The organism is Gilvimarinus agarilyticus, from assembly GCF_000832015.1.
GTDB lineage: Bacteria > Pseudomonadota > Gammaproteobacteria > Pseudomonadales > Cellvibrionaceae > Gilvimarinus > Gilvimarinus agarilyticus.
Map to the genome: position 1 here is coordinate 1,691,926 of NZ_JXCJ01000001.1, position 57,671 is coordinate 1,749,596.

General features: G+C 51.9%; 38 protein-coding genes (2 of these 38 only partly in view). 18 read left to right on the top strand and 20 right to left on the bottom strand.

The genetic code is table 11. From position 1 onward, the window contains the following. The 7 genes from SD69_RS07305 to SD69_RS07335 form a co-directional block, all read right to left on the bottom strand. Positions 1-113 carry the beginning of a TonB-dependent receptor gene (locus SD69_RS07305; RefSeq protein ID WP_041522689.1) on the bottom strand. It extends 2,689 nt beyond the left edge of the window, so the window shows 113 of its 2,802 coding nt (coding positions 1-113); it begins with the start codon at positions 111-113; its stop codon lies beyond the left edge, outside the window. Positions 114-266: 153 nt separating this feature from the next. Then, positions 267-2,555, bottom strand: a complete 2,289-nt coding sequence (locus tag SD69_RS07310; RefSeq protein WP_041522690.1) for a beta-galactosidase — start codon at positions 2,553-2,555, stop codon at positions 267-269. Then, complete coding sequence (locus tag SD69_RS07315) at positions 2,552-3,208, bottom strand: bifunctional 4-hydroxy-2-oxoglutarate aldolase/2-dehydro-3-deoxy-phosphogluconate aldolase (protein WP_041522691.1); 657 nt, start codon at positions 3,206-3,208, stop codon at positions 2,552-2,554. Before SD69_RS07315 ends, SD69_RS07310 begins: the two co-directional genes overlap by 4 nt. 4 nt (positions 3,209-3,212) lie before the next feature. After that, complete coding sequence (locus SD69_RS07320) at positions 3,213-4,217, bottom strand: sugar kinase (protein ID WP_041522692.1); 1,005 nt, start codon at positions 4,215-4,217, stop codon at positions 3,213-3,215. After that, entirely contained in the window at positions 4,214-5,485 is a 1,272-nt protein-coding gene (locus SD69_RS07325; RefSeq protein WP_041522693.1) for an MFS transporter, read from the bottom strand. Before SD69_RS07325 ends, SD69_RS07320 begins: the two co-directional genes overlap by 4 nt. Positions 5,486-5,498: 13 nt before the next feature. Then, entirely contained in the window at positions 5,499-6,653 is a 1,155-nt protein-coding gene (locus SD69_RS07330) for a mandelate racemase/muconate lactonizing enzyme family protein (protein WP_041522694.1), read from the bottom strand. 1 nt (position 6,654) lies between these two features. Then, a complete protein-coding gene (locus SD69_RS07335; protein WP_041522695.1) occupies positions 6,655-7,317 on the bottom strand; it encodes a GntR family transcriptional regulator in 663 nt (220 codons plus the stop codon). A gap of 302 nt (positions 7,318-7,619) precedes the next feature. Here SD69_RS07335 and SD69_RS07340 point away from each other — a divergent pair, with 302 nt between their 5' ends. Further along, entirely contained in the window at positions 7,620-9,497 is a 1,878-nt protein-coding gene (locus tag SD69_RS07340; protein WP_041522696.1) for a sulfatase-like hydrolase/transferase, read from the top strand. 222 nt (positions 9,498-9,719) lie between these two features. Here the strand turns inward: SD69_RS07340 and SD69_RS07345 are convergent, their stop codons facing one another. The 4 genes from SD69_RS07345 to SD69_RS07360 all read right to left on the bottom strand — a co-directional run bounded on the left by SD69_RS07345 (position 9,720) and on the right by SD69_RS07360 (position 14,605). Continuing rightward, positions 9,720-11,768 carry a methyl-accepting chemotaxis protein gene (locus SD69_RS07345; RefSeq protein WP_041522697.1) on the bottom strand — a complete coding sequence of 683 codons (2,049 nt, stop codon included), beginning with the start codon at positions 11,766-11,768 and terminating at the stop codon, positions 9,720-9,722. Positions 11,769-11,949: 181 nt separating this feature from the next. Continuing rightward, the gene (locus tag SD69_RS07350) at positions 11,950-12,636 is read right to left on the bottom strand and encodes an SDR family NAD(P)-dependent oxidoreductase (protein WP_041522698.1); all 687 of its coding nucleotides are present in this window, start codon (positions 12,634-12,636) and stop codon (positions 11,950-11,952) included. Next, a complete protein-coding gene (locus tag SD69_RS07355) occupies positions 12,633-13,823 on the bottom strand; it encodes a DUF6786 family protein (protein WP_041522699.1) in 1,191 nt (396 codons plus the stop codon). The genes SD69_RS07350 and SD69_RS07355 overlap by 4 nt, the downstream gene beginning before the upstream one ends. Further along, complete coding sequence (locus SD69_RS07360) at positions 13,823-14,605, bottom strand: IclR family transcriptional regulator (RefSeq protein ID WP_041522700.1); 783 nt, start codon at positions 14,603-14,605, stop codon at positions 13,823-13,825. The genes SD69_RS07355 and SD69_RS07360 overlap by 1 nt, the downstream gene beginning before the upstream one ends. A gap of 192 nt (positions 14,606-14,797) precedes the next feature. Here SD69_RS07360 and SD69_RS07365 point away from each other — a divergent pair, with 192 nt between their 5' ends. Genes SD69_RS07365 through SD69_RS07395 form a run of 7 tightly spaced genes read left to right on the top strand, consistent with a single transcriptional unit; the run spans position 14,798 to position 23,311 of the window. Then, the gene (locus tag SD69_RS07365) at positions 14,798-15,958 is read left to right on the top strand and encodes an ABC transporter substrate-binding protein (protein WP_041522701.1); all 1,161 of its coding nucleotides are present in this window, start codon (positions 14,798-14,800) and stop codon (positions 15,956-15,958) included. Next, positions 15,955-17,097, top strand: a complete 1,143-nt coding sequence (locus SD69_RS07370; RefSeq protein ID WP_041522702.1) for a CaiB/BaiF CoA transferase family protein — start codon at positions 15,955-15,957, stop codon at positions 17,095-17,097. The genes SD69_RS07365 and SD69_RS07370 overlap by 4 nt, the downstream gene beginning before the upstream one ends. Further along, positions 17,094-18,248 carry a CaiB/BaiF CoA transferase family protein gene (locus SD69_RS07375; RefSeq protein ID WP_084591509.1) on the top strand — a complete coding sequence of 385 codons (1,155 nt, stop codon included), beginning with the start codon at positions 17,094-17,096 and terminating at the stop codon, positions 18,246-18,248. The genes SD69_RS07370 and SD69_RS07375 overlap by 4 nt, the downstream gene beginning before the upstream one ends. Then, the gene (locus SD69_RS07380; RefSeq protein ID WP_041522703.1) at positions 18,241-19,011 is read left to right on the top strand and encodes an enoyl-CoA hydratase/isomerase family protein; all 771 of its coding nucleotides are present in this window, start codon (positions 18,241-18,243) and stop codon (positions 19,009-19,011) included. The genes SD69_RS07375 and SD69_RS07380 overlap by 8 nt, the downstream gene beginning before the upstream one ends. Positions 19,012-19,041: 30 nt before the next feature. After that, entirely contained in the window at positions 19,042-20,493 is a 1,452-nt protein-coding gene (locus SD69_RS07385; RefSeq protein ID WP_041522704.1) for an aldehyde dehydrogenase family protein, read from the top strand. 11 nt (positions 20,494-20,504) lie between these two features. Beyond that, positions 20,505-22,871: a glycoside hydrolase family 2 protein gene (locus tag SD69_RS07390; protein ID WP_041522705.1), complete on the top strand. Its 2,367-nt coding sequence runs from the start codon at positions 20,505-20,507 to the stop codon at positions 22,869-22,871. 59 nt (positions 22,872-22,930) lie between these two features. Next, on the top strand, positions 22,931-23,311 hold the full coding sequence (locus SD69_RS07395; RefSeq protein WP_041522706.1) for a hypothetical protein: 381 nt from the start codon (positions 22,931-22,933) through the stop codon (positions 23,309-23,311). A 39-nt stretch (positions 23,312-23,350) separates the two neighbouring features. Here SD69_RS07395 and SD69_RS07400 read toward each other — a convergent pair whose 3' ends face one another. Further along, positions 23,351-24,268, bottom strand: a complete 918-nt coding sequence (locus SD69_RS07400) for an L-dopachrome tautomerase-related protein (RefSeq protein ID WP_052480966.1) — start codon at positions 24,266-24,268, stop codon at positions 23,351-23,353. A 644-nt stretch (positions 24,269-24,912) separates the two neighbouring features. On the opposite strand from SD69_RS07400, the gene SD69_RS07405 reads away from it, so the two are divergent. The 8 genes from SD69_RS07405 (at position 24,913) to SD69_RS07440 (ending at position 38,692) form a co-directional block, all read left to right on the top strand. After that, positions 24,913-27,663 (top strand): TonB-dependent receptor, encoded by a 2,751-nt coding sequence (locus tag SD69_RS07405; RefSeq protein WP_041522707.1) that lies wholly within the window; start codon positions 24,913-24,915, stop codon positions 27,661-27,663. 88 nt (positions 27,664-27,751) lie between these two features. Next, the gene (locus tag SD69_RS07410) at positions 27,752-28,969 is read left to right on the top strand and encodes a family 16 glycosylhydrolase (RefSeq protein ID WP_157471629.1); all 1,218 of its coding nucleotides are present in this window, start codon (positions 27,752-27,754) and stop codon (positions 28,967-28,969) included. 61 nt (positions 28,970-29,030) lie between these two features. Further along, on the top strand, positions 29,031-30,710 hold the full coding sequence (locus SD69_RS07415) for a sodium:solute symporter family protein (RefSeq protein WP_041522708.1): 1,680 nt from the start codon (positions 29,031-29,033) through the stop codon (positions 30,708-30,710). Next, the gene (locus tag SD69_RS07420) at positions 30,710-31,930 is read left to right on the top strand and encodes a glycoside hydrolase family 117 protein (protein WP_041522709.1); all 1,221 of its coding nucleotides are present in this window, start codon (positions 30,710-30,712) and stop codon (positions 31,928-31,930) included. The genes SD69_RS07415 and SD69_RS07420 overlap by 1 nt, the downstream gene beginning before the upstream one ends. A gap of 10 nt (positions 31,931-31,940) precedes the next feature. Continuing rightward, a complete protein-coding gene (locus SD69_RS07425; protein ID WP_041524552.1) occupies positions 31,941-34,250 on the top strand; it encodes an FAD-dependent oxidoreductase in 2,310 nt (769 codons plus the stop codon). After that, the gene (locus SD69_RS07430) at positions 34,250-34,819 is read left to right on the top strand and encodes an RNA polymerase sigma factor (protein WP_041522710.1); all 570 of its coding nucleotides are present in this window, start codon (positions 34,250-34,252) and stop codon (positions 34,817-34,819) included. Before SD69_RS07425 ends, SD69_RS07430 begins: the two co-directional genes overlap by 1 nt. A gap of 4 nt (positions 34,820-34,823) precedes the next feature. Next, positions 34,824-36,362: a LamG-like jellyroll fold domain-containing protein gene (locus SD69_RS07435; protein ID WP_041522711.1), complete on the top strand. Its 1,539-nt coding sequence runs from the start codon at positions 34,824-34,826 to the stop codon at positions 36,360-36,362. Positions 36,363-36,403: 41 nt separating this feature from the next. Further along, positions 36,404-38,692 carry a beta-galactosidase gene (locus SD69_RS07440; RefSeq protein WP_052480967.1) on the top strand — a complete coding sequence of 763 codons (2,289 nt, stop codon included), beginning with the start codon at positions 36,404-36,406 and terminating at the stop codon, positions 38,690-38,692. Between the two features lie 8 nt (positions 38,693-38,700). Here SD69_RS07440 and SD69_RS07445 read toward each other — a convergent pair whose 3' ends face one another. Continuing rightward, complete coding sequence (locus SD69_RS07445; protein WP_041522712.1) at positions 38,701-39,591, bottom strand: LysR family transcriptional regulator; 891 nt, start codon at positions 39,589-39,591, stop codon at positions 38,701-38,703. A gap of 86 nt (positions 39,592-39,677) precedes the next feature. On the opposite strand from SD69_RS07445, the gene SD69_RS07450 reads away from it, so the two are divergent. Then, complete coding sequence (locus tag SD69_RS07450; protein ID WP_041522713.1) at positions 39,678-40,661, top strand: YeiH family protein; 984 nt, start codon at positions 39,678-39,680, stop codon at positions 40,659-40,661. Between the two features lie 740 nt (positions 40,662-41,401). Here the strand turns inward: SD69_RS07450 and SD69_RS18035 are convergent. From SD69_RS18035 to SD69_RS07490, 7 genes are all read right to left on the bottom strand, one after another. Next, positions 41,402-42,802 carry a family 43 glycosylhydrolase gene (locus tag SD69_RS18035; RefSeq protein ID WP_198144067.1) on the bottom strand — a complete coding sequence of 467 codons (1,401 nt, stop codon included), beginning with the start codon at positions 42,800-42,802 and terminating at the stop codon, positions 41,402-41,404. Between the two features lie 121 nt (positions 42,803-42,923). Further along, positions 42,924-44,249: an RICIN domain-containing protein gene (locus tag SD69_RS07465; protein ID WP_041522715.1), complete on the bottom strand. Its 1,326-nt coding sequence runs from the start codon at positions 44,247-44,249 to the stop codon at positions 42,924-42,926. Positions 44,250-44,436: 187 nt separating this feature from the next. Continuing rightward, entirely contained in the window at positions 44,437-45,876 is a 1,440-nt protein-coding gene (locus SD69_RS07470; protein WP_041522716.1) for a carbohydrate-binding protein, read from the bottom strand. Positions 45,877-46,200: 324 nt separating this feature from the next. Then, positions 46,201-47,586 carry a sulfatase gene (locus SD69_RS07475; protein ID WP_041522717.1) on the bottom strand — a complete coding sequence of 462 codons (1,386 nt, stop codon included), beginning with the start codon at positions 47,584-47,586 and terminating at the stop codon, positions 46,201-46,203. Between the two features lie 32 nt (positions 47,587-47,618). Next, a complete protein-coding gene (locus tag SD69_RS07480; protein WP_041522718.1) occupies positions 47,619-49,151 on the bottom strand; it encodes a tryptophan halogenase family protein in 1,533 nt (510 codons plus the stop codon). 135 nt (positions 49,152-49,286) lie between these two features. After that, complete coding sequence (locus tag SD69_RS07485) at positions 49,287-51,275, bottom strand: Ig-like domain-containing protein (RefSeq protein ID WP_041522719.1); 1,989 nt, start codon at positions 51,273-51,275, stop codon at positions 49,287-49,289. 73 nt (positions 51,276-51,348) lie between these two features. After that, positions 51,349-55,032 (bottom strand): TonB-dependent receptor, encoded by a 3,684-nt coding sequence (locus SD69_RS07490; protein WP_041522720.1) that lies wholly within the window; start codon positions 55,030-55,032, stop codon positions 51,349-51,351. Positions 55,033-55,386: 354 nt separating this feature from the next. Between SD69_RS07490 and SD69_RS07495 the strand changes: the two genes are divergently transcribed. Continuing rightward, on the top strand, positions 55,387-57,671 hold the 5' portion of the coding sequence (locus tag SD69_RS07495; RefSeq protein WP_084591512.1) for a HEAT repeat domain-containing protein. Its footprint extends 1,144 nt past the window's final position; the window shows 2,285 of its 3,429 coding nt (coding positions 1-2,285); it begins with the start codon at positions 55,387-55,389; the stop codon falls past the right edge of the window.

Genomic DNA, 57,671 nt, shown 5'->3' on the forward strand with positions numbered 1-57,671 from the left:
ACGACTACTTCGTCTAACAGGGCCATATCGTCTTGTGCCCAACTGGTGGTTGCTGTCAGTGACATAAGTGCGGCTGACAGTGCCGTTAATTTAAAGCGTACAGGTGTAGCCATCTACAGCTCTCCTCTTAAGTGCTGATAAGGGGTTCTTAGTAAGAAGTAAGGTTTACTAGAAATGTATTTTTGTTATGGGGGAGGATTTAGCCGCCCGGCGGTATTGTATACAATTAACTGAAAATTGTAATCAATCGGGCGGCTGAGAGATGGCTATTTAAAACGACGAGTGTAGAGAGTTTTATTAACGCGCTGGGCTGCTTTTACCAGCGGGCTGTAAGGTACATCCGCAACCGATACAAAGCCGACGTTATAGTTTTCACCGTCGTAGGCGCGGCCGGTAATGGGAGAGTCGAGATACTGGAACCAGTGCGTACCCACAAGGTAGGGGTTTTCCACCGCGCTGATGACATAGTCGACGTACATTTCCCCTCGGTCGGCTTGGGATTGCGAATGAATCAAACCCGGGTTAAACACGCCGGAGTCGGTGGCGCCATTGTGAAACTCGCCAATAATCGAGGGTTTATCCAGCTCGGCTAAAAAACCAAAAAAGGGCTCGTTAATGCCTTCTTTGTAATAGTTGTAGCTCACCACATCGGCGTGCTTGGCGGCGGCGCGGCGTATCTCGGGCGTCATGCCCCAGTCGGCAAAGCGCGCACCCATATAAAGGTAATCGGGCATGTGCTGCTCAAGAGTATCGTGTACCACTTTAAAGTACTTTTCGGCGTACAGTTGTAGCAACTCGGAAAAATCGGTCAGCTGTGCGTCTGTATACTCGGTGGTGGTGATGCCGTCACTGACGCTTTGCCAGTTGGCCAAGTCTGTGGCCCACGCTTGGTTCAGGGCCGCTACCGTGCCGTAACGCTGCTTTAGCCAGCGGCTAAAGGCGGCTTTGGTGGGGCTATCGGTATCGCGTCGGGTTAGTGTGTTGAGCACAATGCCGTATTGGGATTCGACCGAACCCATGGCCCCCCAGCTTTTTTCATTGTCGATAAACACACCCACACACCAGGGGTTGTTGTTCACCTCTTGCGCGACGTGCTTAACGGTCGCCTCGGCCCGCTCGGCAAAGAAGGGGTCAAATGGGTCGGGTAGGGGGCTCCAGTAATCATTCCCGCTAGAGACGGTTTTAAAGTCACCGATAATCCAGCCGTTGGCAAAGTAGGGAATGCGGTCCATCTGGTAAAACGCCGGATCAATCCAGTTGCCAAACGACGTAAAGCCCCATTGCAGCATGCGGTCGACGGTTACGTTGCGCCAGGTTTCCATGTAGTCGGGGGCGGCGTCGGTTTTGTATTTTCGCTCTAGGTTGGCGCGGTAAAAACTGTAGGTTTCGCCGCGCTCTACCGGGCCCGAATGTACCGAGCGACGATAGCCATAGTGTTGCCCCAGCGGCTCTTCGTAGCCGGGCAGCCAGGTAAACATATCGGCGCGTACTGGCGACACAACGTGCCTGGTAGGCAGCGCGTTGTCGCTGACGCGGTTTAAGCCTTTGGAATCCTCCGGGGTTAAATCATTGCTGCTGCGCTCATCCACCAGGGTGTGATCAAAATCGTAGCCGGTTAGCGTGCTGGTGTTAGACATGCGCACATTGGCAATGCCGTTGGAGAAAAACAAGTAGCCGTCCGGGTCGACCAGGCTCCATTTGCCTTTGTGTTTGGTGGTGCGAAAGTGCCCGGTGGCTTCAAGCTTTGGCCCCTCTAACCAGCCGCCAAAGCGCGAGCGATCGGTCGGCGCGCCCTGAGACAATTGCGCCGCCTCGGCTTTTGCCTGGCGGCGCATCTGCTCGGTGGATTCTACTTTGTAGGGTGTGTCGATTTTGTCGTTTTGGCCGAACTCATCCAACAGGCCGGTTAAGTAGTCGGCGTCGAGAGATTTAGGGGCCACGAGTCTGACGTTGTCGATGTTAACGGATTTATCTTGCAGCAAACCGCGCACGGTAAACGAAATGCTGGTGACGTTATCCACATCAATGATTTTGTCGCTATGGCGCCAAATCATTGGCTCGGCGTCGGTGACCCACTCCTTCGGGTTGGCGCGCAGGCCTGTATCGGTGGTTAAGTCGGCGCCGCGTAGCTCCATATAGTAGGTGTTGCGCGAGTTTGCTGGTACCGCAAAGCTGCGGTTGTGTTGTTTGCCGTCACCGTCCTTGGTTTTGGCGTAAAAGTGTATCGACTCATCGGATGGGTTCTCGATATCCATGGCAAACCCAAACGCCGGATACTGACCCCACTGCCACGGAGTAGTCGGTGAAAATTCGATGCTGGCCTCGTGGTGCTGCTGAGATAAAAAAGTCACCTTAAGCTGCCGGCCATCGGGGCCGGCAATTAGGTTTGTCTGGGCGTTTTCGCTAAGCAAAGACGCCGGAGCGCTGCTTTGTTCAAAGTCGTACAGTGAGTAGAGTGTGGTGAGAGAGTCGTCGCCTGGGGGTTGCGTCGCCTGTTGCGAGCAAGCACTCAGCAGCATAAAGCTGATAATGGCGGGAAGCGTTTTTATTGTCATGGTGTCACCTCAAAAGTCGGGTAATTTTTTAAATCCGCCACAATACGAGCGGCTTTTTGCGTGAGTGCCTCGGCGTCGGCTGGGCTGCTAACCGGAGCGGCCAATCGCCCGCCTACGCCCACACCGCAGGCGCCGGCCTCCATCCATTGACGCGCGTTGTGTTCATCGACACCACCAACGGGAAAAAACGGCGTGCCTATAAACGGCCCGCGTGCCAACGATGTTAGGTACCCAGGGCCCAGCTCGCCTGACGGAAACAGCTTGACGATGTCAGCACCGGCGGCGGTGGCCTGTACTACATCCGTGGGGGTCATGGCGCCCATCACGGCAGGGACATCGAGTTGATGAGCACGCTTGACCAATTGGCGACAAGTGTTGGGGGTGACTAAAAACTGTGCGCCCGCGGCTACGGCCTCATCGGCTAATGCCACGGAGGTAATGGTGCCGGCGCCAATGAGTAGCTCTGGGTGCTTTTTTCGCAGCTGTGAAATTTTTTGGGCGTAACCTGGGGTGTTGCTGGTGATCTCTACAGCTTTAACGCCCCCACCAAGCAGGGCGGCGACGATGGCGTCGGCGTCTTCTGGCTTAGTAAGGCGGATGATCACCACTAATTTTTCGCGTAATAAAATCGATAACGCTTGCTCTCGGTTCATGGGCTTACCTGTCAATATAGCCGGAGGTGTGGCCTGCGGCTATCGCTTCAATTTGTTCGGGCGACGATAAGTGTGGGTCGCCGTAAATCGTGTGCGATAGCGCGAACGCCGCTGTGGCGAAATTTACAGCCTTTTGTCTCGGCCATGCGTGAATAATGCCGTGTAGGCAAGCTGCGGCGAATGCATCGCCGGTGCCTAAGCGATCGAGAATGTTGACCTTAATGGCCTGGCTCTGGTAGGTGTGTTGCCGGTCAGCAATCACGGCACTTAATGTATTTTCACTGGCGTTGTGATGGGTGCGGCACGTTGTGGCCGCCAGCACCCCATAGGTATCCGATAAATCCCGCGCCGCTTGCATGGCGGCCTGCTCTGGGCTTAGCCCGTCATAGTGTTGGTCAAATACGTCGCCCATAACGCCTGCGTTACCAAAAACGATGTCGGCGCCGTTTAATAGCTCGACAAACACTTCTTTCGCGAGGTCTGTGCTATCCCAAAGACTGCGCCGAAAGTTCATGTCAAAGCTGACTTTAACCCCCATTTTTTGAGCGGCTTTGGCGGCGTTGAGGGTTATATCAATACAGGCATTAGACAGTGCTGGCGTGATGCCACTTAGGTGCAAATACTCAATATCTTGCAGTAAGGCATGCCAATTAAACTCATCGACACGGGCCTGACTTATGGCCGAATAGCGACGATCGTAAATAACCCGAGAGGGACGAACCGAGTGACCCAACTCAATAAAGTAGGCGCCGATTCGCTCACCGCCTTTAAGTACCCGGCTACAATCGACGCCGTGACGATAGAGGCTTGATGCAGCGCTTTCACCGAGGGTATTGTCGGGAAACTTGGATAAAAACCTGACGTCATTGCCAAGCCTGCTCAAACCAATAGCGACGTTGCCTTCGGCTCCGGCAAACTCCATTTTTAAGTTGTCGGTGTTGTGCAGGGTTTGCCCGGGCAGCATGGGCGTTAGCCGCAGCATTAATTCACCAAAACAGGCGATCGTCATTGTTTTTTCTCCGGTTCGGGTAGCTGGATGGTCTCTACTTTTCCCACCAAAAACAGGTAAGAGCACAGGCCGATCACTGCCAGGGCTCCAATAAGAACTAACGCTGGGCGAAAATCGCCGCCCTCGGTTAAGTAGCCAATGGCAATGGGTACGCTTACTGCGGATAAGCCGCCAATAAAGTTAAAGCAGCCGCCCACCAGGCCCACCATGTGTTTTGGTGCGAGCAACGAGACGAACACCCAATTAATGGAGGCCAGGCCGTTGCCAAAAAAAGTCACCGACAAGCAGACCGTGACCCAAAAGGTGCTGCTGACATAGTTGGCCGCAATAACTGTGCTGGATAACAAAAGGCCGAGAATAATGGGGGTTTTACGGGCCACCTCGTTAGAGACGCCACGGCGCACTAAAAAGTCTGAGAAAAAGCCCGATAGCAATACACCGCAGAATGCCGCTAAAAAAGGTACCGAGGCTAAAAAGCCGCTGTTTAAACTGGTGAGGCCGCGCTCTTGCTCAAGGTAAGTGGGAAACCAGGTGAGAAAGAAAATCAAGGTGCCGCCCAGACAAAATTGACCGATGTAAACGCCCCAAAGCTTGCGGCTGGAAAACGCAATGCCGAGGTTGCGCCAGCTCACTTGCGCCTGCTGTACCTCAGGTGTTTCTATCTCGTTCGCATCGGTTTTGTTGTCGTTCGGGTCGCGATACAGCCAGTACCAAATGCCTGCCCAGGCGATACCTATTAGCCCCGAGATGATAAACAGGCCGCGCCAGGTAAAGTACTCCTGAATAATCGCCAGCACCGGCATTAAAAAAGCCAGACCAATAAATTGCCCCGAGGTATAAATAGCAATGGCGCTGGCGCGCTCTTCGGCGGGAAACCACTGCGTGACAATTTTATTGTTGGCCGGGTACGAGGGTGCCTCGAACACGCCAATCGCCATGCGACAGCCCACCATGGCCGCAAGCGAGCTGACTAAGCCCTGAATTAAGGTGGCGAGCGACCATGCCACTAAAATAAAAGGGTAGAGTATGCGCACCTTTACAACATCCACCACCATGCCACCGGGGATTTGCATGATGGAGTAGGTCCAGGCAAAGGCTGAAAATAAAATACCAATTTGCACTCGGGATAATTCCAGATCATCGCCGATGGCGCTGGCAGCTACCGAAATATTGGTGCGATCCATATAGTTGATCACCACGCTGATAAAAATCAGCGACAAAACGGATGCCTTGGCTCGCAGGCGTGTCGGGGTAACAGATTTGCTCATTATTGTTCTCGCTTTACCAGTTGGTGTAGCTGTTGTCGGGTTTAACCAAACGCGGCGGCTCCCAGTATTTAAAGGTTTTGCCTTGTAGGGCGTCTTCATTGACATCGATGCCAAGGCCGGGGGCGTCTGGAATACTAAAGTGGTTGTCGACCACTTCGGGGCGGTTGATAAAGTAGCGATCGTAATCGCTTAAATCGCCGTCGTAAGGGGCCAGTTCAAGCCAGGCTAGGTTGCTGATGGCGGCGCAGTAGTGAATGGAGGCCGCCGTGCACAGTGGGCTCAAGGGGTTGTGCGGCATCATATCGATGTAGGCGGTTTCGCATTGGGCGGCAATTTTTAACGCCTCGGTAAAGCCGCCGGCGTTGCAGATATCCACCCGGCCAAAGTTGGTCAGAGCACTGTTAACGTAGGGGGCAAAATCCCACTTGCTGGTAAACTCCTCGCCAATGGCGAAGGGGATGTCGGTCATCTGGCGCAGGTTGTGGTAAGCGGCGGGGCTCTCATCGCGAATGGGCTCTTCCAAAAAATCCAGGGTGCCCGCGGGCATCCTTGCACAAAAAGCGGCGGTTTCGGCCACGTTAAGTCGATGGTGGTAGTCGACCCCGAGCACTGTCGCACTGCCCAGCGCCTCGCGGGCGCGGGTAAGCCAGTGAGCGCCTTTGGCAATCGAAGTACGCGGATCAAAGACGGTGTGTCGATCGGGGTGGCCGTGCTCTCCCGTGGTGGCGCGAATAACGCTCCAGCCTTCGTCTTTAAGGCGCAACACGTCTTCGACAAAGCCTTCGTCGTAAGCGACGGTGCTGGTGGCAAACAACGGAATACGGCTGCGCTGTTTGCCGCCCAGCAATTGGTACACAGGCACATTTAGCGCCTTGCCTTTGATATCGTGCAAGGCAATGTCGATGGCGGCAATAGCGGCGGCCAGAACCCGGCCGCCTTCAAAGTAGGCGCCGCGATACATCTGTTGCCACAAAGAGTTAATGTCGAGCGGGTCCTGCCCCTTTAAGAATTGTTCAAAGTGAGCCACGGCGCCCATCACCGCTTGCTCACGCCCGGAAAGTCCGGCTTCGCCCCAGCCGTATAAGCCCTCGTCGGTTTCTACTTTGACTAAACAGACATTGCGAAATCCGACCCAAAAACTGTAACTCTTGATTTGGCTAATGTTCATATCAGTGCCTGAATAAGCGCGACCAGTACTCGCCGCTGGTTTGAATGTGCTGTGCTAATTGCCGCTGCAGCTTTGCACCGTCGCCTTTTTGCAGCGACTCCAGCATTTGTTGGTGCTCGGTGATAGTGCTTTGCAGCTTGGCTTTGCTGATGGGCAGTTTGGCGTGCAGTGCTTGCAACATTATTTTTTTACGGCGCCACAAATCCACCGCTGTGGTGTTGTAGTGGTGGCGGTACATCTCCCAGTGAAACATTGTGTCCAGCTCGCGAAACTGTCCATGTTGCTCCGGCGACAGTGCACACATCTTGTCGATGGTTTGTTGTAATAACGCTAGATTCGCCGCGCCATGATGCTCGATGAACCACTCCAGTAGGTAGGGCTCGAGTACTTGCAAAATCTCAAAAACATTGCGCATGGTTTCAAACTCAAAGCGTGCCACCCGTGCGCCACTATTGCGTTGGAAAGTCACAAAGCCTTCGCCCTCTAGCTGTTTCAGTGCCTCGCGCACTGGGTTCACACTGGTGCCATAGCGCTCGGCCAGAGCCGTGGTGATCAAGCGGTCACCGCTAACGAACTCACCGTAGGCTATATCGCTAAGCAAGCGTGCATAGACGCTGTCGTTCGGGTCGATCAGAGAGGTTAGCGCTGTTGTTGCATTTATCATTCTAGGTGCCTGTTTTCTATATTGTATGCAATATACAATAGGATTGTGTGTAATCTCAATAGGTAAGGCTGTCTTGGTGGCCCACATGCCTTTTACCCGGCGAGGAGGCTTGCTTTTATGGGTTTGGGTTTGATTTGATATTGTATATAGTCAACAATACATTAAGTTGTGGTGGAAGCCTGGCGGGCGTGATCATTCGCAAGGGTGCTTTTGGTTTGCCCCTGCCGAGCTTACGCGCGGCTATGCGTGGACGCTTGATTGTCCGACTTTTATAAATAACAAATAAATAGCGAGGGGGGCGTATGGGGCAGGGGTTTAAAATGGTGTTGTTTAGTAGCTTGTTGGCGTTTGGAGCCACGGCCTACGCCAGCGACGAGCAGCCCAATATTTTGTGGATAATTACCGATGACCACCGGCCTGACTCGATACAGGCCTATAATCGGGCCACAACGGGTAACGATCATAGCGAGTTGGGGTATGTACAGTCACCCAATATTGATCAGCTGGCCAGCGAAGGGGTCATGTTTACCCGAGCCTACAACCAGTCTCCGGCGTGTGGGCCATCTCGGACTTCTATGCATACCGGGCGCTACCCTTTTCGTAACGGTAAATACGCCTGGGAGCAAACCCACCAGCAAGCCGATTTTACCCGGCCGGCTGTATCGCAGCAGCTAGCTGGCGCGGGTTACGCCACGGCGATTATCGGCAAGCAACACTTGGGTATTTCTGAACGCCGCGGCGGCCAGGGTGGCATATTCGAGTTTGATATCGATTTTCATCGCGATTTAAATGGTAATGGTTTAGGTGGCTTGTATTATTCGGGCAGTGCTTATGGCCTGCGCGACGCGTTGTTATTACGCCAGGACGCTACCGAGACAGTGCACTACCCAAACGGTAAGCGCTTAACCTACACACTTTCCAAGGCCGATCGCCCCCTGAATGACGAAGAGCGATCCGTTAAGAAAAACATTGAAGATGAGTTTGATATTCTGCGAGCCTATACCCGAATCAATAAAGGGTTGATTTTGGGCGGCGTGAACCCGCAACCGGCGGATAAAACCGTCGATGCTTATATCGTAAAAGAGTTTGAGAGTTATCTGGAGAACAGCGGCAAGGATTACACCTCAAGCTTTGGCAAACAGCTAAAAGGGGCCGACAGCAACAAGCCGCTATTTGTTAATTTAGGATTTCACCTACCACACACGCCTGTGTTACCCCCGAAATCGTTTCGTGATCAATTTTCGAATAAACACTACAAGCTGCCTGTATTTGACACCGAAGAGATGGCCACCTTTGTGCCTCAGCAAATGCAAATCTATAACGAGTCGAAAACCCACGGGATGACTGACGCCGAAAAGCAACAAGCCATAAGAGACTACTATGCCTTTACCGCCTTTGGTGATCACTTAATTGGTCAGGCGGTGGATGCTTTTAAAAGCTACTCGAAAGCGCAAGGGCGTGATTACCTGATTGTTTTCACAGTCGGTGACCACGGCTGGCATTTGGGAGAGCAGGGCATTATGGCCAAGTTTACCTCCTGGAAGCAGTCATTGAACGGCGCTGTCATCGTGGTTTCATCAGATAAAGAAGCTTACCCGCCAGGCAAGGTGGTCGATAAAATGGTGGAGTACGTCGATTTTGCGCCCACTTTTTTGTCGGCAGCCGGTGAAGATTTGACGGATAGCCGCTTTGATTACCTTGACGGTTATGATCTGGCGCGTGTTAGCGGCGATCCAGCGCTCTCGCGTGATTACATTATTGGTGAGATGAATCTGGTGAATGGGCACCGAGCCTATTTGCGCAGTGAGGACTTTGCCTTTTCTATGCGTACCCGCGACCGTCGCACTCCGGCAAAATCCCCACTTTTGAACGATGATATACGCTGGGCACTCGAGGTGCATCCGGTGAAAGCAGAAATGGCGCTGTACGATTTAAGACGTGATCCTCTTGAGCGAAACAATCTTGCGTACACGCAAGAGTACTTGCCATTGGCGCAGTGGTTTAGAGAAAAGCTGGGTAATATCGTCCTGGGTGATGGGCGCATCGAAATGGATTGGAATACCGACAATCAATACAGTTTAAGTAATTTTGCCGCCGGTGCCGACGACAAAGTGCTGGATATTCCGCCTGAGCTGATCCCAGATCCAGAGTTACAGGATATTCAACGCCCCAATTATTAGTAACCTCTGCGGCGAATGCAGTACAACTGACAGAAGGCCGATATACAAGGCAAGATAAGAACGCGCTATAGGCTCGCTACTCTCTCAATCGTTCTCTTGAGCGTTCGGCGCCGGTAAACCTTTAGCCGCCAGCGCTAAAAGGGGCCGATGCCGCCATGGTAAGTTAGTATGAATACCTGGCGGCTGAGATTGTATGGGGAGGAGCTATCGAAACCACGGTGCTTACAGTTTGAACTCTGAGATATGAAAAACCAAAGAGTTCGAAGATGCCTTCATATTCTCTGACGACTGCGAGGTTTGTTGGTTTTTTCGGTCAATCTTTTCGCTGTCATCAGAGATCGCGATAATCCGTTGATTGATATCTTCAGCCACGGAGGCTTGTTCTTCAGTGGCTGTGGCGATTTGTATAGACAGGTGGCGAATATTGTCTATATCCTCTTGCATGGCAAAGAAAGACTCAGAATTTTGTTTGACAAAATTGGCGGCCTTATCGGCTTGACCCCGCAGTTCGTCCATGTTGCGGGTAACCGCCTGAGATTCATTTTGTAGTTTAGAGATCTGCGCGCTGATTTGCTCGGTAGAGTCCTGAGCTCGCCGCGCCAGGTTGCGAACCTCGTCGGCAACTACCGCAAACCCCCGGCCTTGCTCGCCTGCGCGAGCCGCTTCAATCGCGGCATTTAAGGCTAAAAGATTGGTTTGTTCCGCAACGCCCTGAATGATAGACAATACATCACCGATGGCGTCGCTCTCTTTGTTTAAATTATTCATTATCTGCTGCGTTTTCGTAAACTCGTGATCAAGTTGGGACATAATGTCGATACATTGCTGAGCATTGCGTGACCCCTCGGTAGACGCGCTATAAGATGATTGAAGGGACTCTGATGCCGTTACCGCCATGTTGGCCACTTCACTGATTGAGGCGGACATTTCGTTGATGGCGACAGAAATGCTCTCCACCGCTGCGGTTTGGTTGCTTGAGAATTCAGATGATTCCTGAATCGAGAGCTTAACCGACTCGCAATCCTGGCGTACGGACTTCGCTTCATCTTTGACCTTTCCAATAGCGTCTTTAAAGGTGCTCAGTAGGCTGACAAAGGCTTTAGATAGCTCAGAAAGCTCGTCCTTTCCTGATACATCTACCTTTTTAGATAAGTCTTTTTGGGCCGAAATCTCTTTATAGCGGGATACCAAATTGTTAAGTGGTACGGAGATGCTGCGGATCAAAAGATAGCTAATAAGACACAAAGCGATAAAGGTGGCGGCTACCAAAAACAGGGTGCTAATAACCGCTGAGCGCTCGCGATCGATTAAGCCATTTTTCTGTTCGACGAGTTGTTGCGACACCTCCGAGATGGATTGGTTGAATAAATCGAACAGTGATTGGTTCGTGTCGCTCCACATTGCCATACCTTGGAACGTTAAAGGTGCGTCTTTGGTGGCGTAAATGTTGGAGCGGGCGGAAAGCGCAATATTGCTCCACCTGTGGTAGACGTCGTTCTGCATCAAATTCAAATAGACGTCGCGAGCTTTTTGATCAGAAAACGCGTACCCAGAGACGAGGGCATTATCAAACTTTTGATACGCACTATTGATTTCACCGTATACGTAGATATCCAGGGCATTGCGCATGGCCAGATCGATCATGCTGTTGTGAAATGACGCCTCCATATTCATAACCACCAGGTAGTAGTAAGCACTGGCTGTTTTGGCCAGCTGAGCATCCTGCGCCGCGAGTACGACCATCTCATTCAAAGAATTAACAACCCCTTTGATTAAATAATTGAATTCGTAAAGGGTATGAATTTCTCTGCCGACAGTATCTGCATATTGCGTCGACGAGTGCTGCTTTAGGTCGGCGACTTTCCGTACGTAGGATAAATCCGTGAGTAGCGGTATATAGGCGTTAATCTTCTCGGCAAGGCTAGGGAAGCTTTCCAGTTGTATCTGGTTATTGTCCAAAAACCCAGTCAGTATTCGTTGCTGAGTTAGCGTACTCTCTCTTTTTCTAAGCATCTCGCGCTTCGCGTTATCTCTGTTTCCTTCAGGGCTATCGATGTACTGGCGGGTATAAAACGCTTCTTGTAAAGCCGATACCACAAAAGGGTAGACGACATCGGCGTATTCAATAGCGATATCGATTTCCTTGGCCTCCGCTAAAGCGTCGAGTGATCGGCTGACTTTATCGAAGGTGAGTATTGCAATTAATATTACGGGTAGTACAACGAGTAATACGATGCGAGTATGGATTTTTAGATGTCGGAATATGCTCATTGAATTAACCTAAAATTGCCTTTTTATATCGTTAGGTTTGCATTGCGTTTTGTCGGCGGTTGCGCCGGTTACTTTAGGGTATATCGAGGATATTGTAATTTGTACACAATTTACACAATTTACACAAGTAAACGCTTGGGCCACGCAGTGTTGTCGGCGAGGCTGGTTGCGGGGCGATAATTCACCAAGCTAGTGGGGTAAGGTCGCTGTGAAACAGGCCTCCGCTGTGCTCGACCGATAATTGCTTGATACTTTGATTGATAAGGCAAGAGGCCTCTTTGATGCTGGTGGGTGCCTGCATTCCACCCATGTCTGTTTGCACCCAACCGGGGCTGATGGCAGCCACGATAATCCTGCGCTCAGCAAGCTTTGCCGCTAAACGCCGGGTCAGCATATTGAGCGCTGCTTTGCTCATGGCGTACTCTTCAAACGGGCCAGCTGGGTTAATGTTTTCTGTCAACGAGGCCAGCCCCGAGCTTAGTTGTACGATCTTAGCCCCGCTGACAAACAGCTCGTTAAGTGCCTGAATCAGTAGCGCCGGGCCCGCGGCATTGATGGTGTAGCTGTCGAGAAAGTCCCGCCGGCTCCAGTGGCCGTAATCCACATGGTTGGTGGTGCCAGCATTGTTGATCAGAAGATTAATGGTTTTGCCATTAAGCGTATCTGCAAACTCGCTAATAGATTGATCGCAGGCAAGATCGAGCGGCGTCAGCGTTAGCGTTGAGTACTCGTTATTTAAACGGACAAGCTCATCACTTATCGCGCCCGGTCGGTGGCTGGCAATGACGTTGTGGCCCGTGTGCAAGTATTGACGCGTTAAGCCGAGACCAATGCCGCGGCTGGCGCCCGTAATAATGACATGGCTCATGGCGTTGCTCCTGTGTTGTTAAACACTTGCTCGATGTTATTCAGGCTTACACCAAGTACTTGCCGGGCAATGGTATCCAGTGATTCCCGGGGGCCTTGTAGGTGCACTGTGGTTTGCGTGTGTTGTAACGATTCACCGGGGGCGAGCTCACGAGTGTGGGATGAAGATTCCAGCTCATAAAAAGGGCCAAAGGGGCCAAAGCCGTCCACTACGCCATCGTTGAATACATTGATGACATCCCCATCATACGGGTCGGGCTTGGGTGTCCATACCGAGTTAACGTACACGCCTTGCTCGGGGGTAAAGCTAAAGTGCACCAAGGTGAGTAGCTCGCGCTCGGCATCCCAGGCGCCCATAACTGGCTGGGTGTTTTGCGGCGGGATGCCAATTTTGTTCATATATTTCCCATCAGCGTTGTAAAACCCATGCTGACCGATAATTTTACTGTGGCTGGGCAGGTTGGGTGAGAAGTACTCCACCATTTCATCGAGTTGGCCTTTTAAGGGCATGACCACGGTGTTGCTGTCCCCCGGCTCCAGCGCCGTTAAATGCCATAAGCTAAGCAGCCCCGTGGTTTTTTGCCAAGGGGTGTCGGCACTGTTGGTAAACTCCGAGCGAACGCTAAAGCCCACCGATTGCAGCTTGCCGGGCAGCTCTATCTGAAATAAACCATTGATGCCGCTGTTATCAAGCAACTCGATGGTGCGGGTCACTTCGATATCAAACGTGGTGTTGCTGTAGTTGGTTAAGCTGAACGAGCGTTTAAAGACCGCTTGAGTATCACTGAGTGATACCAGTGGGTAGGCTTGTGTGGTCATTGCCGGCGGGTAACTGATGTTATCGCTGATTTGCTCGACGCCTGGTGTAAACAGTAGCGAGAACTTGCCGGTTTCGGGGCCAAAGCTCAAGCGGTCGGCGCCGCCCATAGGGCGGTTTGGGGTAAGCTCGCCCTCGGCTAAATACTCGCGGTTTACCCAGCCTCGGCTTTGCCCTTGGGCGCCATTTAACGTGCTTACCATTACCCGGCCCTGTAGCTCGCCCAAAATGGCAACCCGGCTCTCGCCTTGTGCTAGCACCAGCGGATTAAAGTGCCGCTGCATTAATGCGACATCGTCGGCAAAGGTGGCGGCGTGGCTGGTGATCGCACTCATTAAACATACTCCGGTCAGTAGGGCGAGGTAGTTCATTATTCTATTCCTATGCGCTGATTAATCTTGGCGGCGGTGTGAGTCAGTGCTTGCAAGATGGTAGCTTGATCGTGGCTTTGCCCCAGGCTGGTTGTGAGCGACGACACTGCCACCGCCGCCATTAAACCCGAGGCGGCGGTGCCCACAAAAGCGGCGCAGTCGGTTACGCCAATGGTTATTTCACTAGCGGCGCTGTGGTGGCCCTGTTGTTGTATTTCGTTCAGTTGTTGTTTGGCGATATCTTTCTCTTTCACGGTTAGCTGATTAAAACGCGCGTCCATCAACAGTAGCCGCTCTTGCTCCTCGGCTTCGTAGTTGGCCAGCAGAACCCGGCCAGAGGTGGTCGTAAATAACGGGAATAAGGTGCCCTCAGAGATAGACAGCGATACCGGGTCGGGGCTCTTGACCTGACTGACCACCATGAGCTGGCCGTTGTGGGGCACGCTTAAGTGGCACGCCTGGCCGATACTTTCGGCAAGTTCCTGCAGAGGGATGCGAGCGGCATTGGTGAGCTGTTCGATGGGAGAGTGCGTGTGTGCCAGCGCGTAAAGCTTAAGCGAGAGCCGGTATTTGCCCGACACTTCGTCGCGGTTTAAGTAGCCGCGAGCTTCCAGGTTCACCAGTATACGGTAGATTTCACTGGGACTGCGTGCAAGGGCTGCCGCGATCTCAGTTTGCGAGCGCGCCGCCGATTCAGCCGAAAGATACTCGATGATGTCCAGGCCTTTGTCCAGTGCGGGGGCCGAGTACTTTTTGGTTTTATCCATAAGTGGTTGATTCATAATTGTTTATTCGATGTGTGCGGTTTAAGCCGCCGGCGCCCCGTAGAAAGCAGAGTTTTAATGTGTAAAAAAACACCCCTATGAGGTGCTACGTCAAACTCAATGTATTGTATAAAGGCTATTGTTTACAATATACACTTAATTTATAGTGGAACAATAAATTTATATATAAATGTTCCCCTAGGTGTTTTTATGAGTTCATCGATCATTGAATTAAAAGGTATTACCTGGAACCACACGCGTGGCTTTGTGCCTATGGCGGCCACTGCTCAGCGCTTTGAGGAGCTGAATCCGGGTGTGCGCATCAGCTGGGATAAGCGCTCGTTGCAGGCCTTTGCCGACGAGCCTATCGATCAGTTGGCCAAACACTACGACTTGCTGGTGATCGATCACCCCTGGTCGGGCTTTGCCGCGCGCACCGGGGTAACCGTCGCGCTGGATGATTGGCTGCCGGCCGATTTTATGGCTGATCAAAAAGCCAACAGCGTAGGGCACTCTCACGAGAGCTATAGCTTTGATGGTAAGCAGTGGGCACTGGCTATCGATGCTGCTACACCCGTAGCGTCGGCCCGTATGGATCTGCTCGCCGAGTTAGGGGAAAAAGTACCCGATACCTGGGATGAATTATTGGCGTTGGCCAAGCGCGGCAAAGTGTTGGTGCCGTCGATTCCGCAAGACACCCTAATGAACTTTTACATGCTCTGCTCGACCATGGGTGAAGATCCCTGCGTGCGCGAAGATGAGGTTGTTAGTGAAGCGATGGGGATTAAAGCGTTACAGATGTTGCGCGAGCTGTCGGTGCTCTTGCCGCGTGAGTGTTTTGATTGGAACCCCATCCAAATCTATGAGGCGATGAGCAGCATCGATGACTACGCTTACTGCCCCTTTGCCTATGGTTACTCTAATTATGCCAAGCCCGGCTATGCCAAGGGTTTGCTTAAGTTTGGCGATATGGTGAGTTTGCCTGGTACCGACCGCTGCCGCACCACCCTAGGTGGTACTGGTCTGGCTATTTCGGGTAGCTCGCCCAATAAAGAAATCGCTGCGCGTTATGCCCAGTTTGTTGCCAATGAAGCCATGCAGTCGGGCCAGTTTGTGGCGTTCGGCGGTCAGCCCGGTCACCGCAAAGCCTGGCTCGCGGATTACCCCAATAGCACCACCGACAACTATTTTAAAGACACACTGCCGGCGTTGGACCGCGCCTTTTTACGGCCGCGCTATCACGGTCATATGTTTTTTCAGGATAACTCGGGTGCACCGATTCGCGAGTACCTGATGAATGGCGGCGACGAAAAACAATTACTGACTAAGCTCAACCAACTTTACATGCAATCTAAGAGCCAGAACCCATGAGTTTACCGTTAGCCGGTGTAACCGTGCTCGAATTTAGCCAGTATTTAGCCGGCCCTTATGCGGGCTTGCGTTTGGCTGATTTGGGGGCGCGCGTTATTAAAATCGAGCGCCCCGGTAAGGGTGATGCTTGCCGTCAGCTGGCCACTAAAAATTTGTGGGCCGATGGCGACAGTGTGTTGTTTCATACCATCAACCGCAATAAAGAAAGCTTTGCGGCCAATCTTAAAGATCCGGCTGATGTTGCCACGGTAAAAAAGCTGATCGCTCAGGCGGACGTGATTACCCATAACTTTCGCCCCGGCATTATGCAGCGTTTAGGGCTGGACTATAAATCGGTAAAAGCCGTAAACCCCGAGCTTATTTACGGTGAGGTGAGTGGCTATGGAGATACCGGCCCCTGGAAAGACAAACCTGGTCAGGATTTGCTGGCGCAATCCGTGTCGGGCCTGGCCTGGGTGACCGGTAACGGTGATCAGCCGCCCACGCCGTTTGGTATCGCCGTGGCCGATATGCTCTGTGGTACTCATTTGGCTCAGGGTTTACTTGCGGCACTGGTGCGTAAAAAGCGCTTTGGGGTAGGGGCTAAAGTCAATGTCAGCTTGCTGGAATCTATTTTGGATTTTCAGTTTGAAGGCTTAACCGCCTATTTAAACTCCGATAACGAATTACCCGAGCGCAGCCAAATTGCCAACGGCCACCCGTACGTGGGCGCGCCCTACGGTATTTACGCCACCGCCAATGGCCACATTGCTATATCCATGGGAGAGTTAAAAACCCTTTGCGATGCGATTGGGCTTTCAGGGTTAGAGGGTTTTTACGGTGTCGATGCGCAGTTTTTTGAGCGCGATAAGATTAAGGCCACCTTGCAAAAACACTTAAAAAACCGCACCAGTGGCGAGTGGTTGCAAATGCTGGAGCAGGGCAGGTATTGGTGCTCTGAGGTGCTCGATTACGAGGCTCTAACGCACCATGAGGCGTACCAACTGCTGGGTATGGAGCAAACCTTACAACGCAATGGTGCCAGTCTAACAACCACGCGTTGCCCCATTCGCTACAACGGCGAGCGCATTTACAGCGATAAAGCGGCGCCGAACGTGGGCGCCGATAATGAGCGGATTCAACAGGAGTTTGCGCTGTGATTAAACCCCTGCAGGATATTACCGTACTGGATTTTACCCAGTTTTTGTCGGGCCCCTCGGCCAGCTTGCGCTTGAGCGATTTGGGTGCACGGGTGATAAAGGTTGAGCACAAATACAAGGGCGATTTATGCCGGAGCATCTACGCCTCGCATTTAAACATTGCCGGGCAGTCGGGTTTTTACCAAGGCATTAACCGCGCTAAAGAAAGCCTGGCGCTCGACTTAAAAGAGCCGGACGACTTTGCCCAGGTGAAAGCCATACTGCCCCACGCTGATATTGTGTTGCACAATTTTCGCCCCGGCGTTATGGAGCGTTTAGGCTTGGGTGTGGCCGATGTTAAAGCCATCAACCCGAATGCCATTTACGGCGAGATTACCGGCTATGGTCACGAGGGGCCCTGGCGCGATCGACCAGGGCAGGACTTACTGCTGCAAGCGCTGTCGGGGCTGGCCGGATTAAGTGGCGATGAAAGCTCGGGGCCGGTGCCCATGGGGCTCGCTATTGTCGATAACCTGGCCGGTGCGCAATTGGTGCAAGGCGTGTTAGCAGCGCTCTACGCAGGCGAAGGCGCTTTGGTACAAGTGAGTATGTTAGAGGCAGCGCTGGATTTTCAGTTTGAACCGCTCACGCTTTATTACCACGATGGTGAGCCGGTCGATCGCGGCCGTAAGAATGCCGCCCACGCCTTAGTCGGTGCGCCCTACGGTTTATATAAAACCCAAGACGGATACCTGGCGCTGGCGATGGGTTCGATACCGTTTTTAGGTGAGTTATTAAATTGCCAACCGCTGCTGGCGTTTACCGATGCCGGGCGCTGGTACGCCGAGCGCGACGCCATTAAGGCGATTTTGGCCGAGCACTTACAAAACCAATGTACCGCTCATTGGTTAAGTATTTTAGAGCCGGCCGATATTTGGTGCGCCGAGGTGTTTAACTGGCAGCAGCTTATAGCCCATGAGGGGTTTGCCGTACTGGATATGGTGCAAGAGGTCACCTCTTTTGGCGGGCGCTACTTAACTACTCGCTGTCCTATTCGCCTTGACGATCAGTTACTGACCCAGCCGGAAGGCGGCCCGACGTTAGGGCAACACAATAGTGCGCTACGGGCTGAATTTACCGGCATTAAACCAGAACGGATACATCATGATTAATCTGACAAAAAATGGCCGTGTGTTAGAGCTAACGTTTAACCGCCCCCCGGCCAATGCCTACAACCTGGAGTTTATGCAAACCCTGACGCAAAAGCTGGACGAGATAGACGCCGAGCAAGAGGCGAGTGTGGTGCTGTTAACAAGCACCAGCGATAAGTTTTTTTGCGCCGGCGCCGACATTAAAGCGTTTGCGCAAAACACCACCGAGCAAAACCATCAGCTGGTGGGCCAGGCGCGCGCCAACACCGCGCAAATGGAGGCCAGCGATAAACTGTTTATCGCCTGTATTAGCGGTCACATATTGGGCGGCGGGCTGGAGCTGGCAATGGCCTGCGACTTACGCTTCGCGGCTCACGGTGGTTATCTGTGGGGGCTGCCCGAAATCAAGCTGGGGCTTATTCCCGGCAATGGTGGTAGCCAGCGTTTGGCGCGCTTAGTAGGCATGAGCAAAGCTTTAGAGCTGTTAGCCACCGGCGATACCTTTTCAACTCAGGAGGCGTTTGAGTTTGGGTTGGTGAATCGCTTAATGAATGTCGATGAGCTATTGCCGCAAGCACGCGAGTACGCGCAGCGCGTGGCAAAAGGCCCGGCGTTAGCGTTGGCAGCAACCAAGCACGCGGTGCGCGGCGGTGTACAAATGAGTTTAGAGAACGGCCTGGCCCTTGAGAAAAGGCTGTGCGATACCTTGTACGACACCGAGGATGCCGCCGAAGGGTTTAATGCCTTTATTGAAAAGCGCGATGCAATATTCACCGGCCGCTAACCAGCGCCTAACCGATGTGAGGACATAATAATGGCAACATCACTGACACATTACCCCTGCTACATTCACGGCCAATGGGTAAATGCCAGCAATGGTGCAACCTTTGAGGTGGTCAACCCCGCTAACGAGCAGCCGTGGGCCACTGTGCCCGATTGCACCGATGCCGATGCCGAAAAAGCCCTGCAAAGCGCGCGCGAGGCGCAGCCTGCCTGGCAAGCGTTGCCGCCAATTCAGCGGGCGCACTACTTATTTAAGTTGGTGGATGCACTAAAAGAAAAGCGCGATCATTTTGCCAAGCTGTTGGTGATTGAGCAGGGTAAAACCTTGCCCGAGGCCTATGGCGAGTTTGACGATACACTTAACTATATTACCTACGCTGCCGAGGCGGCGCGCCGTATCGAAGGCAATATTTTTCCCTCAGACAACCCCAACGAACAGCTGTGGATTCAAAAGGTGCCCTACGGCGTTACCCTCGGTCTGTGCGCCTATAACTTTCCTCTGGCACTGATTGGGCGCAAAGTTGGCCCAGCGTTGGTAACCGGCAATACCATGGTCCTTAAAGCCCACGAGGCAACTCCGGTAACCGCCTCGGAGTTTTGCAAAGTGGTGGATGAAGTAGGTTTTCCGCCGGGGGTAATTAATCTGGTGAGCGGTGCCGGTATCGCTGTTAGCTCGTATTTGGTGTCCAACCCGTTAACCCGATTGGTATCGCTTACCGGTAGCACGCGGGCAGGGCAAGCCATTTATAAATCGTCGGCCGACAACGTTTCAGGTTTGGTATTGGAGCTGGGCGGCAAAGCCACCTTTATTGTGCTGGAAGATGCCGATTTAGATCGCGCCGTCGAGGCAGCTGTGATCTCGCGCTACGCTAACTGTGGGCAGGTGTGCATCTGTGCTGAGCTGGTGCTGGTGCAGGAGAGTATTGCCCAAGAGTTTACTCGTCGCGTGGTCGAGCGGGTTAAAAAACTCACCTACGGCGATCCGGCGACCGACGTCAACATGGGCCCCAGTGTGACAGGCGAGAGTATTAGTCGGGTAGAGGCGATGGTGAACGACAGTGTCGCCATGGGTGCCAAAATTGAAGTAGGTGGCAAACGCCCTGCGGGTAAAGCTTTTGAAAAAGGTTTTTGGTATGAGCCCACGGTGCTGAGCAACGTCAGCGCCGATATGCCGCTGGCAGAAGATGAAATTTTTGGTCCCGTATTGCCGATCATCTCGGTCAAGGGCTACCAGGAGGCGCTGCAGATCAGCAATAGTCGAGAAGAAGGGCTCTCGGCGTATATTTTCAGCAAAGACATCCCCACCGTCATGCACGCGATTAATCACATGGAGGTGGGCACCGTGTTTGTGAACCGTCAAATTGTCGGTTACATCCAGGGTTACCACTCGGGCCATAAGCGCAGCGGCACCGGCGGTGAAGACGGCGTTTACGGTATCGAAAACTACCTGCAAAAACGCGCCGTTTATTTTAACTACGATTAACTGAGGTCACTATGTCACGCATTAACCTGGATTTAAGCGGCTTTCGCTGGCAGATGGAGCGCATGCGCCCGGGCCAGGGCGAAAAAGAAGGGCTGCACTTATTGCCCGCCGAGTATCAGGGTACTCACTTTAGCTGGAACTTTGCCAATGTGCCGGGCGATGTCTATACCGATTTGCACCGCGCCAACGAAATTGCCGATCCTTACTTTGGCCGCAATATGCACCGTGCCAAGTGGGTGGCCGAATATGAATGGTGGTACAGCCGCCGCTTTGCGCTACCTGACGACATGCAAGGCAAAAAAATTCGCCTGATTTTTGAAGGTGTGGATTACAGCTGCAGCGTGTGGTTAAACGGCCACTTTTTAGGTCGTCACGAAGGCATGTTCTCGGAGTTCGAGTTTGATATTACCGATGCTGTCAGCTTTGCCGATTGGCGCGACGGCTCCAACATGTTGATGATCAAGCTGGATCCTCCGCCCAAGAACTATCGCAATTGCGGGGGTAAAAAAGTCAACTTCTCAGGTGATTACTTTTCAGGGTTGGTGCCGTTTGGCATTTGGCGCCCGGTACGGGTCGAGGCCACCGAGCAAGTGCGCATCGATAACTTGCGTACCGATGTTACCGTGCAGGGTGACAACCAAGCGCAAGTAGAGCTGAGCGCGCAGATTATTAACCACACTGATACCGATCAAACCGTGGAACTTGTGGGTACTTTAGCGGGTAAAAACTGCGACGGCGCGGCGCAGAGCTTTAGCCAAAGCGTTACCGTCGCGCCCGGCGAAAACAGCGTTAGCACAACCCTTAAGGTCGACGACGCTAAGCTCTGGTGGCCCTGGGATATGGGCGAGCAGAATTTGTATCAGCTGGATGTCGCTCTGCAGCAAGGCGGCAAAGAGCTGGACGCCACCTCCGAGGTGATCGGTCTGCGTCAAGTCACCATGGACTTTAACCCAGGCTATACCCGTGATGACAATGAGTACCCCTGGACATTTTTTATCAACGGCAAGCGGCACTTTTTGCGCTCGGCCTGTTGGGGCGGGCAACCGTCGTTTTTGTACGGTCGCAACACCCTTAAAAAGTACGAAGATCGCGTAGCAATGGTGCGCGAGGCCAACATTAATAACTTACGTATTTTTGGCTGGCACCCGCCGGAAATTCCCGATTTTTATCGTCTGTGCGATGAGATGGGTATTACCGTGTGGACTAACTTTACTCTGGCTACGCAGGCCTACCCAAGTGATAAAGCGTTTGTCGATGGCGTGTTGCACGAGTGTATCGAGACGGTTAAACAGCGTCGCAACCACGCCTCCAATATCTTTTGGATGGGCGGCGAAGAGGTGTTCTTTTCTGGTGCTCACGAGGAAAGTGGCAATAAGCAACTGATGGAGGTGATTGGCGATGCGGTGGCTGAGCACACGAACATCCCCTATGGCTTGGCATCGCCGCTAAGTTCTGCATCTGCGCAGAACATGGGCTTTAAACCTCATGAGAGTATTCACGCCAACGAGCACTACTACCAGGGCGGCGCCGAGTTTATGGAGGAGTACTACCCCTCGCTCGACTGCGCCATTATCCCGGAGCTAACGGCGGCCTCTGCGCCTAATATTGAAAGCCTGAAAAAGTTTATCCCCAGCGATGAGCTATGGCCCATGGGCCCCAGCTGGGCGTACCACTGGGCCGATATCGACATTCTTAAAAATCTTAATTTTGAAGTCTTTGGCGACTACAAAATGGATTCGCTGGAAGAGTTTGTCGAGGCGACACAAATTGCTCAGGGCACGGTCATTCAGTTTGCGCTAGAAACCTACCGCCGTCGCAAGCCCAAAATGAGTGGTGTTGCTTTGTGCCACTTTATGACTCATGTGCCCGATATTAAATGGGGCATTATTGACTACTACGGTGAGAAAAAACGCTCCTTTGAGTGGTTGAAACGCACCTACCAACCGTTGTTACCAAGTTTGCAGTTTGACAAGCGCCGCTGGAATGCGGGTAGCGAGTTTAATGCGGGCTTGTGGGTGGTGAACGATTACCAGCATAGTTTTGAAGGCGTAACGCTCAGCTGGCGAGTGCTCTATCAGGGTAATGAAACCGGTGTTGCTGGTAGCCAGGCCGTGAATGTGGCGACTGACAGTTCCGCTCACTATGTGGATATCGCCTGGCTGCTGCCGGATAACGCCGAGGGCACTTTTGAGGTAGAAATATCGCTTAGTGATGCCTCGGGTAAAACCCTTGCCGATAACCACTACACCTTGCTGGTGGGTGATCAGGCGGCAGCCAAGGCTCAAAGCCTTAAATACTTGGCCGAAGCGACCGCGCGGTTAGAAAAGTGTGGCCACAGTGTGTATCGCTACTGGCCTGACATGTGGGAAATGGAATAAATCCACTGCCCCGTCGCGGTGCGACGGGGCTCTCACTACTAACTCGATTAAGGTGTCCGATGTCTTTTCATGTACTTATGTCTCTAGCGGCTACAGGCAGTATCCTCACTCGAGCGGGTGAGCCCGAGACTGTAGAGATTGGTGTTGCAGGCTGGACAGTGCAAACGCTGGACGATAGTGGGGTCAGCCTACTGGTGCTGCGCGCCGAGCCCGACGCTGAGTTTTTTTCCATGCATACCTCAGAAGATGCTTGGCTAGCCTATGTCGTGCATGGGAGTGCGACCTTAATAGCCGGCAGCGAGCCCGACGATATTACCGATGGGATGGACTGCACCGCTGGTAGTTTTATTACCTTTGATGCCAGTACGCCTCACGCCTGGCTCGTGGATAGTGACGGCTTCGAAGTGGTGCTTGCTAAGTTGGTTAGTAGTCCAACTTAGCGATAAGCTAAACTATTTTATTGTAAGACTGTGTGAAAGCTATCGCCCAGTCGTTGCCGGAGCCACCGAGTCAAATTTTAAAATGTAAAAATTGTTTGGTGTTGGCTTTATATKGTTAAAAGCGGGTGATAAATGAAGCTTATTAGATGTTGCAAGGATGCTGTTTCCACCTGCATTAGCGAAACCTTCCACCCADCTGAGTTTCTGATCATCTTGGTGCAGTATTTTATATTGACGGTCATTGGTAATGACACCAATGGCTTTGTTTTCTAAGTCTGATACATACACATTGTTTTCAGCGTCGATGGTGATGCCGTCGCTTTTGGGTTTGCTGGCGTATCGCTCTACCCGAGATTCTAGCTCTGAGTTTGTTAAATTGGGRTTGTTTAAATCCTTAGTCTTCACCCTATAAAGTGTTTTGCTACTCATGGGTGCAAAATATACCCATTGATTATCCACATCAATGGTAATTGGGTTGACACCAACTCTAGCGGGATTTCCTTGCATAGTAATAACGGTTTCGTCTATCACGAGGTCGATATCCTCGGGAACGGTGGCGAAGGAGCCCTCGAGAACACGTCTGATTGACCCGGTGGTAAGATCCAGAACCAGTAAGGCTGAGGTGGAACTTCCTGCGGTATCGGTTATATACATGGCGTTGTTTTTACGATCAACCGCCATGTCATTTAATATGTAGGCGTCATGAACCACGGGGCGGGATACATAATAAATCCGGTGTAGTTCATTTTTATTGATATCCCACCCAATCACTCGGCCCCGGGCCTCCTCTCCCCAGATGGTATCGAGAAACCATAAAATATCATGACTGTCGACGATCGTTCCCAATACGCCGTTGAGGGCAGGGGTGAAGGTTGTGTTTGGGTAGCGCTCGTAGGATCCATCCGGTAATAGCTCTACCATTTTCGGTTTTGGGTTGTATGCCAGGTGAGTGCTCATAAAAACTCGGCSATCATTACTAACTGCGATGTTAGCCGGAGGTAATTGGCTATCTAATTCTCGGTAAACCTCAAAGGCCTGGACGGTGGATACCGTTAATTGAGTCGCAAGTATGATTGTTATAAATAGCAGTTTTCTTAGCATGATATTGCCCACAATTAGTTTAATTGTTCTCTCTCGGTTATGAAAAACTCTCAAACCAACACAAACGAGAGTTTCGTCTACCTCAGTCGGTATTGTTGAGCGTCTGCTGCTAGGTAACCAACGTGCTCTACTGATAGTATATAGTAAACAATACACAATAAGAGGGCTAGTCAATAAGAGGGCTAGGCAATGAATAAATCAATAATTTATAAGGGCGCCCCTACATTCGTTTAGGCAAGGCTTCCCGCCACCTGCTTATGGCGCTCATCTACGCCCTGGCGCCAGAGGCGTGTACACAGATTGTACAAGAGCAAAAAACTTCCCGGAAAGCCGCCCTGGTAGCAGTGAACCATGAATACCATGGGTAGCTCAACTTATACTAATTTCAACAGCTTGCGAAACCAAATGTGTCAAAAAAGCACAGTCTAAACACTTATATGAGAGTGGGTGGAAGCCTGCTACAAGTAAGATAAAAAATAAAAACGTTTAGGAGGTCACAGATGCGACTAAAAAGAAATCCGGCTACCGCCAAAATGATGGCTGCGCTAGGAACTCAGGTAACATTATTGGCTGGTTTGATTGCTATGCCTGCTATAGGTCAAACCAGTTCGCCCAGTAGTAGTTCTGCGATAGAAGAAGTTGTAATAACAGGGGTTCGGCAGAGTCTCGAAAAGGCTAAGGATATCAAACGAGAATCGGCGCAGGTGGTTGATGCGATTGTCGCGGAAGATATTGGTAAATTACCAGACTCTAATATTGCCGAATCACTTCAGCGGGTCTCCGGTGTTCAGGTTGATCGCGGTATCGGTGAGGGCTCGTCTATTTCTATTAGAGGGTTGCGAAATAATGTTGTATTGGTAAATGGCAGAGAAGTCTATGATGCCGGTGGTCGCGGTGGCCAGGGCCCCGATACTCTTGAAACGTCCTCCTACGGTTTGTTGTCCCTTGTTCCTTCAGAATTAGTATCTCGCTTGACGGTCACAAAGCTTACCGCAGCTGATGATATTGAAGGGGCCGTTGGTGGCATCGTTAATATTGTGACTGCCAAACCTTTGGACAGTGATGGTTTGGTTGCCTCGGGTACCATTTCTGCACAGCATCGGGAGTTGGCAGGAGAGACAAAAGGTAAAGGCTCACTTTTGGTCTCCAACACGTTTTTGGATAACACTCTTGGCCTTCAGTTTAGTGGCTCCTATGGCGAGAACGCCATCCGTGAAGACGGCTTCAATACGTTTTCTGGTTATACTCGTTTATCTAATGGTCTGAGCTTTGAAGATGAGTCGGCGTACAATGCCGTTACGGATACTAATGGAGAGTTGATCGATCCAGATCCGAACGGGGACGGCGTGCTGGGTATATACCACCAAGACCCAAGGTTCTGGCAGATTGAGGATCACCGTGATCGGACGGGCTACAACTTTATTGCTCAGTGGCAGCCAAGTGACAGCATGGAGCTGACATATGATGTACTCGGCTCGCGCATAGATTCCGAGCGTGATCGGCATTGGTTGGGTGTATTCTCTGGGTTTGGGGCACATACTGATGTGGCCTTGTCAGAGCAAGAGGTCGTGTATAAAGGTGTGGTGCACCGGCCCATTCAAACTAACGTGGAATATGGCAATTTTTCAAACGATGTTGTCACTCAGGCCTTGAACTTCGATTGGGTGATGAGCGAAGCTATTGAAATGAGCTCCGAGCTGTCGTTTAATAACTCCGAAAGCAAGTCGCATCAGAGCTTTATCCGGTTTCAGGCTAATAACGCCACCCCAACGCCTTATGATTTTCGGCCTAAGATCCCCTCCTACAGTTTTGACAGTGCAACGCTCAACAGTCCACAAGATCTGCATTTAGCTATTCTCTATGATAGTGCCTCTAAGGAGGAGACGGATCAAACAGCATTTCGCTTAGATTTCGATCACGAGCTGTCAAGCGCTTTGAGCTTAGAGTATGGAGCTCGCTGGTCGTCGCTCGAAACACAGTTCAGCAGTGATCAAGTCGATTTACGACCCGTGACTCCAGCGGATCAATTAGGGGAGTTTACTACCGTTTGGTCCAGTCCTGACTTTCTTTCAGGGCAAGCACCTGATCTGCCCCGGTCCTACTTGTCTGCCTCGGAAGTACTGAAAGCAGGCGGGTGCACAGTCATGGAGTCGTTCTACCGAAATCATCCCGATCCAGCTCAGACTGAGGCGTATTCAAAGGGTAATAACCCAGGTTTAGGGTGTGATACCCACTCTGCGCAAATCAACACTGTGGAAGAAGACTTTCTTGCGTTTTACGGTAAGTTAAATTTTTACTCAGAGTTAGGTGGCGTCCCTGTATCGGGGAATATCGGGGTTCGAAACCTTTCTAGGGACCTGACTTCGACCGGAACTCTACGGTTGGAGGGTGAACCGCCCGCTCCGATAGTGACAGAGATCAGTGATGATGATCTTCTTCCCTCTGCTGTGATAAGAGCCGATCTTTCAGATAGTGTCGTGCTGCGAGCTGGTGCGGCGCGCGTGCTCGCTTACCCAAACACCAATGACTTAAAAAATGACCTGACTATTTATGGCAGTGGCAACGGTACTGGAGGATCCCCAGAATTAAAACCCTTTGAGGCAGATCAGCTGGACGTTTCTATTGAGTATTATTTTGGAGACGAAGGCATGCTTTCTCTGGGCTACTTCGCAAAGGATATTAAATCGTTTGTGGTTCAACAAACGACTAGAGAAACAATTCCTAACTTTGTAAACCCCGATGATGGGACTAATCAGGGTCTCATCTCAAGAGCTATTAATGGTGATGGCGGGTCGATTGGCGGAATAGAGCTTTTATACCAGCAGTCCTACTCAATGCTTCCCTCTCCCTTTGATGGTCTCGGTGTTATGGCCACCTATTCGTATATCGACAGTACGACACCTTTTGAAGACCCATCGGGTAAAAAGCTGACCCAGCCAGGGTTGTCTGAAAATAATATTAATTTCGTGGCATTTTGGGAAAAAGGCCCGGCAGGTGTACGCCTTGCCTACAATTGGCGCGATGAGTTTTTAGACAGGTTAGGTTTTAGTGGTTCGGGCATTTATCAAGATACCTATGAGGACTTGTCGCTAACCGCTAGCTGGGATTTTAATGACCGAATGAGCGTAAACTTTGAAGTCACTAATCTTCTTGACACTTATCAGAGACTGTATAACACCATTCCTGAAGCGACGAGAAGTATCGTGCACTATGGCCCGTCTTACGGGGTATCGTTCCGTTACTCTCTATAATTGTTGATGGAGTGAAATCTTTGGCCTTTTCGCTTTTGCTTGTATTCGAGAAGGCCTTTTTAAGTTTAAATATTGAATGGCTTAATGCATGAATAATATTTTTCGAGCTATTAGAAGTTGTAGTTTTATCATCGCCGCTTTAGGGGTATGTAATTACTCAAATGCGAATGGTGATGTCGATTTTAGCCAGTGGACACTGAGCTGGAGTGACGAATTTGATTATGAAAACGAAGCGTTAGAAGATAACTGGATTAGCCAGAACGGCCCCACCGAAAATGAGTGGGTGCTAAGCAGCCGCTGGCGCGATAACGCGGTGGTTGATGATGGCGTGCTGCTGCTTAAAGCAGAAAAAGAGTCCCGTGGAGGGCAGGATTGGACCACCGGCAATGTCTGGAGCAAGCGCACCTTTGGTTACGGTTACTACGAGGCCCGCATGAAGTACGCCGGTGCTTATGGCACCAACAATTCGTTCTGGCTGTGGCCCAAGCAAGGCACGTCGGAGGGTGAAAAGGCCTGTGAAATCGATATTAACGAAGGCCATTACCCCAATATTATCAACACCAATGTTCACAACTGGACCGACAAGTACACTTTGCCCAACGGACGTGTGGCTCATTCAGATAATCAACTGCACCACACCTTACACGGCGATCCCGAGAACGGGCTAACGCTGGATAAACCAGTATTCACGCGAAAAGTTCGTTTGCGCTCCAATAACCCAGCCTCTATTCATATCGCCGAGTTTCGGGTGCTCGACGGCAGTAGTGAAAATATCGCAACAGCTGCCAGCATCTCCACCAATGGTGTTTTTTCTAAGCTTCCCTCGAAAGAAAGCTTTGCCATTGACGGCAGGGCGGATACCCGTTGGGTGTCTGGAAAACACGGTGAAAAATGGCTTGAGCTGGAATGGGATAAACCCCAGCAGGTGGCGGGCATTGAGTTTAGCAACGGATGGCTGCAAGAGTTTGGGGCTGCTAAAGGCAAATACCGCAACCTGATAAGTGACTATGTTATCGAGTATCACGATGGTGATAATTGGGTGAAGGTGGCGCAATACGATGCGGCCCAAGTCGCCGACTATTCCACACAGTGGCATACCTACGGCCTTGAATGGGATGAAGACTACTTCCGTTTTTACTTAGACGGCGAGCTCTATCACCAGATGCGCAACGATGTTTGCTTCAGCGATACCACCATCTTATTCAGTCTGGCAATTCTAAAGGCGGATATCGCAGGCCCGGTAACCGATGCCATTGATGGCACCAGCATGAAGGTGGATTGGGTGCGCTACTACACCAAGCCGTAAACGATAGGTGCGGTAGAAAGTGCCGCACCCTATTTGACCATAACAATAGAAAACCGCGTGTATGAATATAATCGATAGTGTCGTTATTTTAGTCTTCACTTTACTGGTGCTGACTTGTGGGCTGAGCTTTTCGCGCTCGGGTAAAAGCATGAACAGCTTTTACGCCGCCGGTGGCGCTTTGCCTTGGTGGATGAGCGGGTTATCGCTGTTTATGAGCTTTTTTTCGTCGGGCACGTTTGTTACCTGGGGTTCTATTGCCTATAGCCAGGGTTTTGTCGCCATTACCATTCAGTGGACCATGGCGATTGCGGGCATCCTAGTGGGTTTGTATGTCGCACCGCGCTGGAACCGTACCAAAGCCCTAACGGCATCAGAGTATATCCGCGATCGTTTGGGCGCGCGGGTACAAAAAACCTACACCTATATTTTGTTGCTGATAGGCAGTTTTTCCACCGGTGCATTTTTATACCCCGTTGCCAAAATTGTCGAGGTGAGTACCGGTATCCCCCTGGTAGTGAGCATTGCCATTTTGGGGCTGATGATTCTGGCCTATACAGCAGTTGGTGGGCTGTGGGCGGTGATTGTCACCGATATTTTGCAGTTTGTGGTGTTAACCGCGGCGGTGATTATCGTGGTGCCGCTGGCGCTCGATCGGGTCGGGGGTATTAGTGGCTTTTTTGCCCAAGCTCCGCCCGAACTATTTGCGCCGGTCAGCGGTGATTATAGCTGGACGTTTATTGTAGTGTTTGGTTTGTACAATCTGTTTTTTATTGCCGGCAACTGGCCTTACGTTCAACGCTATACCTCGGTGGCTACACCGGCCGATGCTAAAAAAGTAGGGCTGTTGTTTGGCGGTTTGTATTTTATTAGCCCCCTTATCTGGATGTTACCGCCTATGGTGTATCGGATACTTAACCCGGATTTAGCCGGTTTGGCCGACGAGGGCGCTTATCTTCTGATCAGTAAAGAAATACTTCCGGTAGGCATGCTGGGCTTAATGCTCGGTGCCATGATCTTTGCCACATCCAGCTCGGTTAACACGGCTATCAACTTGTTCTCAGGAGTTATTGCCAATGATATTTATAAAAATATCAGACCCGCCGCCAGTGATCGGTCGCTGGTGAGGGTAGGGCGCTTAGCCACGATAGCCTTGGGTTTAGTGACTATTGCGGTGGCACTGTTTATTCCCAAGATGGGAGGTATCGTGTCATTTGTATTCACCATCGCCGCTATGACCGGTGGTGCACTGTTTTTGCCGCCTGTATGGGCACTGTTTTCAAAGTATCAAACCGGGGCGATGTTATTAAGCGTGTCACTTTTCACCTTGGCGGTAAACGCCGTGTTTAAATTTTTGGTGCCGGCACTTTGGGGTATCAGCCTTAATCGCGAACAAGAAACCCTGCTGGGTATTGGCTTGCCGGTAGTGTTGCTTAGCATCAGCGAGTTGATTGCAAGGTGCCGTCGCCGTGAGGCGCCCCGGTACCAAGAGTACAAAGCGCTGGAGCAGGCGAAACATAACGCCGCCGCCAGTGTTTCGCAGGCTCAGCATCAGGCCGACAATAGTCACGGCCTGCGGGTGATCGCCGCCGGTATCTTTGCCATTGGGGTGATTATGTTGGCGCTGTCCGTTATCGCCGAGGCGAGTGCCATGTTAGTGGCACTGATTGCGGGTTTAATTATGGTGCTGGGTGCGGCGATGTATTTTCGTCCGCGACAGCCAAAAAACGTTTGGAGTAAGTGATGAGTAATACCGAGCAAAAAGCGGAACAGGGGGCATTCCCCTGGGATATTCCGGCCACCCGGCCCGATCGGCCCTTAAGCAAGGCGATGGAGCGGTTGTACAGCAACTATATAACTCCGCGCCCGGAAGATAATCCATTGTTCACAAGCTTTAAGTACACACGTATCACCGGCTTTGATTACGGGGCAGAGGATGGCCGGATCTCGCGGCGTGACCCCTCTAAAATAGTCTGCGAGAACGGCAAATATTATATCTGGTATACCAAAAGAGATACTGTTTCACCACCGCGCGGTGCACAAGCTTGCACTGATGAAATTCCCTCCATGGATTGGGATTTAAGCGACATATGGTACGCCACTTCCGAGGATGGTTTTCACTGGCAAGAGCAAGACTTAGCCGTAGGGCGACCCGATAAACCCAAGCTGGGTTGGCGCTCGGTGGCTACGCCCGATATTCTGGTTTGGAAGGGCAGGTATTATTTGTATTATCAGGCGTTTGAAGAACCCAGTGGTTTAAAAGGCGATCATTGCCCGGTGAGTGTATCGGTCGCCGATTCGCCCGATGGCCCATGGACGCCTTGTGGCGATGCGGTTATTCCCAACGGTGCGCCTGGCGAGTGGGATCAATATTCTATTCACGGTCCCTATCCGATTGTCATCGATGATAAAATTTATATTTACTACAAGGCCGCTTTTGGCGATCGGCCGGACTATTTGGTGGGCAATGGTGTGGCCATTGCCGACGACCCACTGGGCCCCTTTGTGAAACACCCGCTCAACCCGGTGTTAAATTCCTGCCACGAGACGACGGTATTCCGTTTTGGTAAAGGGGTTGCCGCTTTTGCTATTCGCAATGGTATCGAAAGCAACACCATTCAGTACTCCACCGACGGTATTAACTTTGATATTGCTGCGGTCACCGCGCTGATGCCGGTGGGCGCAGGGCCCTATATTCCCGATATTTTTCACAGCGAAGGTGAAGGGCAGGGCTTTACCTGGGGGCTATCGCATTTTTGCGATCACGATAAGTGCGATACTAAATTCAGCTTTTTAGGGCGGTTTGACTGTGATTTACGCAACCAGATGCCGCGCTCCACCATTGCCAACAATACTGAAATTAAATGGCACCCCGATGTATGTTTTTCACAGGGCTTGCCTGCCGAGGTAAAACAGGCGCGAGCTAAACAAGCAAGGCAGCATGCACTTGCTAATGACAAATGAGTTTAGAGCTATGATTCGTGAACAATTCAGCTCGCAACCGCGAGCTAATAAACGCACCGACTTGAGCACCGATGTAGTGGTTGCCGGCGGTGGCCTGGCCGGTGTGTGCGCTGCCATCAGCGCGGCGCGCGCGGGTTCCCGTGTGATTTTGGTACAAGATCGCCCAGTGCTGGGGGGTAATGCCTCCAGTGAGGTGCGTTTGTGGGCCCTGGGGGCAACCTCGCATATGGGCAACAACAATCGCTATTCCCGCGAGGGCGGGTTAATTGATGAAGTCATGTTAGAAAATACCTATCGCAATCCGATGGGCAACCCGCTGATTTTTGACGCTGTATTGTTGGACAAAGTGGTCGCCGAACCGAACATCACTTTGCTGCTCAATACCGCGGTGTATCAAGTCAACAAAAGTGGGTCGCGCCGTATTGAATCTTGCGATGGTTTTTGCAGTCAGAACAGTATTCATTACCGGCTAGCGGCACCGGTGTTTATCGACGCCACCGGCGATGGCCTGCTGGCGTTTAACGCCGGGGCGAGCTTTCGCATCGGCGCCGAAGCGCGCGATGAGTTCGGTGAGGGTATGGCCCCATCCGAGGCCAACCGCGAGTTACTGGGCCATTCGCTGTTTTTTTACAGCAAACGAATGAACCACCCGGTGCAGTACCAAGCGCCCGATTTTGCCTATACTCAAGAGGAAATTGGTGCCTTGCCGCGCAGTAAAAATATTCAAAGCGGCGACTCTGGCTGCAAATTCTGGTGGCTCGAGTACGGCGGCATCAAAGACACCATTTACGAGACAGAAGACATTAAGTGGGAGCTTTGGAAAATTGTCTATGGCATTTGGGACTATATTAAAAACAGTGGCCGTTATGAGGATGTAGAAAACTTAACCCTCGAGTGGGTGGGTACCATTCCCGGAAAACGCGAAAGCCGCCGCTTTGAAGGCGAGTATATGTTGACGCAACAGGATATTGTCGAGCAGCGCGAGTTTGACGACATTATATCATTCGGTGGCTGGGCTATTGATTTGCACCCGGCCGAGGGTGTTTACAGCGATAAGCCGCCCTGCTCGCAGTACCACGCCAAAGGCGTTTATCAAATTCCGTATCGCAGCTTTTTAAGCCGTGATATCGACAACCTGTTGCTAGCCGGGCGTATCATCAGCGCCAGCCATATCGCTTTTGGCTCAACCCGGGTGATGATTACCTGTGCCCACGGTGGACAGGCGATGGGGCAGGCGGCCGCCATAAGTGTGGCGAACCAATGTGATCCTAAAGCGTTACTTGCGCCGGATGCCATGGCGCATTTGCAACAACGCCTAAACCTTACCGGCCACGGCCTGCCCGGTATGGCGCTTAATAAAGAGCATTGCCTTAGCCGTCGTGCCGAGGTCAATACCAGTAGCACTTTCGAGGGGCTAACATTGGGCACGGCGACGGGCTGGGCCTCACTTAGTCAATCGCTGGCACAAATGCTGCCGCTGACTGAATGCGAGTTCCCGGAAGTTCGGTTACGGGTTAAAGCCGAAGCTGCCACCGAGCTTACCGTGCAGTTGCGCGTTAGTGAAAAAGCGCAGAATTATACACCAGAAATTACACTCGCCAGCCAAACCTTGTCGTTAGCGGCGGGCGAGCAAGAGATCACTCTTGCGTTTGATGTCACCGCGCCGACTCGGCAGTATGGTTTTATTTGCTTTATCGCCAATGACAAGGTGCAACTGGCCACCACCGACCAGCGCTTAACGGGCTTGGCCACGGTCATGCATAAAGAGCATAAAGCGGTTTCTAACACCGGCAAACAAGAGGCACCCGCTGGTAGCGGTATCGACGAATTTGAAATCTGGACACCCGAGCGCCGCCCAGGCGGTAAAAATCTGGCGTTACATTTTTCTCAGCCGCTGGAGTTATACCATCCTAAGAATCTCAGCAACGGCTTTACCCGGCCTTGGCTCGGTAGCAATGCCTGGGTGGCATCACCTGATGATGTTAAGCCTCAGGTGCATTGGCGCTGGCATGACCCGGTAAGTATTCAAACCGTGCGACTGTTTTTTGATTGCGATTACGACCACGCGCTCGAAACGGTATTAATGGAGCACCCAGAAAACCACATGCCTTTCTGCGTGCGTCAGTATCGGTTGCTGGACGATCAAGGCCGGGTGCTTTACCAGTGCCTGGACAATCACCAAAGCGTTAACCTTGTGCGTTTTGAGCAACCGGTGACTACCCGAACCTTGACATTGGAGCTTGAACACCCCTCACGCGAGGTGCCGGCGGGGCTGTTTGAAGTTTATATTCACAGTGACCAGTCAACACAGGCTAAATAATGAAGCTTGCCACGGACCACATTGCCACCGATGCCCTACGGATTTCCCGCTGGGTGGCGCGTGCCCGTGGTGGCGATATCAAGGCATTTGAATACTTGGTTAGCCAGCAGCAAAGCCTGGTGCGCAGTTATTTAGCTAAACGCACAGATTACAGCGCCGATGTAGATGACTTAGCCCAGGAAAGCTTTGTACTGGCCTGGCAAAAACTGACAACTTTGCAGGATGACGCCGCGTTTAGTGGCTGGTTGTTGTCTATTGCGCAAAATCTGTTGCGTAATCACCACCGCAAACAGGCCAGGCTGGCACCCACCGAGCCCGATTTACTGGCGCAGCTGCTGGATGAACAAGAGCAACAGCACCCAGACGAACAAGAAACCGAGCTAAGCCTGCTGCGGCAATGCTTGCTTAAACTGGATCACTCAGCGCAAAAAACACTCAGGCTTTATTACCGCGAGGGGTATAGCTTGCAAGAATTGCGTGAGGTTATGGGCGTGGCGCACTCGACGCTCACAATGCGACTAAACCGCTACCGAAAAAAGCTGCGCGACTGTATTAACCGAGGTCACTGACACCATGATAAGCCCGACCGATTCACAGCTGATAGAACGCTACCTGGCCGGCGATAAAAATGCCCGGCAAGCGCTTATTGAGCGGGTGCAAAACGATGCAGAGTTTAAAGCGCAACTCGCGCAGCAGCGGGATATGCACCGCTTACTGGCTTATTCCCATCAAGCGAGTTCGGGCGATGCTTTTACCGCGGCCGTATTACAGACAGTGCAGGCCGGGCCTACCGATGCCTCTCGACGCCGTTACGGTTGGTGGGCAACCGCTTGCGCTTGCTTGTTGGCCTGTGTGGTAGCAGTTTTTTATACCTTAACCACACCCGCCAGCGTGGGCAGTATCAGCAAATTGGCGGGCACCGGGGTGGGTTACACGCCGGGCCAGAGTATTCTTGCGGGCGAGTTTTATCTAGACACCGGCTACGCCGAAATCACACTGACTAACGGCGTGGTACTGCTGCTGGAGTCGCCGGCGCGGCTTATGTTTGAAAACGCTGATCGCCTCGTGCTGAATGAAGGCGCTTTGGTTGCCAGGGTGCCGCCCGAGGCGACCGGCTTTGCGGTGGACACCCCGAGCGCCAATATTATCGATTTAGGTACCGAGTTTGGTGTGGCGGTGGACGACACCGGTGCCTCTCAGGTGCATGTGCTTGAGGGCGAAGTCAAAGTGAAGACGCCGGGCTCGAAAGAGTATGAAAACCTTTTTCAGGACGATGCCCGAAGCTTTGATTTAAATCAGCAAATGGCGGTTATCCAAAGTCAACCCAATCGCTTTATGCGCACCTTGCCGGGGCGGCGCTATCAACAGCCGCAGTATTTGCACTGGTCTTTTGACGATGCAGGCCTTGATCATAGCGCGACGTTCGATTGCGCAGGCCCAGGTATCGAACAGCAATGCTTTACCGCTCAAGCTCGCACACTGCAAGGCGACAACACACCACCTGCGTTAATTGAGGGTGCTTTTGGTGAGGCTGTATGGTTTAACGGGGTCGATCAATGGCTGGCTACCGGGTTTCCGGGCATTGGGGGCAATAAACCGCGCACAGTAGCCTTTTGGGTTAAAGTGCCTCAAGACTTTGCCCCTCACCAGGGGTTTGGCATCCTCAGTTGGGGCTTGGCCGATAAGCTCTCTGCATGGCAAATTTCTGTAAACCCGCTGGATGTCAGTGGGCCGCTGGGGCGTATCCGGGTGGGTACCAATGAAGCGGAAATAGTTGGCACCACCGACTTGCGCGACAATCAGTGGCACCACGTGGCGATTGTGTTGTTTGGCGGCGATAAAGCCGACTTGTCGACCCATGTATTGGTTTATATCGATGGTGAATTAGAGCGCAGCTATGGGAAGTCCATAGCGCGGGTTTCTACCGAGCTCAACCACCCGCAATCCAAACCCTTGATGATGGGGCGTAACATCGCTTTTAACGACCCAAACAACAGCCAAAGAACCAATCGTTTTTTTCGCGGCGGAGTCGATGAGGTTTACCTTTTTGACACGGCGTTAACCCAGCAGGATATTAAGAAACTGATGCGCACCAATGCCCTGACGCATTAAATGACCACTATACGTTCAAAAAGGTATTCGACAATAACGTTATGAAACTGAATAAAAGAGCTAGTTTAATCGCAAAGGCGAGCTTTTGTTTAACGGCGATGCTAATCAGCGCATGTAGCCATGTCAGCGAGGATTCGCCCAAACAGAAACGGTTGATAGACTTTTCAGAAAAAGTCGATCTCAAGCAAATAGTCCCTTTGTCCGCCTCGGTAAGCTACACCGATCTTGACGGGGGTGCCGCCCAGATCGATCTTCACGCTGCATCAAATCATATCGCCGGCTTTACCATTCAGCCCGATAAACCTTGGAATTTTAGTGATTTTAAAGCACTTGCATTAACACTGGATATTGCAAACCCAACCGACGAGTCGGTCAGTATGTACGTGAGTACCAGTGACCAAAGTGGTGATTTTCAGATGCGCAGTGTTGTGGTTCCTGCTAATTCTAAGCAACGCTATTCGATTGATATTGACGTGCCCGAGCTCGCCGTCGAAACGGGGGTTCGCTCCAATCCAGAGAGCTGGGTTAACTCCTACCAGGCACTTATCTGGCGTGGCGGGGAGAAGCAACTGGATACCTCGGCAATTACCGCTATTCGATTTGATGTTCGCGGCGCACTGCACGATAAAACGCTTATTGTCGATAACGTAACAGCAATAGAGCCCCTTGAGTTTAAAGATGATTACCTAAAAAGCCTGGTAGACTCCTTTGGCCAAAATGCCAAAATGGACTTTGCGCAGAAAATTGATTCAGTGGAGCAGCTGCGTAGCGTCTCGGACGCCGAACAGCAACAGCTACAAAGCGGCCCGCTGACCGATCGCTCGCGTTATCACGGCTGGCGCGACGGACCTAAGTTAGAGGCCACCGGTTTTTATCGCACTGAAAAGTATCAAGGGCAGTGGAGCTTGGTAGACCCGGAGGGCTATTTGTTTTTCTCCAACGGTATCGCCAATGTACGCATGGCCAATACGTCTACCATGACGGGTTACGATTTTGACCACAAGCTTATCCACGAACGCAGCAGCAATGACTTTACCCCGGAAGACTCTTTAGGGTTAAACCGGGTTCCCGATCAGGCATTATCGAGCCGCCACGTTAGCTCCAAGCTGCGTGCCGATATGTTTACCTGGTTGCCCGATTATCAAGATCCGCTCGGGAAACACTTTGGTTATCGCAGAGAGGTGCACTCAGGGGCAATGGAGCGCGGTGAAACCTACAGTTTTTACCGCGCCAATCTGGCTCGAAAATACCGCACCCACGATACCGCAACGCTAATGCAGCAATGGCGCGACACCACCGTTAAACGCATGGAAAACTGGGGCTTTACCTCATTTGGCAATTGGGTAGACCCCGCTTTTTACGAGATGAAAAACTACCCCTACTTTGCTAACGGTTGGATCATTGGCGATTTTAAAACCGTTTCCAGTGGCAACGATTACTGGGGCGCCCTGCCGGATCCGTTCGACCCCGCTTTCACAGAACGAGCCTATGCCACAGTGAAAAAAATTAGCGAGGAGGTGGCCAACAGCCCCTGGTGCGTGGGTGTGTTTATCGATAACGAGAAAAGCTGGGGCATTATGGGCTCGGTAGAGTCTCAATATGGCGTTGTGTTAAATACACTGACGCGCAAGGCAAGCGACAGCCCCACTAAAGCGGCGTTTGCGGCTTACCTTAAACAACAGTATGGCAGTATTGATGAACTCAACAACGCCTGGGGTACTCAAGTGGCGAGTTGGAAAATCCTGGAAGAGGGCATTGTGCTTAACCGCTATACTGATGCGGCGCTTGCAGACATGGCGGCAATGCTTGAGCTCTATACCGCAGAATACTTCCGTATTGTCGATGCGGCCATGGACGAGTTGATGCCCAACCATTTGTATCTGGGGGCGCGCTTTGCCGATTGGGCAATGACCCCCGAGGTGCGTCAAGCGGCTGCGCCCTATGTAGATGTGATGAGCTACAACTATTACCGCGAGGCCGTAAGCGATGTGTTTTGGGACTTTTTAGCCGAGCTGGATATGCCAAGTATTATTGGCGAATTTCACAATGGCGCGCTCGATTCGGGCCTACTTAACCCAGGTTTAATCCACGCCGAATCTCAATACGATCGTGGTGTTAAATACCAAGAGTATGTTAATAGCGTAATCGACAACCCTTACTTTGTGGGTGTGCATTGGTTCCAATACATCGATTCACCTTTAACTGGACGTGCCTACGATGGTGAAAATTATAACGTAGGCTTTGTTAGTGTCACGGATATACCTTACAAGCCTCTGGTTGACGCCGCTCGTGCGGTTAACAGATCCCTCTATAAACGTCGTTACGACTAGCAGGGTGTCTAGGATCTAGCCAGCGCATCGGTTTGCTGGCACAAGGCAATAAACGCTTGATGTAGAGGGTGGTTGGTACGCTCCGGTGCCGCCACCCAACTAAAACGGCGGCTTAGATTAAGCGGCGTATTAAGCGCAACCAGCTCCCCGCTGGCTAGTTCTCGCGCAATGGATAAATGTGACAAGCACCCGATCCCTAAACCCGCAAGTACGCACTGTTTAATCGCCTCTTGTCGGTTAAGAGCCTGAGCAATATCGATGTTTACCCCCAATCTCTGTAACTCGGCGTCCAAAATTGAGCGAGTGCCCGAGCCTGTCTCGCGCACAATCCAGCGCTCTCGCAACAGTGCATTAAACGTAACCTTGGGCTTTTGTGCCAAGGGGTGTGTGGCCGGGCAAAATATCACCAGTTGGTCGGTTTGCCAGGGCGTAATGGTTAACTCTGGGTGAGTGGCCGGTCCTTCGATCATACCCAGCAGGGCCCGGCCCTTGGCCACACTATCGAGTACGCTCTCGCTGTTTTCGATACTGAGTTTTACCCGCGTCTCGGGGTAAGTACTTTGCATTCGGCCGATTAGCGTGGGCGCTAAATAGCTGGCAATGGTGACACTGGCTGCCAGGGTCATGTGGCCGGCCACTGCGTGTCTGTCGCGGTGGGTGATGCCTCGACTTAGCTCCAGTATCTGTCGTATGCGGGGCAGTAATGCCTCACCCTCTGGGCTAAGAGTTAGCGTGCGGCCGTGGCGTTGAAACAGCCGGTACTCGAGCTGGTTTTCCATTTCCTTAATGGCCTGGCTGGCGGCACTTTGGCTAATGGCTTGCTCCTCGGCGGCGAGACTTAGCTTCGCGAGCCGCGCCGTCGCCTCAAAGAGAGTCATCTGTCGAAGGGTAATATTCATAAGTAAAACTTAAATAGTAGTTAACTTATATCCAATATACTTAAATTATGTCGGTGCGTACACTGCCAACCAATCGGAGGTGATGTATGTGGTTTATTCTACTCGCGTTGGCGTGTTTGGCGTTGTTGATTGCCCAACTACCGGCGTTTGCTGCGGTGGGGTTGGGGGCGCTGCCAGTGGCGATTTTACTGGGTATGCTGCTTGGCAATACCACCCGCATCGCCGAGCGCGATACAAGCCAGTCTGCGCTGAGATTTTGTCAGCAAAAACTGTTGCGCCTTGGTGTGGTGCTGCTGGGTTTTAGCCTAAGTTTGCAGCAGCTGCTAGAGGCCGGCTGGCAGGTGTTGGTGCTGGATTTGGTGGTGGTGGTCACCGTGTTGTGCTTGGGTACCTACGTCGGTGTACGCTGGTTAAAAATGTCGGTACCGCTGGCGTTGCTGACCAGTGTGGGCAGTGCGGTGTGCGGCGCCTCGGCCATTATGGCGGTAGAGCCGGTGTTAAAAGCGCGCGAGCGAGACATCAGCCTGGCGGTCGCCACTGTGGTCACTTTCGGTTCGCTGGCGATGTTTAGTTACCCATTATTGTTTCAATTTATCGAGGTAGACAGTGTTGATTACGGCATCTACATTGGCGCCACCGTGCATGAGGTGGCCCAGGCGGTGGCCGCTGGTCAGTCTATCGACCCTTTGGCGTTGCAGGGCGCGCTGGTGGCGAAGCTCGCCCGGGTAATGTTACTGGCTCCCGTAGTGTTTGTGTTGGGCCTTTACTGGCAGCGTCAGAAGGACCACGCTTTGACCGAGCAACGCGCATTAATTATCCCCTGGTTTGTGCTGGGTTTTATCGCCGCGGCCTGTGCTCGCAGTGTGTTGCCTATGGCCGAAAGTCTGTTGCAGGCGCTTGGCTATCTCTCGCAAGCGGCCCTTGCGTTGGCCATGGTGGCACTGGGTGTAAAAACTCGCTGGGCACTGTTGTTAAATGGTGGCGGTAAGCCTTTTTTTCTGGCTGGGGTGTTGTGGGTGTTGTTACTCGGTGGCGGTTTTTTTCTGGTCCCTATCGTACTTTCAATATAAACGTGATCGAGGTCCCCCCTAATGCCGCGCATTAGGGGGAAGGATTTAATCTAAACAATTCATAGAGTCTACAATTGGGTATCCCATTGGACTCCCAGGATCAAATCCATTCATTATACGAGGAGATTCATAAGTACCTGTGAAGGCTATGTATGGAAAGTTATACCAATTTTCAGAGGTTATAAACACTAGATGGATCCCGCTGTGTATACCCATGTGCTTTGCACCAGCTATCTAAGAGAATATTATCTCCTGCAAAGAGTCTAGCATTCACATTCCCGTTTCCGTTGGGCGCGGGGCCCACCAACGTCGGGGCTAAAAAAGGTCCATGAGAAGCAGCCAAAGAATTTAAAGAAATTAGTGAGATAGATGTAATTGCTACCATTTTTATGATCGTATTCATTATTAAACTCCTTTATATAGTATGCCATTAACCAAGCGTGTAATGACATAATGTATATGGTAGACAATATACATTTTTGCTGTATTAAAAGACGTTCAAATTGATTTTTTGTGATTTTCCTCACGTTTTCCGGGTGAGCCTCATTTTCTAGAAACATCGCCATTCGAGCGCTAGGTCAATTATCGAGTGCTTGCTTTAGTCAGAGTGTCCTCGGTATCGTGGGAAGTCCATATCAACTATACAAGGTGGCTACTTATTATGGGTAACTTGGAAACCAAACGCCTGATTGATATTGGCTTAGTAAAATATGTTCCAGCAGCTAAGGCCAAGAGCGAGCTTATTGGATATAAATACTTTCAATCTCCCATGTTCCGGAGTTGACATTTTCTGGAAACTCTAAACGCAACCGCTTAAGCTTATTCGGTAGTTTGTCGACGGTGGATAAGTCTAGTGTGTAGGTGCTAAAGCTTTGGTCGTTGGGTTTGATGGCGAGTTCTGCCTGCGCGCTATTGCTCCAGTCGATGTCTGAGTATTTCCAAAATTCGGGACGGTTTGTGATAAATTCGGCGAGGTAAATCCTGAGGTTTTTGGCATCGCTTTGGTTTTTTAACGTGATCATTAAGTGGGTATCTTCGAGATCGGCTGAGGCCCAATTGGCGCTCTCGATAATGGCTGGACCTTTGTGATTACCACTGATGCTACCGGTTGAATTCCAGTTTACCACGGTGTTAGCGACAGCGCGCCAGCCCATTACCGATTGCTCGAATTCCCATACTCGTCCTCCACCTTCGGGGTAAGACGTATCATTGGCAAGATTAACCGTACCATCGTCGTTAAAAATCAAAGGTTTAATCATAATGCCGCGGTAGTACATGCTAATGTCGTGGTGCTCGTGTACTACGTACCATTGCCCTTGCCAGTTAAAAATACTGCCGTGACCGCCACCCATAAAATCGCCGGCGTATTGGTAGGGCCCCAATAAATTGTCCGACATCGCGTATTCGGCGCCCCATACTAAATAGTAAATACCTTCGCGCTTAAACACGGTGGGTTTATCATCGGTTGGTTTTACTTTGCCGTCTTTGGTTCTAATAATGATTGGCACCGGTTCGCTGGCGAGCGAGATCATATCTTCGCTGAGTGTGGCTGCGTAGTAGGCTCCGGCACCAAAGATAATCGTATAGGTTCCATTTTCCTCAAAAACCTCGGGGTCATAGGGATGGGTTGGTGCAATGCCCTCTGGCAGTAACGGTTTACCCAGTGCGTCTTTGTAGGGGCCGCCGGGATGCTCTGCCAGCATGACGCCAGTGTCGATATTACGGTTGGAAAAGTACCAATAGTACTTGCCATCCTTTTGCGCGAAGTCGCCGGCCCAAGCATTGGGTTGTTCCCCGATATACGTATCTTTGGGATACATGGTGGTTTCTTTGCGCCAGGTCGTTAAATCGTCGGTTGACCAGATTTCCCAACGATCCATGGTCCAGTCGGTTTCGGTATTCCAGGTTTTGTCGTGCCCCATACCCATATAAAGTCGCCCATCAACTTCCATTACATGAGGGTCAGTTAAACCGTGTTCAGGGAACACATTTAGAATTTGCACGGGCTGGGCAACGTTTTTGTGCTCAACTACATCGGGGAATGTTGGAGTCGGCGAGCTAGCAATTGAAGCAGGAATAGTCAGTCCTGACGCTATCAGTATCAAGGTTTGCCCTGCGGCTGTCAGCGCGCGTGTAATCATAAACTCTTCCAGTATCATATAGTTGTTGTGAATATAAGCTGGACTGTAACGCTGCAGGCCATTATTGTCAAATGTATACAATAAATTCAGCCCATTGTAACGGGCCGAATTTAAGTGCGTTTTAGTTAAAACTAAACTGTTGGTTAGTGTTGCCGTTGCATTGCCATTGGCGAATGTCCGCGCCATTAGCAGTAGAGGCATCGGCAACGTCCAGGCACTTATTGCTATGGCGTGCGCGTAGCTCTACATACCCGTTGCCGAGATCCACGGGTTTAACGTGCAGGTTTTGGCCGTTAAAACAGTCCCACTGAATCACGACAGCACCATTAGCACTAGAGTTGCCGCCTACACCAACACACTTATTGTGTTTCGTGCGTAACTCGTACCAACCGCTGTCGACAGGGACGAATGTAAACTCTTGGTTGGCGTTGTTAGTGCCGCAGGCCCACTGCTGGATGTTGGCGCCATTGGCGGATGAGCCCGAGGCTAAGTCGATGCATTTGCCACTTTGACGACCTTTAATGCTGGTGGCGCTTGCTGGCACATCGGTGTTTTCGCCGTTATCGCCGCCATCAACCGGCTTGTAAACACGTATCCAATCCACCCAGTAGATACTCTTGTTGGTGTTAGCCAGTTCGGCGTCAGTGGGGGAGATGCCATTGTCCGAGCGCCAGTCTTGGTCTTCGGTGTTGATGATCAGGTGCATAGGCTTGCTTAAACCTGTGCCGTTGGTAAAACCGTTGGGGTCGATAATATTATCGCCGGATACACTCCGTACCAACTGGCCATCAATGTAGTAGTCGAGATTCCATGGGTCTTTCCAGTGCACGCCAATACGGTGAAAGTCATCGCTCCAGACTGTGCCCTGGCCATCGGTGTACCAGCTGCCGGCATCGGTTGGTTGGTAGTCCTGAAACGGGTCGCGGATAAACACATGGTGGCTCAGATGAATACGCTCCGCGAACCACTCCTGGCCTGCCCGGTCACTGCCATAGGCTTCGAGTACATCAATCTCCTGGGTCGAGTCGGCGCTTAGTAACCACACATCCGAGGCCAGTACCAGTTTGCTGATTTTAGCTTTGGTTTCTACGTACAATGGGTAGGTAAAAGTATCGTGAGAGGTGATGGAGCCCGCGCGAACTTTATCGGTACCTAGCTTGCGCGTTGCGGCTATACCTAAATTGCCGCCGGTTACGTAGGCGTGGCCGTCGGTCCACTCGGTAAGCCCGGGGCCAGTCCAGGGATTAATAAAACCTTCATGCCAGCGGCTGGTGAATTCACTGTGGTAGTTATTGAGCGATGATGAATAATTAAAATCGTCGGAAACCGCTTGTAGCTCCCATACTTTGCCGTTGCCGGCATTGGCGGGTACCGGGGTGTTATCCCAGTCGGCGGCAAGGGCGTGGGTACAGCTTAAGCCGAGAACGGCCGTCAGTAGTGCTCTCATGGTGGTGCCTCACTATGGTTATTATTAATGTCTCGCGTTATACGCACCCCGATAGTAGGCATTAGAGAACGACAAAAATATAAGAAATTATGGGAATAATATGATGTTGATGTGGTGAAATTTTTAGTATGACGAAAGTCACTGTCGGGCAGAGAAAGCTCCGCGGTATTACCGCGGAGCTTTGTGTTTAAAGAAACTCGTCAAAAAAGTCGACGTGATTGTTTAAGTGGTTAAAGCCAAAAATCCAGGTGTCCTCAACGGTGTCCGAGAAGTCCATACCACCGTTTTGAATGTTGGGGTTTTTCCAGCCCGGGTGATGCTCGATGCTGTAATCGGCCACACGCTTGGCTTCGGTCCAAATCGCGCCTACGCGGGGGTGGTTTAACACACGGCTCCACTGGCTGGTGTCAGAGCTGTTAAAGCCGGGGCTGCCATTGCCGCGTGAGTTGCCATCACTGATTTTTTGGTAATCGGTATTGTTGCGCACGTAAGTCAAGTCGGCGGGAGTGGTTTTATCTTGGTTCCATTCACTGTGCTGAATAACATGAATACGGGCGTTGGTGTTAATGCCGCCCATATTTTGTTTTACGCGGCGCACTAGATCGGCACTGAAGTCCGACTGGCCGGCCTCCTGAATCCAAATGTCGCCGCCGTTATTGAGTACACCGGAAACTTTTTGATAAACGGTGTTTAACGCCCCCGCGTAATCGGTGTGTGCATCGGACCAGCGGTTGGCACCAAAAGCAATGTTAAACAGGTGGTCGGCCTCGATAAAGGTGCCGCCCTGAGTGCCGTATGCACCGGCTACTGCGTGGTAGTTAACCGCACTAAAGCGCGAGTCGCTTAAAATGGTTCCGACAGCGGCTACCGTGTGGATATCATCCGGATCGGGGCGGCTATCAAAGTTAGCCAGCAGCAGATCTTGCGCCGGATCAAAGCGACCGATCATAGGCGTTGAAGGCGTGCCAGAATCTTGCGCCAACTCAACCCAGTTAATGTTGAAATTACCCGCCTGAATTTGTACCCGCAATGTGTGTGCACCGGCACTTAAGTTACCCAGTGCAATCTCTTGGGTTTGCCAGCTTTGCCAGCCCCCCGTGGCGCCAACGCTGGCGGCGTTGCCGCGAGTCTGGCCGTCTACCTCAAGTGTGTACAAACCACCTCCAGGCTGCGATGCGACCCGGACTTTGGCGGTGTAATTACCCGCTTGCAGTACGTTAATATCAAACTCTAACCATTCGTTGGCGGCTGTCCAGCCAACGTTGTACTGGCCGCCGTTGTCGGCGGTGTTTTGAATATCAACACCATCGTCACGGTACTGCCCGCCTAGGTTTTGCGCGGTGGTATCCGAGTAGCGGTGATAGTCTTGCGCTTGAATATAGCCGGGTACCGGTTGACTGTTGTCGGGCGCAGGATCGGTAGGGACACTTTGGCCGCAGGGTTGGCTGCCGCACATACACACGCTAAACAGCGATTGGCTGTTGGCACAGTCGGTTGCCTGGGGGCCAAATTCATTTTTACATTGGGCGGTGTAATTACACTGATCTTCCGCGAGGGCATGGGTGCTAAAACCGCCGCACAGGGCGACGATTGCGGTTGCCCGCGTTAAGTAACGTGTCATAGTCATAGGTGGCTCCGTTAAAACATTAAGATGTTTCGGGTATTGTTAATATATGGTGCTCAGCGAAAGCGCCAAGCGCGACCATAGTAGATTTAACGAAGTGGGCTAACTGTCTAATTGTTCACAGTTGACAAAATGCTCTAAAAGATTGACGCAATATCAAACAAACGGGCAGATGACTCCACGCAACGGGGAGCCCCAACCAGGCAGATAAACGCAATACGCCTTCAGTGCCCAGTTGTTAATCACTATTAAAAATGTAGCCATAACTGGGTCAAGGTAAGCGTATGTCTAAGCTGTCCTCAATGAAGTTTAACTGGCAAACCTGGCTTAATTCCCAGGGATTCGGTAGCGGTCCATGCGTTTCATAGCGTCGCCTTCGTACTGTCTTTTTAGTTGCCAGTGAGGTCGGTCTAAGGTTAGCTCCCAGGCAAATAGCTTTTGATAAAGCTCGCGAACTTTCTCTGGTTTTTGGTGCGCCAAGTTGTTTTGTTCACTAATATCATCGGGCAGCCAGTACAGCTCAGCAGGGCGGTCAGGGTAGCGCAACAGTTTCCAGTCGCCGTCACGAATGGCCGCACGATTTTCTTTTTTCCAATACAGCGTTGGGTGAGGGCGTGAATCGTTCTTACCCGTCATATAGGGCAGTAAGCTCACACCATCTTTCTCGTGTATTGCGTTTGTGTCGCCACCGGCTGCTTGGTAAAAGGTAGGTAGCAAATCGAGCATACTAATGGGGTACTCATACTGGCTAGCTGGTTTAATAATACCGGGCCAGCGGGCAATAAAGGGCACCCGTATCCCTCCTTCCAGGTGGTTGGCCTTAGTGCCGGCCAGCGGGGTATTGTCCGAGGCGTTATCGTCGCTCGGGCCGCCATTATCGTTGCTGTATACCACAAGGGTTGAATCCCTGAGCCCCTCGTTATCGAGTGCCTCAAGCACGCGCCCAATAGCTCGGTCCATGGCAATGGTCATCGCGGCCAGAGTGCGGCGTTTACCTTCAAGTGTCGGGAATAGGGCTAAATCCTCTTCGCGAGCCTCCATGGGCGAGTGAACCGCATTAAAGGATAAAAATAGAAAGAATGGGTTGTCCCGCTCAGTGCGAATAAACTCGATGGCGTCATTGGCCAACGCATCGGTGAGGTACAAGGGAGATTCTTGATATTCGCCAAAACCGTGCTCCAGGCGATCTTCTTCTCGGCTGACGGGGTTTTCGTTGGAGAAAGCAAAGTAGCTGCGAGCGCCACCGCGAAACCCGTAAAAGTAATCAAAGCCGCGTTTAGTGGGGTGGTAGCGGTCGGCATTGCCCTGATGCCATTTACCGATAATGCCGGTGGTGTAGTTTTGCTCTTGCAGGTAATTGCCCAAAGTCTTCTCGCTGAGGGGCAACCCCATTTCGTCCCCTGTGAGACCACCTTCGGCCATATAGCCAGGTACATTGTTTTCCTCAAAGCCAAATTTTTGCTGGTAACGCCCGGTTAAAATTCCGGCGCGCGATGGGCCGCAAGTGGCCGCGCTCACGTAGGCCTGATTAAACACCATGCCTTGCTGGGCCAGCTGATCTATATTTGGGGTTTGCATGACGTTACTGCCCTGATAGCCAAAATCGGCGTAGCCGGCATCGTCCGATAAAATAAATAAAATGTTGGGCTTGGTTTGAGCGGCGACAGCCGATTGCGTGATAAAAAACAATACGATGAAACACAATGAACGCATATTACTTCTCTGTTGGTCGCTTTCCCCCGCACTTAGTGGTGCAGGTGGTTAAGGTATTCCCGATTGCTTGGGAGTCGTTGAGTTAACTGGCGGCTGGCTTCGATATTTTGCCGTAGTAGCGCATCGGCCAATTGCTGTTTGTGTGCCTCGGGGGCAAACGGCATCTCGGTAATAAACCCCATGCCGTACAACACGTACTGGTAGCTTAATGCCTGAAAGATCTCACCGGTACGATCAAAGTCGTGGCACCACGGCGGTGTGTGACGCCATAGTTGTAGCAACTCGGTGAGTGAGGCGGGGACCGAACTTGACGCTCGGTGGTCGCGCCAAAACGGATCTTGGTTACGGCTGCTAAGCAAATAGTGCAGTTTTAAAAAATCTACTAAACGCGACCAGCGATATAAAAAGCGCTTATTAAATAGGTGCGCGAGTGGCGCTAGTTGCGTGGGAGTTTGCGGCAGTTTATCGGCGATAAACTGCGCCGATAGCTCGACGAGTAAAAGGGCCGACGCTTCTAAGGGCTCGATAAAACCCGCCGAGAGACCCACCGCAACACAGTTTTTGTGCCAAAACTTCTCGCGGTGACCCGGTGTAAAGGCAATGGATTTTACCTCGATGTTATCGGCTGATTGCTTAGTGTAGCCGGTTAGGGTGTGCAGAGCCTGTTCGTCGCTTAGGTGATCGCCCGAATACACATAACCCACGCCACGCCGGCTCTGTAGACCAATATCCCAAATCCAGCCAGCCTGTTGCGCCGTTGCTAAAGTACACGAGGCAATGGGCGCATTGGGCTGCGTGTAGGGGGTGCGTGTCGCCAGTGCCCGATCGCAAAATAACACTGATTTTATTGGCTTAAAGGGCACGCCCAGCGCTTTGCCCAGTAGGGTGGCTTTCATTCCGCTGCAGTCGATGTATAAATCTGCTTCGAGCTGTTCGCCGGTATTGGTTTGCAGCGACGCTATCGCGCCGTCGTCGTCCAGTGTGGCGCCGGTTACTTCACAAAAATGATGCTCTACTTGCAAGGTTTCGGTGCAGTGTTTTTGCAATAGCTGGGTAAATTTACCAGCGTCTAGATGAAAGCCGTAGTTGAGCACCGATTGTTGCTCGGTGTGCTGCAGTGCTTTGGGAGCCAGATGTGCTTCGCACACAGCCTCCTGTGGACTATAACAGCGCGAGAAGCTGGCGGCATGTTGATGCTGGCTAAGCCAGTGTTCGGCCATATTGAGCTGGTGCTGGTAGCCCTCAGGCACCGCAAAAGGGTGGTGATAACTATGGCGGTGTTGGTCAAAGCGCCAGTTGATAAATTTAGAGCCCTGTTTAAACGAAGCGTCGCACTCACGTAAAAACACCGACTCGCTGATACCTAAGGTTTGTAAAGTTTGGCGCATGGTAGGCCAGGTGCCTTCGCCGACGCCAATGGTGGGGATTTTCTCCGACTCGTACAGAGTAATACGTAAGCTGCCGTCGCGTAGGCGAGATTGGTGCGCACTGGCAATAATGCCTGCGGTTAGCCAGCCGGCAGTACCACCGCCGAGAATAGCGATTTGGGTGATGGCCTTAGTCATTAGGCACCTCTATTTTATTATTGTATACAATCCACTATTGCTGAGGTGCGGGGTAATGTCAATAGGCTGTGGTGGGTAAAATTCAGGTATAAAAAAGCCCGCACTAAGGCGGGCTAAGGACTTGCTCTGGAGAATTTATGGCAATTCAATTAAGCGAACATTATCGATACGGAAGTTCATGCCGCCAGCCCAGACATTGACGCCTAGTTGTAGCTGCAGTTCACGAGACTCCCAGTCCGTAACGCCGGTGTAGAGGTCTGGATCAAAGATCATGGCCATGTGGTTCATGTTTTGACGAACTTCGAAGACGCCTTTGAAAGGAGCTCCCTGCACTGTCTCACCGGTTACCGGATCGATAATAGACGCCCGGATTTTTTTAGTGCCAGCAGCGGGCAGGCCGTCTGCTACTAAGTCGTACGTAAGTAGATAGCGACTGCCGTTTTTGATGGTGCCTGCTGCGAGCGGCAGTGTGCTTGAGCGGTCTTGAAGTTCGCCAGTGTTTAGGCTCGCGTTACCTGAAATCGGCCCGTTAGCCGAGATACTGCCGCCTTCCTGAACTGTCCAGTCGCCAGCACCGTTTTCGAACGTAGCGTTGTCTTGGCTAATCAGGTTGTTGCCTGGGTCAGTTGAATACTTGTACAACATAACCGCGTCGTACTCAGCGGCGCCAACTTCTACAGGTGCTGTGATGGTGACTTTGGTGTTTGCGGCACCTTCGAAGCGAGTGGCAAATGTACGCGGGTTGGCCCCGTGAGCAAACCAAGCTTGCGAATTGATGATTTGGCCAACCTCTTCGCCAATGTCACCGGTAACCCACATAGGGTAAGCGCCCCAAGAATTACCGTGAGCGCCGCGGGCCTCAATGATATAACCGGCACCTTCTTCCAGCGCATTACCCGGTAAGGCAGGGCTCAGTTCGTCGCCGGCTAGCATCGAGGCAAAAGCGCTACCGTCTACATTTAGCCCAAGCGCTGAAGCCGTTGCAGCCATTACGCCGTCGGTGGCGTTCCAGCCTTCCAGATCATTCTCAAAACTGCCGTTTGGCAGCACCTGCGTAATGGCTTCACCCATTACGGTAATTTCGACGGTATTCGTTACAGTGTGATCAGCGGTGCCGTCGCTTAAATCGTACGAGTAGGTAAAGGTTTTACTTTCGCCCTCGGCGACAAAGGCGCCAAAGTCGATACCGTCTACTGCCAGCATGGTGCCTTCTGAGCGGTTAAAGTGCAGCGCCGGGCCACCGTCAACCGGTGCTAGGCTACTCCAGTCGATCTCGATGGCATCGCCGTTGGGCTCAAGCACTGCGCCGGGGCTTGCCAGGTTAACCATTTTAAGCGCGCCATTGGTGCTTACCTCGGTCATGGCGGGCCCGAGTACCACTGGGGGAGCTGGTTCCTCGCTGGTTTTAGCCACCACGATAGTCGCCATACGTGGCAGGCTGTGGTTGTGGTCTTCTACGTTGTAGTTGTTGTCGCGAAAGATGGCGACATCACCTGGGGTTAGCGTATCCAAAATGGCCTGGGTTTCCAGCGTCAGCATGGCGTTTTCAGCATCTAACGTGTAGAGGCTGGCATCCAGGTCTGGTGAGGCAACAAAGTTAGAAACCAGTAGCGGTTCGTTGTCGGGGTCGTTTACTTCCGCTACTAAATCCACCTCGGTAGTCGGGTTTTTATCATCGATCAGTACGAATAGGTCGTCAAATTCGGGGGCAAAATCTTCACCCTCGACGGTTACTGTGAGCTTGCGATCTACGCTGGCTTGACCGTCGGAGATGGTATAGCTAAAGGTAACGGTCCGGGTTTCGTCATTATCCAATTCTAACGCCAAGTCGGTAGGGCGAATGCCAATACGGGCCTCATTAACCTCGAAGCCTGTGAGATCTTCGGTGTCGGCGCTCAGGTTTTGTACGTACAGAACGTCACCATCGGGGTCGTAGGCACCGTTTAATAAGTATTGAGTAAAAAAGGCGTTTTTTTCGTGAAAGTTAAGCACGATATCGCCGCCCGCTACGGGGGCGGTGTTGGGGCCTTTATCGGCGTTGCGGTCGTAGTCGTCGCTGCCACAACCGGTGGTGACAGCGATAATGGCGCTGGCGAGTAATGTTTTTTTATTCATGAGTTTCATAGTTTTACACCGTATTTTTTTAAGATTTAGGTGCAGGCTGTGCCTGCACCTTTCTCTAGTGTCTTAGTTATTGTTAGAAGACCATGCGCAGACCTAAGCGGAAGGTGGTACCCACTTTGTATGCGCTTACGGTACGGTCGGTTGGTGCATCGCCGTCCAATGGGTTGCCCTCTTCCATGGCGACGTAACTAACGCTACCGTCCTCGCCCACGAGCTGTTCAACTTGCAGCTCGCGGTTGGTGTAGTAAGTGCGGTACAACGCGTCGGTTAAGTTAATGGCCTGGAAGGTCAGATCCATGTTGTCGTTGATGGCGTAGGTGGCCGACAGGTCAACTGTGTCACGACCTTCGTTCCACAGTGAGCCCTGGAACCAGGTGCGCCCGCGCTGGCCGGTGTTCCAATCGTTACCTACCAGTGAGTCAGACGAGCCTCGGTAGCTAATGCGAACCTGATGGCCGTCTTGCTCCCAAAACGCGGTTAAGTTGTACGTGTGCTCGGGAGTGTCGGCAACCGGGTAGGTTGGCAGCAAGCGGTTCGGGTCGATGCTGGAGAAGTCGGCCTCGTATTCACTGTCTTGATAAGTGTAGTTAGCTTGCATGCCCAACCCGCTTAAGAAATAACCGGGTAAAAAGTCGTAGGTCTGCTGGTAGCCTAGCTCCAAACCGCGAATTTCGGCGCCTTTACCGTTAACCAGTTTGTTGATATTGAACTGGTTACACAGCTGCTCGTAATCCTCGGAGTATGCCAGCGGGCCACCAAAACCGGATTGCGTGGTAAAGCGGATCGGCATACAGCCATCTAAGCCGCTGTTTGGCTGCGCAGAGTCGGCCAGCATGACCAGGTCATCGGCGCTAAACGTACCTTCTACCTCACGTACGTCGGTGATGTAAGTCTGCGCCGACTCGGTATCCGTAAAGTTGGTCATGTCTTTATAGAACAGGGCCGCGCTGATCATTGACGTATCGTTGAAGTACCACTCAAGCGACAGGTCCAGGTTGTTGGACTCCATCGGGTCTAGCTTGGTGTTGTACATGTTAACCGTACCGGGGTTTGATGGCAGGGTGCCCCAGTAAGTTGCCCAAAGCTCGGTAATGCGGAAGCCTGGGCGCAGCTCATCGATGGCAGGGCGAGTCATGGTTTTTGACAGCGCCATACGACCAATCAGGTTGTCGCTAAACAGATAGTTCAGGTTCAAGCTTGGCAGAACGTTTTCGTATGTGTGACTGTTTTCGGTGGCAAAAGAACCGATGGATTTATCCTGCTGGTTGAGCACGGTGTATTGATCGATACTGCCCGAGTCGATGGTGCCGTCCCACTCGATGTTGGGGCTGGTCAGTGACGAATCCCAACCGTGGTTTCGGCTGGTGCTTACATCTGCGTAACGCCACAAGTTGTTCCATGTGGGGCGGTAAGCGTATTCGTCTTGGTTAAAGCCAGGCTCTTGTGAGTCGATGGCCCACTGGGCGTACACTGGGTCGTGACAAGGATCTTGCACGCCGTCGCCATTGGGGTCGAACATTGGCATAGGCGTCCAGGTGCTTGGATCCGGCCCTGCCGAGGTGTCCCAACCGGTGCCATCAATACGCGAGAATTTATTCTCGTAAGCCGGGATCTGGTTAAAGCGCTCTGCCGGGTCATTGCTCCAGTTAGAGGGCATGGGGCACTCAGGCAGTGAGGTGTCGCGTAGCTGTAGCAACGTCAACGATGAGAATTCTGATTCATCGGCGTTGTCCGGGAAGTCGTGATACACCGCACCCGAGGCGCCTACAGCTTCAACTTCGGTCTCGACGTAACGCACACCGATATCACCTGTTAAGCGGTCATCCAGATACGAAAAGTTTAACTTCAGATAAATGGCCGAGGTATCCAGTGTCGTTTCGCGCGTGTTGCTTGGGTCTACGTTGCGCGACAGCTCCGGGTCGCCTACTACCGTGTTATAGGCCGCATCGACGTCGATGGGTGCCCAGTTTATGCTTGGCAAGCCCAGGGTGCTTAAAAAGTCGTCGTACGCCAGAGAGTCGTCACGCTGGAACTCTACCGCACGGATGTCCGACAGCGCGCCGCCTGGGATTGACACCGGGTTGCCCGCTGAATCGAAAATAATCTCAGAGGTGGTGTTAGAGTTGTAGGTATAGTTCTGCTGATCGACGAGTTTTTCACGCTGGCTTACTTTGCCGCCAAACTCGATGGTGGTAATACCGGCAAAATCTAAATCGTAATCGAAGTCCAATTGAACATTGCTGATGGTGTCTTCTACGGTTACGTCGGCTTCAGAAATGCTACCCAGGTGAAAACTGTTTAAGTCATGTGGGTTAAAGCCGGTGTAGGCGGTATTGTCGTCAGAGCCTGGCAAGGGGAGGCCAGTTTCCGGATCGGTGAAGTCTAAGAGATTATCACCAAGATCGACGTAGCTGCTGCCAAATACCGGGGCGCACGCATTGGCGTGGCATTGATAGCCGACTGGCTCAATGTCTTGCCCTGCTCCAAACAGAATGTTGGAAGGCACTTGCTTCCAGTTTTGCATGTTGGTGTAGCGGCTCGGCAGGCTTTCGGATTTACTGTTGGAGTAGCCGGCCATCGCCGACATGCGGAAGTTGTCGGTAATTTCTTGGTCAAAGCGCAGGGTGGCACTGGCGTTTTCTTGTTCATCGCCGCCTTCGGAGCGGGTTATGTCGCCAATGCTATAGCGGTTAACCTGATTGATTAAGGTAAGAGTGTTGGTATCTACGGTCCACCAATCTTCTTGCGGGTCAGTAAAGCTGGCTACTTGATCGGGGTAGTTTTGGCTCCAGTTTTGGTTTTCGATCAGATTCGGGTCGGTACCCATGCGCAGCGAAAAGCCGTCATAGTTTTGCTCGGTGGTCTGATTGGCGTAGGTCGCATCGAAGCTAAGTTCGGTACCATCAGTAGGCGCCCACTGCAGGCCTAAGGTTGCACCATAGCGCTCACTTTCGTTGTCGAACAGCTCATAGTTAACATTGGTTGGGCTGATGGCCCGAATACCGGAAATAATATTGCCATTTTGATCACGGGCAATATTGATATCGCGCGCTTCAAAGTTATGCGCACGGTATTGGTCTTTGCGGTAATCATTGGTTTCAGTGTAAGCCGTTAAAGCAACACCAAAGGTGTCGTCCAAAAACTTCTTAGAGCCAGCCAGTTGCAGTTTGTAGTTTTCTTTCTCACTAAAGTCGTTATAGCGGCCCTGAATAGTGGCTGTGTATTCGTCTTCCGCTTTATCCAGAGGGCGAACCGTTACTAGGTTTACGGTAGCGCCGAGTGAGCCTTCATCCATATCAGCGCTAGGCGTTTTAATTACCTCGAGTTTTGACAGGATATCTGATGAGTACGCGCTTAAATCCACTGCTTGACTGAAGTCAGTAGAAGAGAGCTGTTGACCGTTTAAGGTAATGTTGTTTTGGTTTGCGCCGGCACCACGCACGGTGATGGTCGAGCCCTCGCCGTCACGGCTCACCACCGATACACCCGTAACACGACCCAAAGCATCGGCAATGTTCTGATCGGTGTTCTTACCCATGTCCTCGGAGTTGATCGTGTCCATGATTTGCTGCGAATCGCGCTTGTTGTCCATGGACTTTTGCAGCGCACCGCGTATACCACGAACCACAACTTCTTCAAGTACGAGCTCTTCGGTGGATTGTTCGGTGTCTGATTGAGCGTAAGCGCCTATGCCGTGGCTGGCCAGTATGGCAGCCGAAAGCGCGGTCAACTGGAAGCGTTTAGTGATGTTAGACATCTGTGACCTCTCTGATCGTTCATTATTTTTATGCTTTACCGCCAAACCTATGACGATGCGTAGCAAGTTTTAGGGTGCGGCTCATTTATGCTATCCGCTCTTTTTGTTCCCAAGGTAGATAATTAAAGATTATTTGGCTATTGTCAATAGCAGATTGTATACAATGGGCCTGAGTGGTAAGCTTGTTATTAATGAGGTTATGGTTATTGGTAATAAGTATAAGGCCTCGGGCCGCAGCTGTGGTGGCTAGGTTCCGTTAAATTTAGCTGAGCCTGATATAGGAATCAATAATAATGAATAGCGGCCTCCGGTTAGCTCAATGCCCGGGAGAGCAGCTAACCAGAGAGGACTCTTATGCGTTATAGGCCGCGTTTTCAACTGATCGCCCTTTTGCTGGCGCCTTTTGCCTTTGGGGCTCATACAGAAGGTGCAGGGCACCCCGCCAAATCTGGCTCTAAGCTAAAGACTACGCATATGTCGGCGCTGCAAGCGAGCGATGCGGCACAGAAGGCGAGCGCAAGCTTGATGGAGAAACTCGCGCCGGGCATTAACCTTCAGCTATGGGCCGGCGACACCCTCATCGACGATCCGGTGGCCCTGAGTATGGATTGGCAGGGCAACGCCTGGGTGACGATTACGAATCGCAGCAATAACTCTGAATTTGATATTCGCGGGTGGCCGCAATGGCACGCGGACACGCTGTCGTTTACGTCGGTGGCCGAGCGCGGTGAATTTTTAAAGCACTACTTTGCCGAGTCGAGCAACCTGGGGCCGGACGATGTACCCGATCGCAATAGCAATGGTAAGCATGATTGGCGCGATTTGGCCGTCGTCAAAGAGGAGGTGTTAAAAGTTTCCGATACCGATGGCGACGGGCGCGCCGATCGGGCGCAAACCGTACTAGAGGACTTTTCAACGCTGGTGAGTGATGTGCTGGGAGGCGTTTACTACGATAACGCGACCGATTCGCTGTACTTAACCGTTGCACCCAACGCCTGGCGCGCCAGCGACAGCACCGGAGATGGGTATCTGGATCAAAAAACGTCGCTAGCCGAGGGCTTTGGCGTGCACATTGGCTTTAGCGGCCACAATATGTCGGGTGTGACTAAAGGCCCCGACGGGCGTATTTACTATGGCATAGGCGATATCGGTGCCGATATTACCGACCTGGAAGGCAAGCGCCATAAGCACCCGCACGAGGGGGTGATTGTGCGCAGTGAGCCTGACGGTAGCCACCTTGAGGTATTTGCGACCGGCCTGCGCAATACTCATGAATTTACCTTCGACAAATACGGTAACCTGATTAGCTCGGATAACGACGGCGACCATGCCGGGGAGTTTGAGCGGTTGGTATACCTGATCGATGGCTCGGATACCGGCTGGCGCACCCACTGGCAGTTTGGCAAATACACCGACCCCACAAACAACCGCTATAAAGTCTGGACCGACGAGGGCTACCACAAAAGCCGGTTTGCCGAGCAGTCGGCATTGATTTTGCCGCCTATCAAACCTTTTTATGGCGGCCCCACCGGGATGGTTTACAACCCAGGTACGGCGCTCAATGAGACGTGGCAAGATTACTTTTTTTTGGTGCAGTTTACCGGCACGCCCGGTAATTCGGGTATTAATGCCTTTACCCTAGAGCCCGATGGTGCCGGCTTTAAGCTTGGCGAAGATAAAACCTTTATGCGCGGCGTTCAGAGCACGGGCCTGGATGTGGGCCCGGACGGCGCACTTTATACGGCCGACTGGGTCGATGGGTGGAAAGTTAATAACACCGGTCGTATCTGGAAACTGGATGCCGACACACCGCACCCATTACGAGCGCAAACCCAACAGCTGTTGCAGCAGTCGTTTAGCGAGCTATCCGCCACACAGTTAACCGCGTATTTATCTCACCCCGATCAGCGCGTGCGCAGTAAAGCGCAGTTTGAGCTGGCCGCGCGCGGTGATCAGAAAAACCTGATAGCGGCGCTGGCGGGCGAATCGCAACTGGGGCGCATTCACGCCATTTGGGGGGTGGGCCAGTTGGCGCGGCACGACTCACAGCTTGCGAAACCTTTAATGCCGCTCTTGCAAGACGCCGATGACGAGATTCGCGCACAGGCTGCCAAGGCGCTTGGTGATACCCCTTATCCCGACGCCGAGCCTGCGTTGCGTGAAAATCTCACCCACCCGAGTGCGCGAGTGCGAATGTTTGCCGCCCAGGCGCTGGGGCGCATTGGCGCGACGTCATCGTTTGCGGCAATTGTGGCAATGCTGCAGGACAACAACGACAGTGATGTCTACCTGCGCCAAGCCGGCGCCATTGCCCTGGCACGTTTAGGGCAAGAGCAAGCGTTGGGTGAGCTAGCCGAGCACCCCTCGGTGGCGGTAAGAGTGGCCGCCGTTATCGCGTTAAACCGGTCGGCAAGCCCAAGGCTTGCGGCGTTTTTACAGGACGACAACGAGTATGTGGTAACCAACGCTGCCCGGGCCATCAACGACGACGCTTTTGTTGACGCTGCATTACCGGCACTGGCCGGACTGCTGCCTGAGCCACGCTTTAGCAACGAGCCTTTGCTGCGCCGCGCGATCAATGCCAATGCTTTTATAGCGGATGCACAAAGTGCGCAGCGGTTGGTGGCCTTTGCTGGTAA

What these genes read in the sequence shown, in the direction of transcription:
- SD69_RS07310 (WP_041522690.1), bottom strand. Translation starts at nt 2,555, where the DNA reads ATGACAATAAAAACGCTTCCCGCCATTATCAGCTTTATGCTGCTGAGT.
- SD69_RS07315 (WP_041522691.1), bottom strand. Translation starts at nt 3,208, where the DNA reads ATGAACCGAGAGCAAGCGTTATCGATTTTATTACGCGAAAAATTAGTG.
- SD69_RS07320 (WP_041522692.1), bottom strand. Translation starts at nt 4,217, where the DNA reads ATGACGATCGCCTGTTTTGGTGAATTAATGCTGCGGCTAACGCCCATG.
- SD69_RS07325 (WP_041522693.1), bottom strand. Translation starts at nt 5,485, where the DNA reads ATGAGCAAATCTGTTACCCCGACACGCCTGCGAGCCAAGGCATCCGTT.
- SD69_RS07330 (WP_041522694.1), bottom strand. Translation starts at nt 6,653, where the DNA reads ATGAACATTAGCCAAATCAAGAGTTACAGTTTTTGGGTCGGATTTCGC.
- SD69_RS07335 (WP_041522695.1), bottom strand. Translation starts at nt 7,317, where the DNA reads ATGATAAATGCAACAACAGCGCTAACCTCTCTGATCGACCCGAACGAC.
- SD69_RS07340 (WP_041522696.1), top strand. Translation starts at nt 7,620, where the DNA reads ATGGGGCAGGGGTTTAAAATGGTGTTGTTTAGTAGCTTGTTGGCGTTT.
- SD69_RS07345 (WP_041522697.1), bottom strand. Translation starts at nt 11,768, where the DNA reads ATGAGCATATTCCGACATCTAAAAATCCATACTCGCATCGTATTACTC.
- SD69_RS07350 (WP_041522698.1), bottom strand. Translation starts at nt 12,636, where the DNA reads ATGAGCCATGTCATTATTACGGGCGCCAGCCGCGGCATTGGTCTCGGC.
- SD69_RS07355 (WP_041522699.1), bottom strand. Translation starts at nt 13,823, where the DNA reads ATGAACTACCTCGCCCTACTGACCGGAGTATGTTTAATGAGTGCGATC.
- SD69_RS07360 (WP_041522700.1), bottom strand. Translation starts at nt 14,605, where the DNA reads ATGAATCAACCACTTATGGATAAAACCAAAAAGTACTCGGCCCCCGCA.
- SD69_RS07365 (WP_041522701.1), top strand. Translation starts at nt 14,798, where the DNA reads ATGAGTTCATCGATCATTGAATTAAAAGGTATTACCTGGAACCACACG.
- SD69_RS07370 (WP_041522702.1), top strand. Translation starts at nt 15,955, where the DNA reads ATGAGTTTACCGTTAGCCGGTGTAACCGTGCTCGAATTTAGCCAGTAT.
- SD69_RS07380 (WP_041522703.1), top strand. Translation starts at nt 18,241, where the DNA reads ATGATTAATCTGACAAAAAATGGCCGTGTGTTAGAGCTAACGTTTAAC.
- SD69_RS07385 (WP_041522704.1), top strand. Translation starts at nt 19,042, where the DNA reads ATGGCAACATCACTGACACATTACCCCTGCTACATTCACGGCCAATGG.
- SD69_RS07390 (WP_041522705.1), top strand. Translation starts at nt 20,505, where the DNA reads ATGTCACGCATTAACCTGGATTTAAGCGGCTTTCGCTGGCAGATGGAG.
- SD69_RS07395 (WP_041522706.1), top strand. Translation starts at nt 22,931, where the DNA reads ATGTCTTTTCATGTACTTATGTCTCTAGCGGCTACAGGCAGTATCCTC.
- SD69_RS07405 (WP_041522707.1), top strand. Translation starts at nt 24,913, where the DNA reads ATGCGACTAAAAAGAAATCCGGCTACCGCCAAAATGATGGCTGCGCTA.
- SD69_RS07410 (WP_157471629.1), top strand. Translation starts at nt 27,752, where the DNA reads ATGAATAATATTTTTCGAGCTATTAGAAGTTGTAGTTTTATCATCGCC.
- SD69_RS07415 (WP_041522708.1), top strand. Translation starts at nt 29,031, where the DNA reads ATGAATATAATCGATAGTGTCGTTATTTTAGTCTTCACTTTACTGGTG.
- SD69_RS07420 (WP_041522709.1), top strand. Translation starts at nt 30,710, where the DNA reads ATGAGTAATACCGAGCAAAAAGCGGAACAGGGGGCATTCCCCTGGGAT.
- SD69_RS07425 (WP_041524552.1), top strand. Translation starts at nt 31,941, where the DNA reads ATGATTCGTGAACAATTCAGCTCGCAACCGCGAGCTAATAAACGCACC.
- SD69_RS07430 (WP_041522710.1), top strand. Translation starts at nt 34,250, where the DNA reads ATGAAGCTTGCCACGGACCACATTGCCACCGATGCCCTACGGATTTCC.
- SD69_RS07435 (WP_041522711.1), top strand. Translation starts at nt 34,824, where the DNA reads ATGATAAGCCCGACCGATTCACAGCTGATAGAACGCTACCTGGCCGGC.
- SD69_RS07440 (WP_052480967.1), top strand. Translation starts at nt 36,404, where the DNA reads ATGAAACTGAATAAAAGAGCTAGTTTAATCGCAAAGGCGAGCTTTTGT.
- SD69_RS07445 (WP_041522712.1), bottom strand. Translation starts at nt 39,591, where the DNA reads ATGAATATTACCCTTCGACAGATGACTCTCTTTGAGGCGACGGCGCGG.
- SD69_RS07450 (WP_041522713.1), top strand. Translation starts at nt 39,678, where the DNA reads ATGTGGTTTATTCTACTCGCGTTGGCGTGTTTGGCGTTGTTGATTGCC.
- SD69_RS18035 (WP_198144067.1), bottom strand. Translation starts at nt 42,802, where the DNA reads ATGATTACACGCGCGCTGACAGCCGCAGGGCAAACCTTGATACTGATA.
- SD69_RS07465 (WP_041522715.1), bottom strand. Translation starts at nt 44,249, where the DNA reads ATGAGAGCACTACTGACGGCCGTTCTCGGCTTAAGCTGTACCCACGCC.
- SD69_RS07470 (WP_041522716.1), bottom strand. Translation starts at nt 45,876, where the DNA reads ATGACTATGACACGTTACTTAACGCGGGCAACCGCAATCGTCGCCCTG.
- SD69_RS07475 (WP_041522717.1), bottom strand. Translation starts at nt 47,586, where the DNA reads ATGCGTTCATTGTGTTTCATCGTATTGTTTTTTATCACGCAATCGGCT.
- SD69_RS07480 (WP_041522718.1), bottom strand. Translation starts at nt 49,151, where the DNA reads ATGACTAAGGCCATCACCCAAATCGCTATTCTCGGCGGTGGTACTGCC.
- SD69_RS07485 (WP_041522719.1), bottom strand. Translation starts at nt 51,275, where the DNA reads ATGAAACTCATGAATAAAAAAACATTACTCGCCAGCGCCATTATCGCT.
- SD69_RS07490 (WP_041522720.1), bottom strand. Translation starts at nt 55,032, where the DNA reads ATGTCTAACATCACTAAACGCTTCCAGTTGACCGCGCTTTCGGCTGCC.